Origin of the sequence: Synechococcus sp. J7-Johnson (genome assembly GCF_024345795.1) — a bacterium.
Classification (GTDB): Bacteria; Cyanobacteriota; Cyanobacteriia; order PCC-6307; family Cyanobiaceae; genus Regnicoccus_A.
On record NZ_JAGQBU010000013.1, the window covers coordinates 1 to 51,618 of the forward strand.

Genomic DNA, 51,618 nt, shown 5'->3' on the forward strand with positions numbered 1-51,618 from the left:
ACTGACTGGACATCTTTGTGGGTACTGCTGTGAGCGAAAAGCAGGCAAAATTTGCTCAGGATCGTCTCATTGTCGAGAATGAGACTGGGTTGCTTGGATTAAGCCGTCTTGATCAGAGCTTCCCTAGGGCTGCCCACGCTCAGCGTCAGAGACGCTTCTATCTGGGACGTTTCTGTGCGCCTCCGGTGCCGTCGACAGGGGGTGGCCCAGCAGCCGCTCCAGCAGCAGCTGGGCCACCACATCGTCCCAGTCACGGGGTGGCTGGCGCAGGCCACGGGGCAACAGCCGGCGCCAGCCGCGGGCGGGGTGGAGCTCCCAGAAGCGTTGCCTCGCGGCAAGGGTTGAACCGTGCTCCTCCACCAGCAGCACGGGCACCAGCGGCGCCAGCCGTCGCCGCCAGCCGCCGCTGCCGGTGCCATTGCCGAGGATCACAGCCACCACCTCCCCCCGCAGCAGCCAGCCCTCCAGGCGGCCCCAGGCCTGCTCAGGAGCGATCACCAGGGTTTCGAGCAGCAGCTGCCGGTCCACGTCGGTGCGCACCAGGCCGCATTTGCTGCGCCCCGGGTCGAGCCCGGCCAGGGCACCGTGGCTCGGCAGAGTCTGAGCAACTGGGCGGGTCATGGCCGCCCAGGACCCTGCCGCTCCAGCCGCGGCTCGGTGAGGACTGCGCTCAGGCGCAGTTCGATCACCAGCGGGTCGGGGGTTTCCGCGTCGCGGAGCGCCACAGCCTCGAGGGTCACGGTCTGTCCGGGGGGGCGCTCGCTCAGTTCCCGCCCCAGCCGGTTGAAGCTGGCCACGTCGAATTGGACTCCGTCGGCAATCGAGCCCTGGCGCTGGGCCTTGGCGAAGGAAGCCGCCAGCAGCAGGTTGAGGCGGTTGCGCACCTGCTCGCTGGAGCGTTCATTGCCCTCCAGCACCGTGGAGGCCATCAGATCGCCCCGTTGCAGCACCTGGCGGTTGGGTCTGAGGTCGGGGAAGCCCAGCACCTGGTCCTCGCCGCGCAGCACGTTGGCGGCCGAGAGGATGCTTACCACCCAGGGCCCACCTCGGGAAATCCGTGATTCAAGGGTGGCGATGTCCTGGCGTGGCACCAGCAGGATCTGGCGGTTGGGGGCTTCTGTGGGCAGCACTCGCTGGAAGGCATTGAGATTGGCCTGACGCAGCAGGGCCACGATCGCTGCGTTGGCTTCGGTTGCGTTGCGGGGGTTCACCTTGGCGCTGGCGAGGGGTTGTCCGCTGCTGATCACCACATCGCCGCGGCGCAGGGCGATCAGTTTTTCCTCCAGTCCCTTGAGTTCGGTTTCGCCGGCTGTGATCAGGCCGCGCACCCGGGCCAGTTCCGTTTCGGTTGTGCGTATGTCCTGGTCCCTGGCGCGGATGTCCCGGTTGAGGCGGTCAAGCTGGGCCAGCAGTTGCTGTTGCTGGGCCTGCAGAGGTTTGAGTTCGCCGCGCAACTGACGCGCCTGGATCTCGGCGGCGGTGAGCTGACGACGGGTCTGCTCCCGGTCGCGGCGGGCCCGTTGCAGGGCTGCTTCCACTCGGGCCTGTTCCTGCAGGCTGCTGCGCAGGTTCCGCTCGCTGCGGCGCAGGGTGTTGCGGCTCTCAAGCAGCCTTGCCTGCAGGGCGTCGAGTTCGAACAGGCCGACGCGCAAGCGTTCGCTCACGGCCAGCATCAGGCCGAGGGAGACGGCGCTGATCAGGCTGCCCGTGAGCACCGTGATCAGCACGGCCGTGTTTCGAGGCCGCAGGTTGAACAGACTGAGCCTGGCCTTGCCCACCCGGCTGCCCAGCCGATCCCCCAGGGTGGCTAACAGCCCTCCGAGGGCCAGGAGGGCCAGAATCAGCAGCCAGCCGGACACAGCGCCGTGCGTGAGCGTCCAGTATCAGCCGCGGTGGCAACCGGTTCAGCTGAAGCGCTTGGCCAGGGCGACCGGATCGAAGACCGTGATCTTCTTGCGATCGATCTGCACCAGCCCTGCCTGGCGCAGATCGCCCAGCAGGCGGGTGATCGTCACCCGGGTGGAGCCGATCGCTTCGGCGATCGCCTGATGGGAGAGACGTAGGTCGATCGTGATGCCTTCGCTGCCGGGAACGCCGAAATCACGGCAGAGCACCAGCAGAAAACTCACCAGCCGCGACGACATGTCCCGGTGGGTCAGGGTTTCGATCATTGTCTCGGTCTGCAGGATCCGCGAGGAGAGTCCCTGCAGGAGCAGCAGCCCCACACTGGAATCCTGCTCGATCGCCCGCCGCACCGAACCCGCTGGAGCCGCCACCAGCTCCACCCGGGTGAAGGCCACAGCGTGGTAGAAGCGATCCGATCGCTGGCCGGTGAGCAGGGAGAGCACCCCGAACAGGCTGTTTTCCCGCAGCAGGGCCACGGTGATTTCTTCCCCCGATTCGTATACCCGCGAGAGCCGCACTGCTCCACGACGCAGCAGATAGACCCGCTCTGCCGGATCACCGGGGAAAAAAATTGTCTTTCCCCGCTCAACGGTTTCGATCACGCAGCCGCTCAGGCCGCGCATCACATCGAGGAGTGTGCTGGCTCCGTTGGCGGCAGCGGCGAGGCCGACGGGGGCCGGAGTTGATGGGCCGCCGGTGCGACTGAATCCGCGCATCGCGCCAACCATATTTCGGCGGAGCAGGTGTGAAATGGAAGCTAAGGATCGCCCATGGCGCGCCATGTAGTGATCGACACCAATGAATCGCATCCACACAGGTCTGGCCAGGCCTGGCCCATGGGTGCAGTACGGGTGTTCGCGCTAGGGATGGTGGCTGAACCTTGCTGGCGGCCCGGACGCCGCTACATTCGGTTTCGCGCTTCCCTTGGGGTGTTGATGACGGCCAGCCTGCGCAACGCCTCCACCGAGTCGCGTCATCCCCTGCGTGCCGTTGGAATTCCCCGACCGGTGCAGGCCCGCTCCTTGCCTGTGCTCGCAAGGCCCGAAGGGTTGCTGCAAGTGCACACCGCCCCTTTCCGCGGCAGTTTCGGCGGTGTGTTCAGCCAGGCCCTGCGCAGCGCCGGACTGGGCAGCCGGGTGCTGATCAGCCAGTTTCTCAAGGGTGGGGTCGACCAGGGGCCCGAGCACAGCCTCAGGCTCTGTGGCCGGCTGCAGTGGTTGCGCCCTGCTGTGCCCTCCTGTCTCACCCAGCCTGCTGACCTGGAGCCCGAGCTCGTGCATGCCGCCGTGCAGGAGGTGTGGGCTTTCAGTCGCGACCAGTTGCTGGGGGCTGCTGTGGAGCTGATGGTGCTCGATGAACTGGGGCTGGCGATCGAGCTGGGCTTTCTTGCCGCCGAGGAGGTGATCAGCACCCTGGAGCAACGGCCGGCCCACCTGGATGTGATTCTCACGGGTCCGTCCATCCCCCTGGAACTGCTGGCCATGGCCGATCAGGTCACCCAGCTGCGGCGGGGAGGTGCCCCGTGCTGAAGAACGACCGCTGGATCAACGCCCTGGCGGCGGAAGGGATGATCCAGCCCTTCCAGCCCACCCTGGTGCGGCATCTGGAGCCGGATACCTCGTCACGGCCGGTCCTGAGCTTCGGCTGTTCCTCCTACGGCTACGACCTGCGCCTCTCGCCGCGGGAATTCCTGATCTTCCGCCACGTACCCGGCACGGTGATGAACCCGAAGCGGTTCAATCCCGACAACCTGGAGCCCGCCCCCCTGCACCACGACGACGACGGTGACTACTTCATCCTGCCGGCCCATTCCTACGGCCTGGGTGTGGCCCTGGAGAAACTGAGGGTTCCCCCCACGATCACCGTGATCTGCCTTGGCAAGAGCACCTATGCCCGGCTGGGCATCATCGTGAACACCACTCCGGCTGAGGCCGGCTGGGAGGGTCATCTCACCCTTGAATTCAGCAACTCATCCGGTGCTGACTGCCGGATCTACGCCAATGAGGGCATCACCCAGTTGCTGTTCTTCGAAGGGGATCCCTGCGACACCACGTACCAGGATCGCGCCGGCAAGTATCAGCATCAGCCGGAGAGAGTCACGCTCGCCAGGATCTGAATCAGCGCATCCCCATGGCCCGGCGCACCTGGCCGATGCAGGGCAGCCCACTCGGGCAGAGGCGAATCACCCGACCATTCACGACAAAGACGGTATCGGCGCCCGGCACGGCAGAGCCGCCCGGCACGGCAGAGCCGCCTGCCATCGGCGACCCCTGAGTTCCAGGCGCCGGATCTCCTGAAGCGGCTCTCCCCGCTGGCGAGAGCATGCCGAAGGGATCGCTGCCGCTGCCGGCGCCCAGGCCTTGCATCCTTGCCTCGACTGAGCGCAGCAGGTTGGTGTAGCCCGGGGCGGCGCCGCCCTGCAGGCCTCCCTGGATCGCAGCTGCCCCCGCCGCGTCGATCAGCATCTGGCTGCGGGCTGCAGGGGCAATAAGCAACAGAAGCAGCAGCAGGGGCAACGAGGGCATTGCAAGGCTTGCAGAGGGGCTTGCAGGCGCAGGTGTGGTCAGGGGGCGAGACGCGCCTTGTGCAGGCGGGAGCGGCTGTACCAGGTGGCGATCTCCGGAGCCCACGATTCCAGATGGGGCCACAGCAGATCACAGAGCTGCCGGATCTCCAGCTGTGCGTCCAGCTTGGCGCGCAGGTCGAGAAAATGCAGGAATGCGCGCAGGCTGAAGCTCACCACGAAGTGCTGGCGGTAGTCAAAGGGGAGAATGCCGCGGGCATGTTCCTCGGCGAAACCGGCGGCCAGCAGGTCGCGGTAGCGCTCGGCGGCCTTGCGGCACAGCTCCAGATCCAGGCTCCGCTGGGCACTGTCGTAGCTGTACTTCTTGCCCTGGCGATCGCTGTAGTCGCCGATCGGACGCAGATAGAACACCTCCTCGAGATCAAGGCTCCCGTCGGCGGCCTTGCAGATGCGATCTCCGGTGTAACGCATTGATTGCACATCGAAACTGACACCGACTCGATGGGTGCGTGCCTGCTGCATCACGGAGTGGGGAAACCAGCCGACGTTGAGCACGATCTGGGCATGCTCCAACGGGCCGTAGTGGCCGCGCTCGCCGGAGAGCAGGCGCTTCACGCAGATCTCACCAGCCGTGCGTTCATCTGGCCACTCGGTGCGGTCGGCCGCGACGAACCCCTCGCTGTAGTCCTGATGCATGGCTGCATAGACGCATTGCTGGGGGTTGGGGGTGGCGGCGATCAGCTCGACCCGGAAGCGGTCCATGGGGCAGCAGGGCAGGGGGATGGTGGCGGTGGATTCAACCGTGGCTGCGGGGGCCGGTCTGGGCCGGTGCGGCCTGGCCAGCGGCCAGCGCCTCGCCGCCCGTCAGGGGCGAGAGGCTGCCGACGCCCGCAAGCAGCGGCAGAGGTGTCTCCTCGATCAGTGCAGTCATGATCGTGGCCAGCTCGGGGCGGCTGCGGGCCCCCAGGGAGCGTCCGATCGAGCGGCCACCGCGGTCGAATAGTTCCAGCTGGGGGATGCCGTTGACGGAGTAGCGATCGATTTCCGGACTCCAGCGAGGATTGTCCACATTCAGCAGCACCACGTTGAGGTCGCCGCGGTGCTCACTCTCGAGAGCTGCCATCGCCGGGGCCATAGAGCGGCAGGCTTCGCACCAGTCGGCATAGAACTCCACGATGGTGGGCCGACCGCTGGCGAGGGCAAACGGCAATTCCGGCGAACGCCGCGCCAGCTGCTCCAGCGGCGCCTGGGGCTGCAGGCCCCCGCGCAACCCGAACAGCAGCAGTGCCAGGGCGGCGGCCAGGGCAGCAAGAATCATGCGTTCGCGCCGCCCAAGGGGTGAGCCCTCTTCAGCTGCGTGGTTGGGCAGAGTCATCGCGGCGCGCAGGGGGCCTTAACCGAAGGCACTCTGGCAGCTCTGGCGGGGCTGCCGGGATCGAGGCCCAGAACTCCGGCCTGAAAAGCCTCGATACGATGGGGTTCTTTCCCTGGCTGCGGTGAAGCGTCGCCTCACCATCCACTTCCCGCGCGACACGGTGCATCACCCGATCACCTACCGGCTCGCTGTGGATTTCGACATCGCCGCCAAGATCCTGCGAGCCCAGATCGCTCCCAACCAGAGCGGCACCATGGTGGTGGAGCTCTCTGGCGACATCGACGAGCTCGATGCCGCCGAGCAGTGGCTTGAGGATCTTGGCCTGGGTCTCGATCGCGCTCCCGGTGAGATCCGCATCGACCGCAGCCGTTGCGTTGATTGCGGCATCTGCGCCAGTGTCTGCCCCAGTGGTGCCCTGCTCAGCCGCCCGCCGGCCTGGCGGCTGGAGTTCAGGGCCCAGCACTGCCTGGTCTGTGAGCAGTGCATTCCCAGCTGTCCCGTGGATGCCATCGATCTGGTGCTGGAGGCAAGATGAGCGGCGTGATCGCTGGCATACTGCGCCTGGCCCTGCTGCCCCTGCGGGCGCCGTTCCTGCTGCTGCTCCTGCTGGTGAGCATCTACCTGGGTGTCCATTGGGTGGTGAACGCTCCGGTCCAGGGCCTTGGGAACCCTGAGCAGGATCCGGTCCACGGCCTGTACTGGACGGCGGAATGCCTGCAGGCCCTGTTGGTGGTGGTGGTGGCCTCGCTGCCCGATCTGCTGCTGCGTCAGCTCTCGATGCTGATGGCCGCCAGCCGGGTGATCACCCTGATCGTCAGCCTGTTTCTGGTCACGGTTGCTGGCCTCTACCTGCTGCACCTCAGTGCCCTCACCGATGTGGTGATCCTGGCCACGGCGGTGCTGCTCGCCCGTCTGGATCTCACCCGTATCCGGGTGGTTCCGTCACCCCTGTTCACGGCCTTCTCGCTCTCGGGCTATGTGATGCTCGGCATCTGGATCGGCCGGGAGTTGCAGCTGGGTGGGCTGCTGGGAACATTGCCAGGGACCTGACGCCTTAGACCGCTTCAGCAGGCTCGCCTCGGCTTCTCCTGGTAGCCCCAGAGGTTGCCGAGCACCTTCTTCACGTAAAGCCGGGTTTCCGGGTATGGAATCGCCTCCACCCAGAGCTCCGGGTTGGTCTGGAGCCGGGCGTCGAGCCAGCCGGCCACCGCGCCAGGACCTGCGTTGTAGCTGGCGATCGCCAGAAAAGGATCGCCCTTCCAGAGGGTTAGCAGCTGGTTGAGGTACATCGCCCCCAGCTCGGCATTGAAGGCGGGCTCGCGCAGCTGATCGCCGCTGACCGCTCCCCCAGCCAGCTCCGCTGCCGTCTCCGGCATCAGTTGCAGGAGGCCGATGGCTCCTGCAACTGATCCCACCCCGGGGGTGAAGCGTGATTCCTGCCTGGCGACGGCGAGCAGCAGGGTGGGGTCCAGCCCATGGCGGGCCGCTGCGGCGCTGAAGGCCTCGCCGTGGCGGACCGGCAGCAGCGCCCGCTGCAGGGGCAGGGTGGCTTGGCAGTCGCCTCCGGCCCAGCGCAGGTTCGCCTCATCCAGCTGGCCGAGGCCGGTCCAGTCGTCGCCGACTCCCTGCCGCAGACGTCCCTCCAGGGTCAGCTCCTGGGGGGAGCCGGGGGTCGCCGCTGGGCGCTCCTGCCGCCAGTGCTCCCAGGCTTCCAGATTGAGGCCCAGGCGCCAGAGCTGGTCGAGCTGGGGCTGACCACTCTCCAGGGGCCACCATGGGTCCTCCGGCAGAGCGATGGCGCCGCTGGCGGTCAGCAGGAGATCGGGTTGCTCGCCCAGCTGGACCCGGCTGCGCCAGGCGTAGTAGCTCCAGGGCAAGCGTCGCAGCACCGCCTGCCAGCTGCTGCGGGCGGAGGCCTGCTCCCCCAGCTGCTGCTGGACCATGCCCAGCCAGAACAACTGGCGCACCGCCAGCGGCGGCGGCAGATTGGCTGCAGGCAGAGCCTGCAGCAGCGCCAGGGCCTCACCGGTCTGTCCCTTGAGCAGGGCGGAGCGGGCCAGGTCCCACTGCAGGTCCCAGCTGGCGGGATCCCCTGGCCAGCGCTGCAGCACCCGTCGCCAGTCGCCACCGGTATCCAGCACCACACGGGCCTGCACCGGCGCGCTCCGGCGCAGGGGCTCAGGCAGCTGGAGCAACTGGGCTTGGGTGACCGCGGGCGCGGGGGTCTGGGCCAGCAGACGCACGGCCTCAAGGGCCTCGGGCTCCTGGCTGTCGCCTTTGCTCAGGGCCAGCAGGCGTGCCACCCCTGCCCGGGTCTCGGCGGGGTCGCCCCGCAGGAGAGCGCGGCCGATCGCCAGCTCCTGGTCGGGCTCGGCCCGCCCCGATCCCAGACAGCTCAGGCTGCTGCTGCCATCCCCGAGCCCGGCCAGGCCCGCCGCCAGAGTGCCTCGTTGGGCGCTGGTGAGTGGGGCGGCCGGGCGGGCGCAGATCTGGCGCAGTCGCTCGCCCGCGCCTGGCCAGCGCGGACCCCAGCGGGCGAGATGTAGGGCCCCCTGCTGGCGCTGGGCGGGCTTGGGACCCAGCTCCAGGGCGGCGGCCAGGGCGGCGGGGTGGGCCGGGAACCGGCGCAGCAGCTCCAGTCGCTGGTGAGGGTTCTCACGGCCGAGGGCATACAGCGCGTCTGCGCTGGGGGGCGCCTGGGGGAAACGATGCAGCAGCTCCTTCCACTCGGACTTGGCCGGCAGACCCTGGGCTTCACGGGCCAGGGCTGCGCGTTTCAGCGCCACAGGGGCCAGCGGGCCTGGTCCCCAGCCCTGACCCTGCAGCAGCTGATTTTGGCGGGAGGGATCGTCGGTGCTGGTGGCGGGCAGCAGCAGCAGGCTGGCCTCCCGGCGCCGCTCGGGATCGGGGTCCCAGCGACGGATCCGCTCCAGGCTGAGGGCTGAGGTGTCGGGGGTGGGCAGGGGCCGTTGCAGCAGCAGCGCGCGCCCCAGCAGCAGGAGTCCGGTGCTGCCCGCCACGGTGATGGCGAGGGTCAGCGGCCCGCGGCGGCCGGCAGGGAATGGTTTCGGCACGGACAGGGCGGGGCGGCCGCTGAGGCTTTGGCATTCTGGGGTTCGCCTCTGCGTGTCAGGCCTATGGCAGTCCCCTGGCCCCGGTGGTTGACCACCCTTCCGGGTGCGGCAGGGCGCCGTCGGGCCCTGTTGGCGCTCGGGGTGGCGATGGTGGCCTATCTGCTGCGTCCGCTGGGGCCCATGCGCTGGCTGCCGGGATGGATGGTGGGCGGACTGCTGCTGTGGGCGGTCGTGGAGCTGCTGCGCTGGGCCTGGTGGCCGAGGCGCTGGCGCTGAGGTGCATGCAGCCCATCGGCTTAGCCTGATTTTCTTCCTGTCCCCCCTGATGCTGGAGCTGGCTTCTTCCCCCATCGGTGCACCTCTCGGGGAGGGGTGCACCGGTTTCGGCACCGATGGCATCCGCGGCGAGGTGGGCAGCCTGATCACACCGTTGCTGGCCCTTCAGATGGGCTACTGGTGTGGTCGTGTGCTCCCGCCCGAGCGCCCCGTGCTGATCGGCATGGACTCCCGCCACAGTGGCCCCATGCTGGCCGCCGCTCTCACCGCCGGGTTGACCGCCGCCGGGCGGGAGGTGTGGAATCTGGGGCTCTGCCCCACCCCGGCCGTGCCCGGCACGATCCGCCGGGTCGGTGCTGCCGGTGGCCTGATGGTCTCCGCCAGCCACAACCCTCCCGGTGACAACGGCATCAAGGTGTTCGGGCCCGCCGGCGACAAGATCGATCGAACCCTGCAGGCGGCGATCGAGGCAGGTCTGCGCGGAAAGGAGGCCGCCACGATCCAGGACACGGCTCAGAGCGGCCTCCGCAGCTGTGGCCCGGCTCATCAGCGGGAGGATCTGCTCGAGGGTTACCGCGAGGCGTTGATCGCCAGCGTTGGCGGGCGGCGCCTTGATGGCTGCCGCATCGTGCTGGATCTCTGCTGGGGCTCAGCCACCGCCTGCGGGGCCGCGGTGTTCAGGGCCCTTGGGGCGGACCTGATCGTGCTGCACGGCGAACCCGACGGGGGGCGGATCAATGTGTCGTGCGGAAGCACCCACCTGGAGGCCCTGCGCCAGGCGGTGCTGCAATCCGGGGCCCAGATGGGCTTTGCCTTCGATGGCGACGCCGATCGCATGATGGCGGTGGACGGCAAGGGCCGGGTCGTAGACGGTGACCAGGTGCTCTATCTCTGGGGTGGTGCCCTGCTGGAGACCGGCGAACTTCCCGGCCGACTGCTGGTGGCCACTGTGATGTCGAATCTGGGCTTTGAGCGTGCCTGGCAGGCCAGGGGCGGATTGCTGCAGCGCACCGATGTGGGCGATCAGCACGTGCATGCCGCCATGGAAGCGAGCGGGGCCGGCCTGGGCGGAGAGCAGTCGGGCCACATCCTCTCGGCCCAGCACGGCATGAGCGGCGATGGGCTGCTCACCGCTCTGCAGGTGGCCACGTTGATCCACAACGGCGCCGGCTCTCTGGCCGACTGGATGGAAGCCAGTTTTCAGCCCTACCCCCAGGCCCTCGTCAACGTCATCGTTCCCGACCGCAACCGCCGCCAGCAGTGGCAGCGCTGCGACCCCCTGCGCCAGGCCGTCGAGCAGGCCGAGACGGCCATGGCAGGCAGCGGTCGGGTGCTGGTGCGGGCCAGCGGCACCGAACCGCTGCTGCGGGTGATGGTGGAGGCGGCGGAGCAGGAGGCGGTCGATCACTGGTCGTCGCACCTGGCTGCCCTGGCCGCAGCTCACCTCAACCGGAACTGAGCACCGGCTCCTTCTCCAAAAGATGACCGGCCAGTTGCAAGGCTCCCTGGCAGGCATCTCCGCGGGGGTGCACCAGCCGTGCCTGCGGCAATACCAGCTTCAGGCGGCGCTGATAGGCGCTGCTGAGCCGGCTGAGGTGAACCAGGGCCCCGCCCAGGCCGCAGACATCGCCGTCTTCGAGGCCCAGGGTCCTGGCCACGCCAGCCACCAGCTCCACCAGGCTTAGGGCCGAGCGCTCCATCACCTCGATGGCGTTGGGATCCTCCGCTTCCGCCAGAGCATTCACCTCCGGAGCCAGCCGTGCGAAACCGGCGGCTCCGAAGCCGGGCTCCACCACCATCGCCTTGATCCGCTGCCCCGCCTGCGGGTCGGAGGGATCCAGATTCAAGGCGCTCCACAGGCTCGCCCGCAGGCCCGTGTCGGGGTGACGCCCATCGGCCATTTCCAGGGAGAGGGACAGGGCGTCGCGGCCGATGTCGCAGGCGGAGCCGGAGCGATCCAGCAGCCAGCCCCAACCCCCGCAGCGGTGTTCATCGCCCTGGGCGTTCCGGCCCAGGGCGATGCAGCCGGTGCCGCTGATCACCACGATGCCGGCTCTGCCGCCGAAGGCTCCGTGCAGGGCGGTGCGCTCATCACCGTTCACCAGCACCCGCTGCAGCGGCAGGCCCAGGGCTGCGGCGGCCAGGGCCGTGCCGAGCTGCTGCACCGCGCTGCCTTGTTCGATGCCGCTGGCGCCCACCGCGGCCGCCTGGAGTGAGCTGGACAGCGCAAGGCCTTCGCCCGTGTGGGTTGCGGTGGCGCGGGCCCGCTCCAGGCTGATGGTCAGGGCGGCGGTGAAGAGCTCCTCGCCAGCGGCAGCGGCCAGGTGGCTCACGCCGGGCCCCTCGCCTTCAGCCAGCACCTGCAGGCTGCCGTCGCTGCGGCGCAGGGCCAGCCGGCAGGTGGTGTGGGTCTGGCCGGCATCGAAGCCCGCCAGCAGAACCGGTTCAGTCATCCGCCGCCCCTGGCAGGGTGGCCAGAGTGGCGAGGCAGAGCCAGCCCGTGAGCTGTACTTCCGGGCGGAAGAAGATCGTGTCGGTGAGGCCCTGGACACAGAGGCCCAGGATGGCCGCCAGCGCCCCAAGGGCCGGGAGCACCTGGGGATGATCGCGCCTGAGCTGGGCCCAGCCCTGCCGCAGGCTTGACTGCAGCAGGCCGAGGCCCGCCAGCAGACCGGGGATGCCCCCCTCCACGGCCAGCTCCAGGGGGATCGAGTAGGCGCTGAGGGCGTTGAACTTCGGTTGCTGATACAGCGGATAGATCAGGTTGAAGGCCGTGTTGCCGGGGCCGATGCCAAGCCAGGGGCGGTCCTGGACCATCTGCAGCGCCGCCATCCAGACGTTGATGCGGAAGTTGTTGGAGCTGTCCTCCCGGCCCGCCACCAGGCTCATGACCCTGACCCGCAGGGGCTCGATCTGGCTCACGGCCAGCACCAGCACCAGGCCACCGCCCAGCAGCAGCAGCAGCGGAAACAATCGGCGCAGCAGGGGCGACCAGTGGCGGCTGGCCCGCAGTGCCAGCAGCAGGGCGAGGCTGCCCAGGGCCGCCACCATCCCCATCCAGCCGCCACGGCTGTAGGTGAGCAGCAAGGCCACCGCACCGCTCAGCAGCGCCGAGAGGGCAAAGAGACGAGGCAATGGGCGCCGCCAGCGCAGCAGGGCCACCCCCGTCAGGGGCAGGATCGGCAGCAGATAGCCAGCCAGCAGGTTGGGGTTGTCGAGGGTGCTGTAGATCCGCACCGTGCCCTCCGCAACCGAGTTCGGATCCGACCAGCGGGCCAGGGCGGAGCTGTCGCCGTAGAGCTGGCGGATGCCGATCACAGCTGTGATCAACGAACCGCCCAGCAGGGCCGACACGATCCGGTCCCACCAGGGTGGAGCGGTGGCGAGCAGCTGGCGCATCAGGGCATAGACGCCCAGGTAGCTCAGCAGTTTGAGCAGCCCATTGGCCGCGGCTCTGGGTACGGGCGAGAAGCCGGTGGCCAGAACCGCCACCACCAGCATCACCAGAAGCCAGCCGCTGATCGGGCCGATGCGGCCGGCGGGGGTGCAGAGGGCCCAGATCAACCAGAGCAGTCCGCTGGAGAGAATCAGCAGGCTCAGCCCGGCCCTGGTGACCAGCGGCAGCCCCGCCATCAGAGCGCATAGCACCAGCCCGGCCAGCAGCGGCAGATGTCTGGCCAGGGGTCCCGCGGCCGATGAGGCGAACAGGCCCTGCCAGCGCAGCAGCCAGGGCACCCGCGGTTCGCGCTCCGTGGCGCCGGTGCCCTCAGCTGCTGCTGCGGGGGTGGTGGGGGCGGACATCAGCTGCCGGCGGGGCTGGCCGACGGATTATGGGCGGCCTCGGCCCTCGACTCCAGGGGTGGCTGGGGATGGAGGCAGGGCTGACTACCGCGCCGGTAGAGCACCCGGTACACCGGCAGCCCCTGGCTGAGCACGATTCGCTCCCGCTCCGTCGCCACAGGCAGTGGGTTGTCACCCCGCCAGGGGCGCCCATCCTCCGGGGGACGCAGGAACCAGCCGCCGGCTTCGGTGAGCGCCACCATCGGCTCGATCACCGCTTTCACATCGCTCTGCAGAAACAGCTCACCCCCGTCAGGCATGGACGCGGCCAGGGCCTGCAGCAGATCGGCCTGCAGCACCCGTCGCTTGTGGTGCCGGCTCTTGAACCAGGGGTCGGGGAACTGGATCGTCACCCGCTGCAGCGACCCGGCAGGCAGGTTCCGCAGCCAGCTCAGCAGGCTCACGTTGGCGTTGCAGAAGAGGAAGCGCAGATTGCTGCTGGCCTGCGCCTGGCGATCTCGCTCGGCGGCCTCCACCAGCGGCCGGCGGATTTCGACGCCAAGAAAGTTCCACTCAGGCTGAAGTGGCGCCATCGCCAGCAGGAAGCGGCCACGGGCGCTGCCGATGTCGAGGTGGAGCGGCAGCTCGGGGCGCGCAAACAGCTCGATCAGCGGTGGGAGCAAAAGAGGTTGCTGGTGCACCCGCGAGAGGGGGTTGACGTGCTGGCGCACCACCGCTCAGGCCTCCGGCAGCGGTTCCGGTGACGGCTCGGCGTTCGGCCGGGGCACCAGGAAGCCCCAACTGGCTGTGTAGCCGTGCAGATAGGTCGTGCCCCCCACCGGGCCGATTTCTCCGTTGCAGAAGGCTCCTGCCACCTGCAGATCTGGAAACTCCCCCTGGGCGATCTTCACGTCGCCATCGGCTTCGCCGTAGAGCCCCTTGCCGCGGCCCAGGCAGGCGAAGAGCAGGCCCGCCAGGGGCCGCTCGGAAGATCTGGCCTGGCTGCGCAGTAACTGCCGCAGCTCTTGACGGGAGGCGTCTGCATCGCGGAGCTGGAATTGCACCTGCTGGCCCACCCGCAGGCGTTCGGCCACTGCCACCGCCCCGTTACGAGGATCCACCCCGATCAGGTTCCTCACCAGAAAGGCCGTGGTCTCGGCGTCTTCCCCGCCGCCCGCCATGCTGAAGCTGTTGCGCGCCACTCCGAGGAAAAGGGAGTGGCGCACCAGCTCCCGCTCGGCAGGGCTGAGGGTCTGCAGGATTGTCTGCAGGCAGTTCACCGGGGTGTTCTGCTGGTCGCCGCGGCTCAGCTGCAGCACCACATTGCGCTCAGCTTTCTCGATCTCGAACACCGGGCCGATCGGCCGGCAGCCCTGGGCCACCACCGGATCTATCGTCCAGCTGCCGCCGATCAGGCAGCCCACAGCTCCGGTCACCACCCGGTCGTTGAACAGCAGTGATCCATGGCTGGCGCTGTGGGGGCCGGCGATGCCACCCACCTTGGCCAGGCCCGGGAAGGCGTAGTCGAGACCGCTGATCAGGTCGTTGATGGCCTGGCAGGTGGGATCCACCAGCAGCAGCATGGCGTCGGCCCGCTCCGGATCGGCCCCCACCCAGTCGATCCAGTCGCGGCTGTCGCCATCGAGATCGGGCAGCTGGTCGGTGTCGAGTTCAAAGAGCTGCAGGTCGGCTCCGGGCAGGCGTAGCAGCATCACGCTCAGCGCCGGTTCCTGCTCCACTTCATGGGCGGTGCCGCTGGCCCCGGTCCCCACCACGCCACCGCCGGCGGCGCCAAGCCAGTGGCGGGCCCGCAGACGGGTGCGCAGCAGTGGCAGCAGCCGCGGCAGGTCGCTGGCATAGCTGGTGGAGCCGAACACCAGGGCCAGATCGGCCTCTCCCCGTGCCGCAGCGCCAAAGCCTTTGGCATTCAGCTGTTGCACCACCTCGCTGACGGCGTCCTCTAGCGATGGGTGGCGCGAGAGTGCCGTGCGGCAGGAAGCCTGCTCATCACCGCGGCGGAGCCAGGAGAACAGAGGAGGCGCAGGCATTGACCGAACCTACTTGTGAGGCATGGCGCGGATAATGGCGCCTTCCCGTACCCAAGCTGTACCCGACATGCTGTACCGCACGCTTGTGTGGCTCGACTTCCGTCTTGCGGTGGTCTTCAGCCTGGGTCTGCCGCTGGTGCTGCTGGTCTGGGCGGCGTGGCGACGGGAGGGGGCGCTGCTGCGGCTGATGGCCATCTACTGGAAGGTGGCCAGTCTGCTGGCGATCGCCTTGCTGTTGTTCGTCGATGCCCGGCCCCTGGCCTATCCGCTGATGATCGTGGCGAAGCTGCTGATGGTGGCGTCGCTCTGGTTCTGGGTGGATCTGAACGAGGAACTGGCCGATCTGCCCCCCTGGCGCCCCCTGCCGCTGACGGTGCGCAGCTGGCGCTGGGCAGTGACGGCCTTTGGCCTGCTGGGGGCCGGTCTTGGCGTGGGCGCCATGGGCTGTGGCCTGGGGGTGGCCGGCAGCGCCTTCTGCCAGACCTGGCTGGAGGCCCCACGTCGCCTGCACGGTGTCGCCGCTCAGGTGTTCTCCTTCGTCTTCGGCGCCGACCTCACTCCCACCCTCACCGCCTTCTTTGGCTACCTGGCCCTGGTGGCCTATGTGGTGGGCCTGCTGCAGTGGATCCTGGTACGCCTGCCCCGTCAGGGACGGGTGGCTGGAGGGTTCTGATGGGCATCAGCCTGCTTGCGCAACTCGAAGCGATCAGCCGCAGCCGTCCTGATCGGGTGCTGCGGTTGAGGGGCACCCTGCCGTCGGCTGGGGGCATCCGTGGAGAAGGGGACGACGAAGCCTTCGAACTGCTGATCTTCCGAGGCTTCTCCAGCAGCGTGACCCATCCCACAGCCTTCGATCCCGATCAGCCGGCGCTGCCAGAGGGGGCCGTCATCAGCGAGGCCGAGCTGCTGCAGGGGCCCATGAACCCAGGCTCCGAACTGGTGCTGGCCGGGCCAGAACTGGCGGAGAGGTTCCTGGATCCAGACAACTGGTGAATTCCGCTCAGCAGTTGTCTGGATCAGTTATACCTTGCGGCCACGAGAATTAGGATCAAGATGTCAGCGCTACGGCATGACTCCGTCAGGCGTGATTTCATGCCGTACCGCTGAATCTGGCTCAGCCCATGCCGGCTTTGGCCTTGACGTCTTCGACGGCATTCCGGACTTTGGCTTCAGATTGATTGGCCTTGCCGGCGAGGCGGTCTCCCTGGTTGCCGGTAAAGGTGCCAATCGATTCCAGGGGCAAGCTGGAGGCACTCAAGGTCAAGGCTGCTGAGGTCTGGGCGGGCGCTCTCAAGGCCGGCGTGGCGATCAACACCAGCAGGGGGGAGCGAGGTTTGGCGATAAGAAACTGGCGTTTGACTGCTGTAGATGGGCCCCGTATCCACTGCACCACCAAAGCTCAGTATGTTGAGATGTCTCGGCTATGTCGACTTGATCCTGCGAGCTTTTGTTCTTTGTCAGTGATTCCCCTCCCTCGCTGCATCAGCATTGATTCCTGTCTAGGTTTGAGCTAGGGGCAGGTTGCTGCTACGCCCCTGCTGCGACACCTCGGTAACCGCAGCTGCGCAGTCTGGACGTGCACGTGCCGCTGCCAGTTGATTCTTCGGGAGCAAGGTCGATGCGTATAGCCCAGATTTCACCACTTTTTGAAAGCGTACCGCCGCTGCGTTATGGCGGTACGGAACGCGTTGTTCACTATCTCACGGAAGAACTCGTCAGCCGTGGTCATGAGGTGGTTCTGTTTGCCAGCGGTGACTCCCTCACCAGCGCTGAGCTGTTCCCCTGCGTGCCGCGAGCCCTCAGGGCAGATGGCTATCTGGGAGATCCACGGGTGCCCGAGGGTCGCCAGCTTGATCAGGTGATCGGGCAGCTCGAGCGCTTCGATATTCTCCATTTTCATACCGGCCATGGCCTCCACCCCGGCATCGCCCAACTGCCGGTGGCGCAGCTCCACACCCTGCACGGGCCCCTGACGGGTCCGGAGATGGCCCAACTCCAATGCGGTTTCGATCCGGTGCCCCTGGTGTCGATCTCCGAATCCCAGCGGGCCCCTCTCCCTGGGGCTAACTGGCTCGGCACCATTCACCATGGTCTGCCCACCGATCTGTACCGCTTCCAGCCGTCACCCTCGGAGTACCTGGCATTCGTGGGGCGGATTTCACCTGAAAAGCGTCTTGACCGTGCCATTGCCATAGCCACCGCTCTGGGTCTGCACCTCAAGGTGGCCGCCAAGATCGATGTCGTTGATCAGGCTTATTACCATGCCACGATTGAACCTCTGCTGCGTGACAATCCACTCGTAGAGTTCATCGGGGAGGTCGATGATGCTGGCAAGCAGGAGCTGCTCGGCAACGCCCTGGCTCTGCTGTTCCCGATCGACTGGCCCGAACCCTTCGGGTTGGTGATGATCGAAGCCAACGCCTGCGGTACCCCTGTGATTGCCTGGCGCAACGGCTCCACCCCCGAGGTGATTCGACCTGGCTGCAACGGCCTGTTGGTAGAAACGATCGAGGAGGCGGTGGCGGCGGTGCGGGGGATCGAGCGACTGGATCGCCGGCGGGTTCGCCATGATTTCGAGCAGCGCTTCACAGTCGCCAGGCAGGCTGCCGACTACGAACGTCTCTTCCAACACCAGATCGAGGCCCGTCGCAGCCCCGCCCCGGCCAGCCTCTCTGCAGCGTGTTCGCATGCCGCATGATCTGCTCCCCCCGTTCGTTCTCAAGGACGGGGAAACCTTTGCGATGCTCGATCGCCGGGGTGAAATCTGCCCCGAGACCCATCCCGATTCCGGCATTTATCACCGCGGCGCTCGCCATGTGAGCCGCCTGGAACTCCTGCTCTGGGATCAGTCCCCGATCGTGCTGAGCTCCGCCGAGAGTTGGGAGATGGGGCTTCACGTGAGCCATCTCAGCAACGACATCGACGGGAGCGGTGCGCCACCGCCCGGGTCCGTGCACCTGAAGCGCAGCACTGTTCTCACCCCAACGAGCTGTCTGCAGACGCTCGATTTCACCAGTTACCTGGCCGGTGCGGTGGTGATGCCGTTGACCCTGCGTTTCGACGCCGATTTTCGCGACATCTTCGAGATCCGCGGACACCAGCGTCCGCAGCGAGGGCGCACGGTCCGCCGGCACACCCAGGACTTCCTGGAGGTGGCTTACGGCGGGCTCGACGGAGAGGATCGCCGCACGCTCCTGCGGGTGGGAGGTCTGGCGGCGGAGGTGGGTGAGAGCCATATCAATCTGATGCTGCAGCTGGAACCTCGCTGCACCCGTCGCGTCTATCTTCTGCTCGATTTCCATCCCGTCGGCGATGGCGATCGCGTTGCGGTTGAAGATGCCTTTGATGCCGCACTGGCGGCGACGAACGAGCGTTTGCGCGACAGCCAGCGCCAGGCGGCCTCCATCGCCACTGACAACCAGGCGTTCAACAGCTGGCTGGCCCGCTCGATGTCAGATGTGCATCTGCTCTCCAGCCAGCTCGAGCACGGCCTCTACCCCTACGCCGGCGTTCCCTGGTTCAGCTGCCCCTTCGGCCGTGACGGGCTGATCACCGCCCGCCAGATGCTGCTGGTGGAACCGCGCCTGGCCCGCGGCGTGCTCGGCTTCCTGGCGGATCAGCAAGCCAGCCACCTCGACCCGGCGGTCGATGCCGAACCCGGCAAGATCCTGCATGAAGCCCGTCTGGGCGAAATGGCGGCCTTGGGGGAAGTGCCCTTTGCCCGCTACTACGGCACCGTGGATGCCACGCCTCTGTTCCTGATCCTGGCGGGCGACTATCTCCTGCGCAGCGATGACAAGTCGTTCATTGACCAACTGCGGCCGGCGCTGGACCAGGCGCTGGCCTGGATCAGGGCCGCCGAAGCGCGTAGCCAGGACCGATTCCTGCGCTACCAGTGCGCAGCCCAGGGCGGCCTTCGCAACCAGGGTTGGAAGGATTCCGACGATGCCATCCACCACGCCGACGGTCGGCTGGCAGAGGGTTCCATCGCCCTTTGCGAGGTGCAGGCCTATGCCTACGGGGCTCGCCGCGCCATGGCGGGCATCGAGCAGCGCTTCGGGCGTGCCGCCGAAGCCCAGCAGTTGCGCGAGGAAGCACACCTGCTGCGTCGCCGCTTCCATGCGGCCTTCTGGTGCGATGCCATCGGCACCTATGCGTTGGCGTTAGACGGCGAGGGCGCACCCTGTGAAGTGCGCAGCTCCAACGCGGGCCACTGCCTCTGGACCGGCATCGCCAGCCGCGACGCAGCTGCATCGGTGGCCCGCCAGCTGATGGCACCCACCAGCTTCAACGGCTGGGGCGTGCGCACTCTCGATGAACGGGAGGCCCGTTACAACCCGATGAGCTACCACAACGGCTCGGTCTGGCCCCACGACAACGCCTTGATCGCCCTGGGCCTGGCCCGCTACGGCCACATGCCAGAGGCGATGAAAATCCTCAGCGGCTTGTTCGACACGGCTCGGGCGTTGCCGCAGTTCCGGCTGCCCGAGTTGTTCTGCGGCTTCCCGCGACGCGACGACGAAGACCCCACCCTCTACCCGGTGGCTTGCAGCCCCCAAGCCTGGGCCAGCGGCTCGGTGTTCGGTTTGCTGGAAGCGATCACCGGAATGGGCATCGGTCGCGACCCCGAAACGGACCGGGTACAGGTGCTGTTCCGCAAGCCGGTGCTCCCGAAGGGCATAAACCTGCTTGAAATCAATGGGCTGCGGCTCGGCGAGGAGGAGATAGACCTGCAGGTGCATCGCAGCGAGCACGACACTGGCGTCTTGGTACGGCGGCGAACTTCAGGTGTCGACGTGATGATATCCAAGTGAACTGTGGGCTTGGCTGGTACTGATCCGCCGGCGAAGTGTGGCGGCATGTGGGGTTCTAATCCAGGCCCAGCGCTTGCTCTTAATGATCGAGAAGACTGGCTTCCTGATGGAATCGCTGCCACGGGTTGCTGAGGTTTGTGCTCATCAATCAATCCACGCTTTTGAGCTGGGATTCCATTTCCATCTTCTTCTGATCCAGTCATCCATCCAGACCGCGATTGACCACAGGCTCCACCCCCCTGCTCCAGACGGGGCCTGGATCAAGCCCCGCCCAGCACCTCGACGCAGCGGCCGCAGAGGCTCGGGTGGGAGGCATGGCTGCCGATGTCGGTTTCCATGTGCCAGCAGCGCTCGCATTTGCTCCCTTCGGCCCGGGCGATGCGCACTGTGATGCCCCCTTCACTGGCTTCGGCCAGGGGATCGGCCAGGGGCTGGGCGCCGGGGCCGCGCCGTTCCAGCTGCGAGACGATCAGCCAGTCGGCCAGGTTGTCAACGGAGGGATGGGGGCTGGCCTGCAGCACCTCCAGCGCGGCGCCAAGGGCCGCGGCGCGATCGCCGCTCCCCAGCTCCAGTTCCACCCTGGCCTCCAGGGAGGCCCCCAGATCGGCATTGGCGCGGCAGCTCTCAAGCTGGCGGTTCACCAGCCCGCGCAGGTCCAGCAGCGGCCGCAGGGGCTCCACCAGGGCAGCCTCACGCCAGGAGTCCGGTGCCGTGGGCCAGCCCCGCTCGAACACCGAGCGCTCCGCCACCGGGTAGGGCAGGTTCTGCCAGATGTCCTCCGCCATGTGGCAGAGCACCGGCGCAATCAGGCCGGCCAGGCGCTCCACCACCAGGGCCAGCACCGTCTGGCAGCTGCGACGGCGGAAGTCGTCGGCCCCGCTTACGTAGAGCCGGTCCTTGGCGATGTCTAGGTAGACGTTGGAGAGATCCACCACGCAGAAGTTCTGCAGAGCCTGAAAGAACCGGTAGAACTCGTAGCGCTCGAAATCGGCAGTCACCGCGTCGATCAGGCTGGCGGTGCGCTCCAGCATCCAGCGGTCGAGCAACGGCAGTTCGGCGATCTCCACCGCATCGCCCCCTGCCGCCACCGGCCTTGGGTCGAAGTCGTGCAGGTTGCCCAGCAGGTAGCGGGCCGTGTTGCGCACCTTGCGGGTCACATCAGCCAGCTGTTTGACGATGCCCGGCCCCAGGGGAACATCGGCGGAGTAATCCACCGAACTCACCCACAGGCGCAGCACATCGGCGCCGTAAGGGGGCTGTTGTTTCTCGTTCTTGCCGCCCTCCACCAGCACGGCCGGATCGACCACATTGCCCAGGGATTTGCTCATCTTGCGGCCCTTCTCATCAAGGGTGAAGCCGTGGGTGAGCACCCGCTTGTAGGGGGCATGACCGTTCACGGCCACGGAGGTGAGCAGGCTGCTCTGGAACCAGCCCCGATGCTGGTCGGAGCCTTCCAGATAGAGATCGGCGGGGTAGCGCAGCTGGGTGGTTTCAGCGGTCGCTGCTGAATCTCCCGTGTTCAGACCGCCCAGCACTCCGGCCCAGGAGGAGCCGGAATCAAACCAGACGTCCATGGTGTCGGTGCCCTTGCGCCACTGGTCCGCCTCGGCGGCGAGCGAGGGCGGCAGCAGCTCGGCCTCGCCTTTCTCCCACCACACATCGGAGCCGTGCTCGGCGATCAGAGCCTCGACGTGGGCGAGGGTGTCGGCATTGAGCAGGGTCTCGCCGGTTTCACGGTGGTAAAAGACGGGAATGGGCACGCCCCAGGTGCGCTGGCGGCTGATGCACCAGTCGCCGCGGTCGCGCACCATCGCCTCGATGCGGTTGCGGCCGCTGGCGGGCAGCCAGTCGACGGCGGCTATCGCGGCGAGGGCCTGGGAGCGGAAGCCCTCCACCGAGGCGAACCACTGCTCGGTGGCGCGGAAGATTGTCGGTTTCTTGGTGCGCCAGTCGTAGGGGTAGCGGTGCTCGTAGGGCTCGTGGCGCAGCAGGGCGCCCGCGGCCTCGAGGGCGGAGATGATCGCCGGGTTGGCGTCCTTGAGCACGTTGAGGCCGGCGAAGGGGCCGGCTTCCGCCGTGAGGGTTCCCGCCTCATCGACCGGGCAGAGCACGGGCAGGCCGGCCTTGCGGCCGGTGTTGAAGTCGTCGACGCCGTGGCCCGGGGCCGTATGGACCAGGCCCGTGCCTGCTTCGGTGGTGATGTAGTCGCCGCCGATCACCACCGGGCTGGTGCGATCGAAGAGGGGGTGGCGGTACTCGACCCCTTCCAGCTCCGCGCCCCTGAGGGTGAGCAGCGGTTCGAGCTCCAGCTGCAGGCTGCTGCGCAGACTCTCCACCAGGGAAGCGGCCACGATCAGGTGGCGGCTGGTGCGATAGCCGTTGCCTTGATCGCCCACGCGGCAGAGGGCGTACTCCAGCGAGGCATTCACCGACACCGCCAGGTTGGCGGGCAGGGTCCAGGGGGTGGTGGTCCAGATCGCCACCGCCAGATCGCCCTCAGCCGGGGTGGTGGCCGCCTCGGCGGAGGTGAGGCCAATGGCGGTGAGCCGGGTGCCCAGGCCGCCTGGCAGGGCCACCACCGGGAAGGCCACATAGATGCTGGGGGATGTGTGGCCGTCGGGGTACTCCAGTTCCGCTTCGGCCAGGGCGGTGCGGGAGCTCGGGCTCCAGTGCACCGGCTTGAGACCCCGGTAGATGTGGCCAGCGAGAACCATGCGGCCGAACACACCGATCTGGGCAGCCTCGTAGGCCTTGTTCAGCGTCAGGTAGGGCTGCTCCCAGTCGGCCCAGATCCCCCAGCGCCTGAAGCCCGCCTTCTGGCTCTCCACCTGCTCAAGGGCGTAGGCGTGGGCGCGACGGCGCAGGTCGATCGGGGTGAGCGCCGAGCGCTCCGCGCTGGAGAGGCTCTGCAGCACCTTGAGCTCGATCGGCAGCCCGTGGCAGTCCCAACCCGGCACGAAGCGGGCCCGTCGGCCGCGCAGCAGGGCGTACTTGTTGAGGATGTCCTTGAGGATCTTGTTGAGGGCATGGCCCACATGCAGTGGCCCATTGGCGTAGGGAGGGCCGTCGTGGAGGGTGAATACCTCACCGGGATTCTCACGGCTGAGCCGCCGGTAGAGGTCCAGCTCCGCCCAGAAGGCCTGCAGCTCCGGTTCACGGGTTTTCGCGTTCGCCCGCATCGAGAACGGGGTCTGCAGCAGGTTGAGCGTGTCTTTGTAGGAAGCCGGGCTGGCGGTCACAGCGCCTGGGGGGGCAGCAAGGGCGAATTATCGACCCCAGCCCCCGGGGCCTCCCCGTCGCCGTCTGCAGCAGGGTCAACCACCGCCACCGCTTCTTCGTCTGAAGCTTCGCCGGGATCCGCGCCTGGGGTTGTAGCGCCGGCCTGCTCGATCAGCTGCTCGATCTCGGCAAATGACCCCACCGTGGTCACGTCTGCTTCGTCGTCGTTATCAGCTGCTGGCGGCGGATCAGCGGCTGGAGCTGCTTCGGGAGGGCGGGGCTGTTCAGAAGCCTCTGCCAGCTCCTCAGCCTCAGCCACCGCCGCAGCCTGTGTTTCGGCGACCACAGGCTCAGGCTCCGGGAGCTCAGTCTCAGCAATTTCAGGCTGAGCAACCACGGGCTCAGCAACCTCAGGCTCCGGGCGCACCCAGCGCTTGGTGGTCTCGCGGGCTTTGGAGCTGGCTTCGCGCCGCTCCTTCAGCCAGGAGAGCAGCACACCCAGTTTCGATCCCGCCAGGCTGACCAGCCCCATCAGGGCAGCAGCCAGTTGCTGCAGGCTGGTGCGCCAACGCTCCGCGCCGGTGAGGCGTACCTGCTCCTCACGGCTGAGCTGACGCCAGCGGCCCAGGCCCACCTCCGTGCTCAGCCGGCCGATCAGCAGGCCGCCGCAGAGAACGGCCAGCATCGGTGCCCCGCTGAGGCGCTCGGCGCTGGTGACCAGCACCAGTCCCAGGACCAGCACCAGGGCGCCCCAGACCGAATCGCGGGGGCGGCTGAGCTCGGGGACCAGCAGGGGCAGCAGCAGCACCAGCAGACCGGCAAGAAGTGCCAGGAATCCACCGAGGGTGGCGAGCATGGCGACAGAGGCGGCGGTGCGGCCATTCTGAGCCGCTCTATACAGTCAGGTCACGCCCACCTGGCGGAATTGGTAGACGCGCTGGTTTTAGGTACCAGTGGCTTCGGTCGTGGGGGTTCAAGTCCCCCGGTGGGCATCGCTGAATCAGCGCAGCAGCAGGGCCAGTGGAGCGAAGGCCACCAGGCCTCCGCCGATCGCCAGGCCCTGTGCCAGCCGGGTGGTGACGCTGCGAGGCAGACGGCGCAGCACCAACAGGGTGGTGCCGCTCACGAGCACTGAGCCGGCGAGGGCCCCCAGCCACCAGGAGAGGGAGGTTTGATCGCTTGGGGCTTCCAGACCGTGGAGCATGGCGTGCACCGCCACGGCGGCGGCCACCAGGCCTCCCCAGAGGCTGAGTCGCGAGCCGGAGCCCTTGGTCTCGGCCCACAGGATTGAGCCGGCCACGGCGGTGATGGCCAGGGCCGCGAGCAGTTCACCGAAGGGCAGGCTGCCGCCCATCGCTCCGAACACTCCACCGGCGACGGCGCCCGCCAGGGCCCAGACCAGCAGGGTCGAAGAGATGGCGGCGGAGGCGGCGCCAACGCCGATCAACAGCAGCAGGTGGTCGAGGCCTGCGAGGGGATGAAGGAAGCCTGAGCCGATGCCTCCATGGGCGAGGCCATGGGCCTGGGCAGGCTGGCCAGCCAGGGCGAAGGCCACAGCGGCCAGGCCGGTGTAGAGGGCCAGGGTGCTGCTGCTGGGGAATCTGCTCATTGAGGGGTAACGGTCCGCGCCGGGGGGTGGGGTACTGAGACGGCGAGCGTTCTGGCTGAGGGGCGCCTCCGCAGAGGAGCTCCATCACAGCTGCGGGACAGCGCCGGATTCAACAGGGCCGGCAGGGCCCCATCACACCGGACTTTCCTCCTTGCCTCCAGGGAGTGAACCACTGGAACCGTCCCCGACATTCTGGACCTTTCCGGCGGACCTGGCCGCCCATCGTCTGATCAGCTCCGCCAGGCGGGCCGCTCGTGTCCGCTGGCACTGACCATGGCCATGCAGCACACAGTCGTGATCGCTGCCGCTGCCTAGCTTTCGCGCCATGGACATATCTTCGATTCCTGCTGCAGGCGCCGCGGCCGAGCCGATCCGGCTTCGTCCCATCGGGGTGTGCATCGATGAGCCCTGGGCGTCGGGGCAACGCAAGCGCTATCTGGCCAGCCTCGACCCTGGCCTGCTGCTGGTGGCTCCCACCACCGTGGGCACGGAGCACGACACCTGACGGTCTTCGGCCATCGTCTCGATCAGGCTGCGGGCCACGAAGGGTGAGGTCATGGCCCGCAGCAGGGCGCTGTAGTTGAGGTCGAAGCCGAGTTCCGTTCCCACCGCCACGGCAACGGAGCCGGTGTCGAGCACCAGATGGTCACTGCTCGCCCCCAGAAGGGTCATGCCAGCCGGGAGCGTCAGGCCTGCGGCATCCACATCCTGAAGGCCAAGGGCCAGCAGGACACGCCACCGCTCGCCCCGATCCAGCCGTGCTGGCGGGGCGCCGAAGGCACCCTGCTGGCAGCGGCCCCAGGGCAGGGTGGGCTTGCGGTTGGATTCGATCACCTCGGCCACCAGTCGGAAGGCATCGGTGCGCAGACCCGGGATCGGCCGCCGCTGGAGCGGCTCGCGGCCCAGCAGGATCGCCTCCCCCAGGCGGAGATTGTTGATCCTCTCCAGTGTTCCCCCGGCGAACAACCAGGGGAGATTGGCGGAGTTTCCACCTGACACCAACGGCAGCACGATGCCGAAGGCGGTTTCCAGCCCCGTGGCCAGGCTGGAGAGCTGGGCCATCGACTCCGTGGACGGAACCACGCCGTTCTGGCAGGCAAGGTTGGCACCGATCCCGATCAGGTCCAGTCCGGGCAGCCGCAGCAGACCGGCGGCGATTCCCTCCAGCCGCTCGGGCATGATCCCTTCGCGCAGATCCCCCAGTTCCACCATCAGCACCACGCTGTGGCGATGGTTCTGGGCGATCGCCGCCGCTGAGAGCAGAGCCAGCACCGCCGGCTCGGTGTTCAGGCTGATGTCGGCATTGGCCACCACCTCGGCCACCTGGCTCGGCATGGGCGAGCGGATCAGGGTCAGCGGCAGGTTCAGGCCGCTGCGCCGCAGGGCCGTCAACGTTTCGATGCGCGGTTCGCCGATCCCGCTGACGCCAGCGTCAGCCAGCACCGTGGCGATGCGTGCCGAGCCGAGGGTCGCCTTGGTCACCGCCGTGATCGAGACACCCCGGGCCGCCAGACGCTCCACCAGGCTGCGGGCGTTGTGGGCAATGCGATCGAGGCGGATCTCCAGCCTTGGCGCCGTCAAAGGGCGGCGGCGGCGGCCTCCGGTGTCAGTTCAGGGAAGGCCCGCATCACCATGTCCAGCAAGCGCTGGGGGGAGCGGGTCAGCGCATCGGTGACCGGGATGCCCAGCTCGATCTCGTAAAGCGCGATCGCAGCCGTCACTTCGGCCTCGGTCATGCCCTCATGGTTGAGGCACAGGCCGATCACCCGCGTCAGGGGCGAGAAGGTTTCGATCAGCCGGATCTCGCTGGCTGGCGTCGGCATGGCGATCTGGGGGAAGTCGCTGAGCCGCGACCGCATCGGGGCGTGCTGCAGGATCACGGCCTGGGGTTGGGAGCCCCGCAGGATCGAGGCCGAACTGAGATAGGCGGGATGGCTGAGGGCTCCCTGCCCTTCGATCACGATCACATCGGGTCGCTCCGCCTGGTAGGCCTCCATCAGGGCGGCTTCCACTTCACCGGAGCAGAACTGGCAGGGAATGGCATCAAGGGCGATGCCGTGCCGGGCTCCCTGCATCAGTCCCGTCTGACCCGTACCCACCATCACCGATTTGATGCCGCGCTGGTTCAGGGCCCGGTTGAGGATCACGGCCGTGGTGCGCTTGCCGATCGCGCCATCGGTGCCGAGCACGGCGATGCGTCGACAGGGCAGCGTGGCGCTACCTCCGCTGAACATGTGCAGATCCCGCTGGTCCGGCGGACGACGCACGTCCACGATCGCCACGTTCCGCGCCGCCGCAGCCGCTGCGAATTCCGGGTCGTCGCCGAGGAATTCATGCAGGCCGTTGATCAGATGCAGCCCGGCGTCGATCGCTTCCAGCAGGACGACCCGCTCCACGGGGGTGAGCCTGCCGCTGGCGGGAGCCACACCGACGATTAGAAGGTCGGCCCGGGCGCCGTTGCTCTCCATCGCCTCGGCCAGATCGGTCTGGATCGGGATGCCATTGGCCACTCCATCCAGCACGGTGCCGGCATCCCGGCCGGCAAGCCGGCTGTCGATCACCGAGAGGATGCGGAATCGCTCCGAGTGACGCACCAGACCGTTTGCGGTCTTGCCGTCGATCCGACCGAAATTGCCCTCGCAATAAACAATTGCCGAGGGAATCGACGGTAGACCATATCCATCGGGAAGCTTCAGCATCCGGGTGCACTCCTTGGTTCAAGCTCAGAGGAGGCGACCGAATGGTCCGCTCGGACCGAATCGAAGCGGGGATACCAGAGGTCCCCACTAAGTGGGAATAACAGAATCCATACTAGGGGAGGCATGGCCGGGCCTGTGCCGTGGCCTGTCAGCCCTTCCAGCCCGCCAGCCCCCGGGCCGCCCGTGAGCGGGCAAGGGCGCGGGCGGCCGGCAGAGCCGGCTCCAGCCGCAATGAGCTGAATGGCGGCAGGCTGCGGCTGCGCAGCCAGGCGCCCCAGCGAAACTCGTGGAAGGGGATCAGCGGCGCCGGCGCGATCACTCTCTCCTGCTTGAGCTTCCAGACCAGGCTGCGGTAGGGGTCATCCTCCAGGCCGAGCAAAGTGCGGGGCAGACGTTGGGGTGGATGGGGCCCCTGGCCGCGGCCGTCTTGGAGGTAGAGCCAGCCGCGGTCAAGGAGTTCGGCCAGAGCCTGTTCCCGTTCGCGGCTCTCGAGCTGGAGTGCCACATAGCCGAAGGCGGTGGCAGCAGCGTCGAGCTCCAGCAGCGCGCGCAGACGGTGGTGGCGATCCACCATCCACAGGGCACCATCGCCGCTGCGCACCAGGGGCACAGGTTTGCCGCTGAGGTAACGCTTGCGCTGGTTCGAGCTTTCCTCGGCGAAATCGGTCTGACGCTGACGGATCTCGGCCAGCCCCACGCAGAGCTGGGTGGGTTGGAGCTCCGCCACGGCCACCTGCAGCAGTCTTCCGGGGGAGTCCGGCGGCGGCGGCAGGGGTTCGAAGGGGGGCAGGCGCAACACCATCGGACGCTCAGCGCAGCTTGTCGCGTTGGAGGAAGACCCGGATCAGCTTCTCGTCCATCAGCCCCGGTCGCGCCCGGGGCGCCTCCTGGCAGCGCTCGAACAGCTCCAGCAGGGTGGCGGCTGACACTCGGTAGCCATGGCCTGCGGCCAGCTCCTCCACCTGCTCGGCTGTCTCGATCAGGTTGAGGGCTTCCCGTAACCCGGGTTCTGCCTCGATCCTGGCCAGGAAGGCGAAGACGTCCTCGATGTCCTGGCTCATGGCTGCGCAGTTGTAGGTTTCGGCTCCAGTCTCCGCCCTGGCGCCCCCGGCTGCGCCCCGCAACGGCGATTGCCAGTTGGACGGCGAGGCCGTGATGGGATCGGGATGTTCTGGACTTGGCTCTGGCGAACAGGTGGTAAAACCATGCTCAGGTCCACAGTCAATTTTATCGATCCTTGATGACACGTTAATCTAATGATAACGCAAGCAGACTGATTGAATTGCTATTAATAAGTTGCTCCCCAATTGGCCGTCCTGATGACCTTCGCGAAGAAGGCCTTGATTTTCTCTGCTGTCACGGCTGCAGGTGCCGGACTGGCAATTCCGGTCATTGCTCAATCCAGCACCATCAGTGGAGCCGGAGCTACCTTTCCCGCGCCGGCTTATCAACGCTGGGCCGTTGAATTCGCCAAGGCAACCAAGAAACAGGTGAACTATCAGTCGGTGGGATCCGGCGCCGGTGTGCGCCAGTTCCATGCCGGCACCGTCGACTTCGGTGCCACTGATGAGGAGCTTCAGGAAAAAAAGGGTGAATGGACCGCTGGTGCGGCCGGCAAGCGTGGCGCCCTGCAGATCCCGGTGATCGGTGGCACCGTCACGCCCGCCTACAACAAGCCGGATTGCAAGAACCTCAAGCTCACCCAGCGCCAGGTGGCCGACATCTTTCTCGGCAAGATCAAGACCTGGGATCAGCTGAAGTGCGGCAAGGGTCCGATCACGGTGGCCCACCGCTCCGATGGTTCCGGCACCACCTATGTGTTCACCAACTCGCTCTCCTGCTTCTCACCGGAGTGGAAGTCGAAGGTGGGCACTGCCAAGTCCGTCAAGTGGCCCGTGGGCGTGGGCGGCAAGGGCAATGAGGGTGTTGCCGGTTTGATTCAGAACACACCGGGCTCTATCGGTTACGTGAACCAAGCCTTTGTGAAAGGCAAGATCAAGGCGGCTGCTGTACAGAACAAGGCCGGCAAGTTCGTGATGGCCAACGATGTCACGGGTGCGGCGGCTCTGAACAGCATCAAGCTTGATTCCCGCCTGGGCGGAGAGGATTGCAACCCCGCCGGTGCCAACAGCTTCCCGATTGCGTCGTTCACCTGGATCCTTGCCTACAGGACCGGTAATGGCGCCAAGGCCGACACCATCAAGCAGTTCCTGAACTGGGGGCTGTCTGCCAAGGGTCAGGCCATCGCCAAGCAGCTCGATTACGTACCGCTCACCGGCTCCGTGCTCACGCGCGCCCGGGCTGAGGTGGCCAAGATCGGCAAGTGATCCGCACGCGTTTCGTGCACCCCTGAGGGGGTGAGCATCGGGGGCTTCGGCCCCCTTTTTTGCTGCAGACCTTAGCCAGGGGTTAACCGCCCCCTTATCCATTCTTTGCTGGCTTGTCGGTCATCGTCCATACGCTCGGTGGTGTCACCGGAGATTGGCCATGGTTACGACTCCTTTCCGCGATGCCGGCCGCAGCGACGCCATCCGTGAGGTGTTGGAAACCAGCTACCGGCAGCGCCAACTTCTGCATATCGGCGCGGGCAGCGCCGTTCCTCTGCTCAAGAACACCATCTGGCTGGTGGTGCGAGGCATGGTCAAGCTGGAGGCCGTCACCATCCACGGCGATCCGCTGCTGCTAGGCCTGGCCGGCCCCAATGAGCCCTTCGGTGAGCCGCTCACCAACGTGCAGGCCTATGAGGCCTGCACCCTCACCGATTCCGATCTGCTCTGTCTCACCTGTGCGGAGATCGAGCAGGCCCCCCATCTGGCCATGGCCGTGATGCAGGCCGTGATCAGTCGTCATCGCCAGGCGGAAACCCTGCTCTCCCTGCTGGGTCTGCGCCGGGTGGAAGAGCGGGTGCGCGGCTTCCTGGAACTGCTGGCTCAGGACTACGGCCAGGCCTGTGAGGAAGGCCTGCGGCTCAATCTGCGTCTCACCCATCAGGAACTGGCCAGCGCCCTCTCCACCACCCGGGTCACGGTCACACGGGTGATCGGTCTGCTGCGTGACGAGGGCTGGCTCAAGATCGATGCCCAGCGCCATCTGGTGATCAGCCACCTGCCCCGGCGCCATTGATTGCCCGTGCTTCCTCCCATGCCTGGATGGCCTAAATTTTGAACGATCAGTTAGTGGGCTCGGACGATCCCATGCCCCGTCTGCTCATCGTCGATGACGACGACGGCATCCGCACCACCCTGGAAGAGGCTCTGGCTCAGGAAGGTTTTGATGTGGCTTGTGCGGCCGATGGCCGTCAGGCCATCCGCCAGTTCGATGCGTCCCAGCGCCAGGGAGCCACGGGTTTCGATCTTGTGCTGCTGGATCTGATGCTGCCTGGGGTAGGGGGGCTGGATGTCTGCCGCCACCTGCGCCGCCATGATTCCCACATCCCGATCCTGATGGTGAGTGCCCGGGACACGGAAACGGACCGTGTGCTGGGACTGGAGCTCGGTGCGGACGATTACCTGGTGAAGCCCTTCGGGCTGCGTGAACTGGTGGCCCGCTGCCGCGCCCTGCTGCGCCGCAGCCAGCAGACGATCGAGCGCTTCCCTGTCGGTGAGGTCGTTCATCACCGGGATCTGACTCTCTACCCCGATGAGTTCCGCGTCACCCGTGACGGTGAGACGGTGAACCTCTCCCCCAAGGAATACCGGCTGGTGGAGTTCTTCATGCAGAACCCTGGCCGTGTCTGGAGCCGCAACCAGTTGATCGATCAGATCTGGGGTACCGACTATGTGGTCGATACCAAGACCGTGGATGTGCACATCCGCTGGCTGCGCGAGAAGCTTGAGACCAATCCCTCCGCTCCCGAGCACATCCTCACAGTGAGAGGCTTCGGCTACCGCTTCGGTTGAGCCCCTGGCCATGACGCTGCTGCTGGCCCTTGGCCTTGGTGTGCTGCTCGGCTGGGTCCTGGCCCGTGGCCGGCGCAGGCATCAGCAGCTTGCGGCTGCCGAGGCCAGTGGCCAGCAGCTCCTGCCGGGGCTGGGGCGGTTGCAACTGCTGGCCTGGTTGGAAGGAGCGCCCCAGGGCTGGTTGGTGATCGACGGGGAGCAGCGAATCCAGGCGATCAATCCCCGGGCCGAGCGCTTGCTGCAACTGCCCGTTGACCGACTGGTGCGAGGCCAGCCCGTGCGTGAGGTGATTCAGCAGCCGGACCTGGAGGAGGCGATTCTGGCCGTGGGCCGCCGGGGTCGTCCCCAGCGCCTGGAGTGGTGGCAAGGCAATGAACCGCTCGAGGGGGTGCTGCTGGCGGGGGGAGAGGGTTGGGTGGCGCTCTGGATCAACAGCCGGCGTTCACTGGAATCCCAGCTCAATCAGCAGAGCCGCTGGGTCAGTGACGTGGCCCATGAGCTCAAGACTCCGCTGACCGCCCTGATGCTGGTGGGGGACAGCCTGGCCGCCCAGGCCACCAACTCGAACGTGGTGCTGATCGAACGTCTGCAGCGGGAGTTGCAGCGGCTGCAGAGCCTCGTGGGCGACCTGCTCGAACTCTCCCGCCTGGAGAACAGCCTGCCGCGGGATGACCGGCGCTATGAGGTGCTGGATCTCGGCGAGCTGGTGGAGGCCGCCTGGGGCAGCCTGCGCCCCCTGGCCGATCAGCGCGGCATCAGCCTGTCCTTTCCTGAACGTCTGCCGTGCCCCCTCTGGGGAGATCCGTCCCGGTTGCACCGAGCTCTGCTCAATCTGCTCGACAATGCCCTGCGCTACAGCCCCGATGGAGCGGCTGTGGAGGTGAGCGTGGAGGAGAGCGGCCAGTGGTGGGAGCTGACGGTGCGGGATCACGGTTCTGGCTTCAGCGACGAGGACCTCGCCCACATGTTCGAGCGCTTCTACCGGGGCGATCCCTCCCGGGTGCGAAGCCGCCGCGCCGGCAGTGGCCTGGGGCTGGCGATCGTGCAGCAGATCGCCCTCACCCACGCCGGCCGGGTGCAGGGACGTAACCATCCAGGAGGTGGTGGGGTGCTGGAGCTGGTGTTGCCGAAGGGGGTATGAAGCCGGTCCCCGCGGTTCACCCGGGAGGTGGTCACGACTCTGATGGGTGGGATGCGATACAGGCCCCCCGGGCGCCCAGCGGTTGGATGGAAGCACCGCCACACCACCACCGCCTGCCATGACCGACGCGGAGGGCTACCGCCAGGTGCCCGGTCAGGGAGGCGGCAGTGATCCCACTCACGACATCCTGCGCTGCGAGCGGCAACCGTTGCGGGCCCTGTTCCGTCCCGGTTGCGTAGCGGTGATCGGGGCCAGCGAACGGCCCGGCAGCGTTGGTCGCACCCTGCTCTGGAACCTCATCCGCTCTCCCTTCGGCGGCACCGTGTACCCGGTGAACCCCGGGCGACACAGCGTGCTGGGGGTGCGCTGCTGCGCCACGGTGGCGGAGGTGCCCGAGCCGGTCGATCTGGCCCTGATCGCCACCCCGGCGGCCAGCGTGCCCCAGCGGCTGGCGGAGTGCGCGGCGGCCGGGGTGAAGGCCGCGATCGTGATCTCCGCCGGCTTCCGGGAGGTGGGCCCCGAGGGGCTGGCGCTGGAGTCCCAGCTGCGCGAAATCCTGCGGGGCTCCGGCATGCGGCTGCTTGGCCCCAACTGTCTGGGGCTGATGAATCCCCGCCTGGGTCTCAACGCCAGCTTCGCTGCCGGCATGGCGGCGCCGGGGCATGTGGGCTTCCTCAGCCAGTCGGGGGCCGTCTGCACTGCGGTGCTCGACTGGAGCCATCAGCAGGGGGTGGGCTTCAGCGCCTTCGTGTCGATCGGCTCGATGCTGGATGTGGGCTGGGGGGATCTGATCACCTACCTGGGCGACGATCCCGCCACCCGCAGCATCGTTATTTACATGGAGGCGATCGGCGATGCCCGCGCCTTCCTCTCGGCGGCGCGGGAGGTGGCGCTCACCAAGCCGATCGTGCTGATCAAGGGCGGCCGCACTGCCGAGGCGGCGCGGGCGGCGGCCTCCCACACCGGTGCTCTGGCCGGCAGCGATGCGGTGCTGGAGGCGGCGCTGCGGCGTTGCGGCGTGCTGCGGGTGGATCGCCTCTCCGACCTGTTCGATCTGGCCGATGTGCTGGCCAAACAGCCGCGGCGACCCGCCGGTCCGCGGCTGGCGATCGTCACCAACGCCGGCGGCCCCGGTGTGCTCGCCACCGACGCCCTGGTGCTCAATGGCGGCCAGCTGGCGGAACTCTCAAGCGAGAGCCTGGCCGCCCTCGATGCCGTGTTGCCGCCCCAGTGGAGCCACGCCAATCCCATCGACATCCTTGGCGACGCCGATCCGGAGCGCTATGGGCGCGCCATCGAGATCGCCCTCGCCGATCCCGGCAGCGATGGCCTGCTGGTGATCCTCACGCCCCAGGCGATGACCGATCCCACCACCACCGCCCAGCGCCTGCGGGAGCTGGCCGAACGCAGCGGCAAACCCCTGCTCGCCAGCTGGATGGGCGGCGATGAGGTGGCTGCCGGCGTGGCGATCCTCAATGCCGCCGGCATCGCCACCAACCCCTACCCCGATGCCGCGGCGCGGCTGTTCAACTCGCTCTGGCGCTTCAGTTACACCCTGCGCGGGCTCTACGAGACCCCCGCTCTGCTGCCGGAGAGCGACGGCGCCGACCATGCCGGCGGCCGACGGGTGCTGGAGCAGGCCCAGGCCGAGGGGCGCGCGCTGCTCAGCGAGCAGGAGGCCAAGCAGGTGCTGGCCAGCTACGGCATCCCGGTGGTCGACACCCGCCTGGCCCGCAGCGTCGCCGAGGCCCGCTTTGCCGCCGAGGCGATCGGCTATCCGGTGGTGCTCAAGCTCAACAGCCCCACGATCACCCACAAGAGCGACGTGGGTGGGGTGTGGCTGGATCTGGCCTGCGCCGAGGCGGTGGAGCAGGCCTTCACCTCCATGGCGGAGTCGATTCCTGAGCGCTTCGGGGCCCAGGCCTTCGACGGGGTGACGGTGCAGCCGATGCTGCGGCGGCAGGGGGGGCTGGAGCTGATCGTGGGCAGCAGCATCGATCCCCAGTTCGGGCCGGTGATCCTGTTCGGCAGCGGCGGCACCCTGGTGGAGGTGTTCCGCGACAGCGCCGTGGGCCTGCCGCCCCTGAACACCACCCTGGCGCGGAGGTTGATGGAGCAGACCCGCGTGTACGGCGCCCTGCAGGGTGTGCGCGGCGCCCCCCCTGCCGATCTGGAGGAGCTGGAGCGGCTGCTGGTGCGGCTCAGCCAGCTGGTGCTGGAGCAGCCCGCCATCCGTGAGATCGACATCAATCCGCTGCTGGTGCGGCCTGGCGATCGCTCCTGGCCCCTGGTGGCCCTCGATGCCCGCATCCTCATCCAGCCGGTGGCCGGAGCCACCTGCCACCTGCCGCGACCGGCGATCCGGCCCTATCCCAGCCAGTACGTGCGTCCCTGGCGGCTGCGGGACGGCACGCCGGTGACGATCCGGCCCATCCGCCCCGAGGATGAGCCCCTGCTGGTTGCCTTCCACCGCAACCTCTCTGAACAAAGCGTGTACACCCGCTACTTCCACATGACCTCGCTGAACCACCGCATCGCCCACGAGCGGCTGGTGCGCATCTGCTTCAGCGACTACGAGCGCGAACTGGCACTGGTGGTGGACCGGCGCGACCCGGACAGCGGCGAACACCGGATCCTGGCGGTGGGCCGCCTCAGCCGGGTGCATGAGCGCAACGACGCCGAGTTCACGCTGCTGATCGGCGACGCCCACCAGCACCAGGGGCTGGGCACCGCCCTGCTGGGCCAGCTGCTGCGGTGTGGCCGCCACGAGGGCATCGACCGGGTGACGGCGGAGATCCTGCCCGGGAATGGCGCCATGCAGAAGGTGTGTCGCAAGCTCGGCTTCCAGCTGCGCTCCGGCGACGAGGTGATGGAGGCCTGGATCGATCTGGCCACCGCTCACGTGGAGGCCGCCAGCAGGGCCTCCACGTGAGCGGCGGCGCCGCCCGCCAGCCCCTTCAGGCCATAGCCCCCCTCCAGCACCGACACCAGCCGGCCGCCGGCATGCTCGGCGGCGATGGCCAGACAGAGCTGGGTGAGGGCGGTGTAGTCGGCGTCCTCGAGCAGGAAGTGGCCCAGGGGATCGTCGCGGTGGCCGTCGAAGCCGGCTGACACCAGCACCAGCTGGGGCCGGAAGCGAGCGACCACCGGCGCCAGGGCGGCGTCGAGGGCAGTGAGTAAGGCCTTGCCGTCGCTGTAGGCCGGCAGGGGGCAGTTGAGCGTGAAGCCCAGCCCAGCCCCCTCGCCGCGCTCTTCGGCGGCACCACTGCCGGGGTAGTTGCCCCACTCGTGCACGCTGGTGTAGAGCACGCTCGGATCATTCCAGAACATCGCCTGGGTGCCGTTGCCGTGGTGCAGGTCCCAGTCGATGATCAGCACCCGCTCAAGGCCGTGCACCGCCTGGGCATGGCGGGCGGCCAGGGCCACGTTGTTGAAGATGCAGAAGCCCATCCCCCGATCGGCTTCGGCGTGGTGCCCGGGTGGCCGCACCAGCGCGAAGGCATGGTTCACCCGCCCGGCCAGCACCGCATCCACCGCCGCCAGGGTGCCGCCGGCCGCCAGCCGGGCCACGTCTTCGGAGTGCTCGCCGATGGTGGTGTCGCCGGTGGAGAGCTGGGCGGCCCCGTAGGCCACCTCACGGCGCACCGTCTGCAGGTAGCTGGCGGTGTGGCAGCGAAGCAGCTCCCGGTCCACTGCCGGTCGGGCCTGGATCAACCGGCAGCGCTGGATCAGGCCGCGGCGCTGCAGCTCGGCCTCGATCGCCTCCAGCCGCTGCGGGCTCTCGGGGTGGCCCAGGCCCGTGTCGTGCAGGCGGAAGGCTGGATCGATCACCAGGCCGATCAGCTGCTTCTGGTTCTGTTCCAGCTCACTGGCCAGCTCGGCAGAGAGCGGCAATTCGCTGGCGGAGCGCACTGCCATCGAGCGGCACAGAGCTGCTTTCAGGATGACAGCCCCGCAGCGCAGCAGCGGTTCGGCAGCCTGGAGTGGGGCCTGCAGAGCCGGCAGACAGGATCAATGCGATCTTGTCCGCACCGTTGCTGGGCACCGATGCAGAACAGCTTGCTGACGACTGTTCTGCTGCCCGTCGCCCTGGCCATCGTGATGCTGGGGATGGGGCTGAGCCTGGTGCCGGAGGACTTCCGGCGCATCAGCCGCTATCCGCGGGCCGTGGCGCTGGGCAGTTTCTGTCAGATCGTGGTGCTGCCGCTGATCGGCGGCCTGCTGGCCTGGCTCTGGCCGATGGAACCTGCGCTGGCGGTCGGTCTGGTGATCGTGGCGATCTGCCCCGGCGGCCCCTCCTCCAACCTGATCACCTACCTGGCGAAGGGGGATGTGGCCCTGTCGGTGACGCTCACGGCGATCAGCAGCGTGGTGACGGTGTTCACGATCCCCGTGCTCGCCAATCTGGCCTTGCAGACGCTGATGGGATCCGGCGCGGAGATCAGCCTGCCTGTGGTGCCGACGATGCTGCGAATCGTGCTGATCACCCTGGTGCCGACGGCCATCGGCATGGGGATCCGGCAGCGGTTCACCGCCGCAGCGCTGAGGCTGGAGAAGCAGATGGGGCGGCTGGCGGCAGGTCTGCTGGCGTTGATCATCCTGCTGCTGGTGATCAAGGAAGCCGGCAAACTGCCCGGCTTCATCGCCCAGGTGGGCGCGGCGGTGGTCGTGCTGAATCTGCTGGGAACGGCGGCCGGCTTCCTCTCGGCCCGCCAGCTGGGCCTGCCCCTCGCCCAGCGGCTCAGCATCGCCATCGAGGTGGGCATCCAGAACGGCACGCTCGCGATCGCGATCACGGCCGGCCTGCTGAACAACATCGACATGGCCGTGCCGGCTGCGATCTACAGCCTCTGGATGAACATCACCGGATTCGCCATGGTCGCCTTCGGCCGCAGCAAGCTCGCCGCCGCGCAGGGGTCGGGGAATGGATGAGCCCCGGCAATCCAGCGCAAGGGTTCGCCGGTAGATCAGGCGTTCGCACTCTTTACCGCGATGTCCTTGCCCCTCGCCGCTCTGCTGCTCGCTCTCGGAAGCCCCCTGTCCATCGACCTGCCTGTCTCAGGCGGATGGGTGGCCCAGAAGCAGGGAGGTGCCCTCGCCCCTTCCCTGCAGGGCAAACCCGTCGTTGTCGATATCTATGCCAGCTGGTGCCCGGCCTGCCGCACGATTGCGCCGACCCTGAGTTCCCTGCAGCAAAGCAAGGCCGGCAAGGCCACCTTCGTGACCTTCGATGTGTCCGATGCCGCCACCCTGAAGGCCTCGCGCGAACGGGCCCGGGCGCTCGGCCTCAGCGCCTTCCTGGAGGCCAACCGCAGCCAGACCTCGCTGGTGGCCGTGATCAACCCTGCCACCGGCTCCACGGCGCAGACCTTCCGGGCCAGCACAGATGCGAGCGCCTATAGCAAGGCGATCAGCAAGGTTCAATCGATGCTCAAGCGATGAGCCGATCTGCCCTGCGCAGGCAAAGACCGGCGATTCTGGTGCTCCTGGCCGTGGTGACCCTGCTGGCAGGGCTGGCTTTGCACTGGCTGCCGCAGATCGGCGCTCAACTGGATCAGGCGATCCTGTCGACTTCGCAGGCCTACGCCGAACGGTTCGAGGCCTGGGGCGCTACCCCCCCGTTTCTGATTCCGCTGGCGGCTTTCGCTGGTGGGCTGCTGGCCAGCGTGTCGCCCTGCCTGCTGGCGATGCTGCCGTTGAACCTCAGTTACATCGGCACGCTCGGGCCGCTCAGCCGGCGTCAGGCCTTCGTCAGGGTGGCTGGATTCGTGGCCGGCACCGTCGTGGTGCTGAGCCTGTTCGGCCTGGTCGCCTCGTTCGCCGCAGCCGTGGTGGTTGACCACCGCGGCCCGGTCCATCTGGGGGTGGGACTGCTCATCCTGGTGATGGGCCTGAATCTGGCGGGCTGGCTCCCCCTGCGGCTGCCCCGCCTGCCCGAACTGCCTCCGGCCGGTGGCCCGTTCCTGGTGGGGATGGGATTCGCTCTGGTCAGCTCCCCTTGTGCCAGTCCGGTGCTGTTCTCGGTGCTCGCCGCTGCGGCCGGCACCGGCTCGGTCCTGTTGTCGGTGGTCACAATGGTGAGTTACGCCCTGGGTTACACCGCCGTGATCGCCGCCACCAGCCTCTGGGCCGGCCTGCTTGGCACCTCAAGGCTGCTGCTGCGCCATGGAGCCACGCTCAGCCGCGTCAGTGCCCTGGTTCTGCTGGCAGCAGGGGGTTTTTATGTCGTCCAGGGTCTGATCTGGAGCTGGGGGAGCTGGTAGCAGGCGGCTCCAGCTCCAGGACTGCAGGGCTATCACTGTTCGCGCAGCCCGCGGGCGCTTGGCGTCGTCTGCTGCTTCGCTGGGGCCTGATCCTGCGGTGCCCGTGGCTGTTCTTGTCGTCTGGCTGCTGCTGGGCCTGGTGATGGGGCTGTTGCAGTGGCCGTACCAGGCGCTCTCCGAACTGGGCTTTCGGCTGCAGCGCTGGCTGTGGCCGCTGCCTGGTCTGGAGGGTGGCCATGGCGGCATCGCTCAGGGGCTGCCGCCTGGCCTGGGAGCCGTGCTCGTGTTCGCGGCCAGCGCGCTTCTGATCTGGCTTGCCTGGGGTCCGTTGGCGGCCGGCAGAGGCGGCGGCGTCGCCCCGCTGCTGGCCCTGGATCGCTCCGGCCGGCAGGTTCCCCCCGAGGCGGAAGCGCACTGGCTGGAGAAGCTGAGCCTGGCCAGCCAGTTGCAGCGGCTGCCGTTGATGCTGCTCACCCATCTGGGTGGACTAACGGTTGGAGTGGAGTCCCCTTCGGTGGCCCTCGGAGCCAGTGTGCTGCTGGCGACCCGGCGACGCTGGCCCGGCTGCACCCCCCTGGCCCAGCTTCCCTCCAGTCTGGTGGCCGTGATCGGCGGAGCCGCCGGGCTGGGCGCGGCCTTCCGTTCACCCCTGCTGGCGGTGGCCTATGGCCTGGAGGAGCTTGGGCAACGCAGTGGACTGTCCCTGGTGCTGCCCGCGCTGCTGCTGGCGGGCAGCGGCAGCGTGGTGGCAACGGCGATGGGACAACCGGCTCGCCTGCCGGGCCTGGAGCTGGGCGGCCTCGCGCCGGCCCTGTGGGGCTGGGCCATGCTGCTGACCCTGGTGGGTGCAGCCGCTGGCGCCCTGCTGGTGCGGCTGCTGATCCCGGCGGCAGCCTGGGTGAAGCGGCTGCTGGCGCGCCGGCGCCTGGGCGGGGCATTGCTGCTGGCCGGCCTGCTCACACTGCTGGCGCTCGCCAGCGGCGGCCTCAGCCTCAACGATGGATCCCTGTCACTGGGATCGGCCCTGGCCGGGGGGGATGGCGGGCCTTCGCTCACCCTGCTGTGGCGAACCCTGGCCACCGTGCTCAGCCTGGCGGCGGGTGCTCCCGGTGGCCTGATGCACGACAGCATGACCCTCGGTGCGCTCCTCACCAGCCCCCTGCGGTCCCACGCCGGCCTGGGCGCCACTGAGCTGGCCCAGCTGGCGGCGGTCGGCGCCACCGCCCTGTTCGCCAGTGCCCACGGCAGCCCGCTGTTCTGCGCGGCGTTCGTGTTCACCCTGCAGGGCGATCCGGCGTTGTTGCCAGCCCTGTTGCTGGTGAGTGCCATCAGTGGCGCCCTGGGTGAGCGCTGGCGCGGTGAGGGCTGGAACGAGCACCAGTGCCAGGCGCTGATCGATCAGGCGCCCGGTGCCACCCCATCGAGCCGGTGATCCACGCCGGTTTCAAGACCTGGGCTGACTAACTAACCGATCGCGGCCTCACCGTGCCTGTGAATCTCGCTGGCGTAGCCGGTCCAGGCCCCCTGGCCCCAGTAGCGGAAGCAGCTGGTTTCCAGCAGCAGCAGATGGAGCAGGGCTTCCTGGTAGCGCGGGGTTGTGGTGACGGCGGGATCCTGCGCCACCAGGGGATCAAACACCTGGTGGAAATGGGCGCTGAGGCGGTTCATCGGCTCCAGCACGTTGCCGTATCCCTCCACCCAGCTGAGGTTGTTGGTCCAGGACGCTCCCGCCATCGAGAAGTGGGGATCACCTGCCTGGAGTGCGGCGATGGCTGCTTCGGTGGCCGCCGGGGTGGGTGGGTTGCCGTTGGTCTGGCGGTCAACGGCCTCCCAGAGCTTGTGTTGCTGAACCGCCTGAATCTCTGGGTAATCAGCTGGGCTGACCCCGGCGGCTCCCAGCAACTCCAGATATTCGGTGCCGTTGATCGCCACAGTGCCTGGATCGCCGCCTGAATCAGTGGCCGAATCAGTGACCTGGGCGGCGATTTTCTGATGGGCCTGGATGAAGGCGGATGGGAATTCATTCATCATCACGCCGCCATTTTCTCCATCGGCAATCTGCGACACAAGCGAGGGGATCGTGGTGTCTCCCAGCACTTGGCGGCCCAGCCCGAGTGCTTCGTAGCAGGGCTGCATCTGGCCCACCAGCTTGGTATCGGAGCCCTGGGTTTTGATCAACGCCGTGATACTCACCAACTCACCGCTGGAGTTGCACGCCACGAGTTGGTTGGGGATGTACTTCTGCGCCTGGCTGAGGCTGGAGCCATCGATGTTCTCCACGCTGTGCTCCTGCACCAGCAGCCACTGGTAGCCGCATTCCCTGAGAGCCTTCACCAATGCATAGAGGGTGTCGGGGTGGTTGGGCAGGTGCATTTCAGGCGGTGAGAAACCCTTCACCCGTTGCAGCGCCTCAGGGCCGAAGAGGGCTGCGAAATGGTGCTGCCAGGCCAGGATCTGCAGCCTGAGATCGGGAATCGGCGTGGAGGGTGCCACGGCATGGCTCCAGAAGCTGCCGAGCCATTCAACGTGGGGTTGCAGGCTGGGATCGCAGGCGAGAAGTTTCAGGGCATTGAGGATGTCGTGGCGGCCCATCTGCTCAAAACCCCAGAGCAGGTTGCCTGAATAATCCAGCATGATCCGTGGGTTGCAGCCATCTCGAATCAGCTGGGGAAGGATCTCAGCGAGGCGCTTGTAGCAGTGGGCAAATGCTTCGGCGTTGTGGTTGTCCCCCTCGCCGGGGTGCTCAAACATGTACTGCAGATGCGATATCAGCTCGCCATTCGCCCCGGCGGGAATCGTGGGCTGGTGCATGTGCAGGGCGCAGGCGAAGCCTGAGCGGATCTGCGCCAGGTTGAGATTGGTGCGCGGCAGAAAAACGGGGCCGGCCTGCTGCATCAGGGCGAGGATCCCGGCTTCATCACCCGCGATCGGCGGAAGGGCGGAGTTGGTCATGGTGGTGGTGTGGTGCCGGATCACTAGGCCAACGCGGGCGCTGGGCAGGTCGTGCTGGGCCAGTCTGGGGGGCAGGCTCTGCGCAGGGCCCCACCGGAAGGTTGATACCCGGTGATCCTGGCCGGACATCGGTCATGGATGAGACGGCTCCGGAACTCAAGGTCCACTAGATGGAGTGAGGAATCCCGCAACCGATGAGCCCTCTTTTCCCCTGTTCAGGCTGCGGCCTGCAGATCGAACGGTCGATGCGCCTCTATCGAGATCAGAAAGGGACTGTGCTCTGCTCAACCTGCAAAGACAAGCTGGAGGCGGATCAAGCCTCTTCACCTGCGCCGAGCGCTGCACAGAGCCAGTAGCTCCCATGGGTGAGACGCATGCTGGTGAGCACGGCAGGATTTCAACGGCTCCCAGCACTCCTTCGATCAGGCCTCGCATGCTTCGGCGGCCTCGGCTCACGCTGCGTCGCTTTAGGAGGCTCAACCCCCTTTCGCATAGGGCACCAGCAAGTTGGCCAGCATCGGGGAGTGGCGCCGGTTGAGCGTGACCAAGGTGGCTACAGCCGTACTGACGGCGAAAGCATCCAGACGCTGCGCTTCGGGTCCGACAGGTAGATCTGCATGCGTTGTAACATCCACCTCATTGTGAATACACCATACGTCGCCTGAACCACGGGCAGATCCAGGCTCAAAGCAGTGCGACCGTTCTTTCTGCAGGTCTGGCCCAGGGGAATCGCCAGCTGGCAGAGATCCGCTGGTGTCGAGCAGCAGGGTCATGAGGTGATCTGCTGGTCGCGCTGGCGCAAACATTCCTGGTCGGCCTTGAAGGTGTCCGTCCGTGCTCCATTGGGTGCTTCTGCTTGCAGTCAGCAAGGGCTCGGCATTGCGATGGGCTGCCGTTTCCGGGAGCGTTCAGGCTCCCGAACCTGACCCAGTGACCGAAACGATCCGGTAGTACTCCCGATCGTCGGAGCAGCAGATGTCTGCGTAATACCGTTCCACCACGGCGTAGGCCTCGTCGTAGCTGGCGAACACCTGGCCGGCGATGCCGTCCTTCACACCGTCATCGCGCTGGATCTGATATTTGTCGCCCATAGGTCTGGAATGGCTGGGTTCTCAGTTATACCGATCCGGGTATTCACCGGGATCGTCGATGCGGGTGACCCGCACGCCAGGTAGCCAGGTGACTGTGCCAGAGGGGACACTTCATCTGCTCTGCCCGCATCGCTCACCTGCCGCCTCAGGGCCCCAGAGCACCCACAGGAATCACAGCGATTCCATCGGAAGGGGGCTGGGGGGGAGACATGGCGAGTGAGCTTCTCCTCCACCGGTGGCACCCCCGTCACACCCCAACGAGGATGCCCCCATGTCCCCAAACGCTTGAAGCGGATGGGCGAGACAAGCTGATCGGTGGCGACCAGGCAGCAGCGGCCGATGCGGTTCTGAAGTGCATTGAGTCTATTTCGCCCTTGAGTTCTCAATGAGCGCGATCTCTTGCGATAGAGCCGTTCGTAACGATTCAGCCGTATGGCTCCGTTCATTCTGGATGGATTAAATGATTCTCAGCCGATCTTGTGTATTGAATCGAGTGATAGACATCAACATCGCCCAGGCCCATGCGCTGGCCGTCAACGCTGCAGACGGCCACGCCCCACCGCTCGGAATCGGCATCGCGCAGTATCGGGATGTAGTCGGCGTTGCTGCCACTTCTGTCCGTTGCCACATGGCGGTACACCGTTTCGATGTCGGAGCAGAACTCCTGCCAGTCGGGAATGACCAGCTGGCGCCTGAAGGCGCGATTCAGCATCAACAGCTCATCGCCCACGATCGCCGCGAACTGCTCGAAGTCGATCGGTTGATCGCCCAGCTTCTGCAGCAAGGCCATGGTGGTGGCCAGGCGAAAATCGTCGGCACCGATGCCGCTGTTTTCGATGTGGGTACCAATGTCTGCCGCCGTGGTGGTGCCGTGGTGCGCCACCAGGTCGAAAAGCTCGCGCAGACGTTAAATGTCTTGCACGGTATCGCTCTCTGGAGATTAGGTTGATGTTCTGGGTTGAGCCTGTAGCGCCGCAAACGGCGATGGAGTCGACCCACTGCAGACGCAGGGCCTCCAAGCTCCTGAAGGGATCCAAGCCAATCACCGTGCTGCACCTTGGGCATGGCCAACGAGCGCAGGAAGCACGCTCTACACGTGCCACGCCTGTAACACCCCCGCCCGTGAGCCCCCCCCATGCCCCCTCACCCCTCCAACGGCTAAGAGCGCCGCTGTGCTGTCTGCCCGTTCATCCAGGCGCTCGGCCTGTGGCGAGAGGGGCGCCAGGACGTATCGGGTCGACTAAGCTGGTTGAACTCAATCCAGAGGAGGTGGCCATGCGTCAGGTGAACATGCACGACGCCAAGACCCACCTCTCCCGGCTGGTGGAGGAAGCGGCGGCGGGCGAGGCGTTCGTGATCTGTAAGGCCGGCCGGCCAATGGTGCGCGTCACCGCACTGGATGACGCCAGCAACGCAGCTCCCAAGCGGCGACGCCTGGGACTGCTGCAGGGCCAGTGCGCGGTGCCCGACGACTTCGACCGGATGGCAGCCGCTGAGATCGCCGATCTGTTCGAAGGCCTCCAGCCGGGCGGCTGAGAAGCCATGGATCTGCTGCTGGATACCCACCTGCTGGTGTGGGCGATGGGATCGCCCGATCGGCTTCCCGCTGGTTTGGCAACGATGCTGGAAGACCCGCTCAACACCCCGGTGTTCAGCGTTGCCAGCCTGTGGGAGCTGGTGATCAAGCAGGCCCTGGGACGGCCTGATTTCCACGTGCAGCCTGCGGTGCTGCGCCGAACCCTGCTGGACGGGGGCTGGCAGGAGCTGCCCATCGAAGCGCGTCATGCCCTGGCGGTGGCCCAGCTGCCGCCGCTGCACCGCGACCCGTTTGACCGGTTGCTGCTGGCCCAGGCCACCGCCGACGGGCTGCTGCTGATCACGGCCGACAGCCAGCTGGCGGCGTACCCGGGGCCGGTGCGCTTCATGGCTGCTGCTGAGGGCTGAGAGCATGACCACCGGTGTGATGCACGCCACTGCCGCTCAGCCATGTGATCGGCAGGGCTGGAATGCTCTCGGAAACGATCTGCCAGATGATGTTGCCTTCGAGGCCGACATAGGCATGAGCCAGCACATAACGGAGGCCGGCGATTCGCCGCCAAAGCACCTCAGGGCCTAGTCACGCGCTTGTGGACGCTCAGGCAAGAGGAACGGTCTCCTGCTCAATCCGCTGCCGCAACTCAGGGCGAAGACCGCGGCGGGTCACCAGGTCCACCCGGGCGCTGAGCAGGTCTTCCAGGGCCAGCTTGAGGTCCATGTACTGCTCAAAACTGGGGCTGGAGGGGAAATCCACAAGCAGATCCACGTCGCTCTGCAGCCCTGCCGCGCCGCGGATCACGGAGCCGAAGACACGAAGATCCCGGCCACCGTGGGCGGCTGTGAGAGCGAGCAACTCGGGCGCCAACTGCCTGAGCCGCTGAAGAGTGGGTGGCTTGGATGGATCAATGACTCCCATTCTGCTGCTCGCCACCAGCCCACGCTGCGAGAGCTGGCCACTCTGACTGCATGGCCCCGCACCCCTCTGCCACCTACCAGCGCCTGCGCACGTTCATCGCCGGGCGCAGGCGCAGAGCCCCATCGATCAGCCGCTGATGCTCCAGGAACTGCTCGGACGCCCCAGCCCCGCCCCAGTGCAGGACGTGGCCCGCAGGATCCTCGGCGAGAACGTGATCCAGATCGATTGCTCACCGGCAACGCATCACCACTGAGCGACGCCGAGCGCGATGAGCTGCTGCAGCCCTGCCGCCAGCGCCTCGACACCTTCCGGGCCCGGGGCCGCGGCGAGTGCTGCTCACGCCCATAACCGGACATCCACGTGCTGAGAAGCCGCCTGAAAGTCTTGATCCGTTGTGAGCAGCGTCAGGTCGTAGCGCTGGCAAAGCTGGATGAGCAGGGCATCAATCGTGCCGATCTGGTCACCCCGGCGGCGGCAGGCCTTGCGGATGTCGGCGGCTGGGATGTGATCCTGCTTATCGGGCTGAAGAAAGGCCATCACGGCGAAAAGCCAGCGACCATACAGAGGTGTCGACCAGCAGGCTCACCGCTGGCGATCACGTTCGGCCTTGACGTCGTAGCCGGGATCCCACTCGAGCTTGCCGAAGAGCTCGGCAACCTGGCGCTGTTCCCGGCGCGCGATGAACTCCTGAAGGGCACGGGTCACGTCAGCCTGACGGGCCGCCCAACAACATGCCCCCGCCCCAGCGCAGGACGTGCCCCGGCGGATCCTGGGCAGCGAGGAGCTGAGCGAGGCCGAATCTCAGGGATTGGCCGTAGCCAATGAACGCACAGTGATCAGATCGTGAGCACCAATCGCTCGAAGGCTGGCTGATGAAAGCGTCAGTAGGGGTTGCGTGCGTCCGGATGCGGCGACAAACTCAACCTCATAGGTTTCAGGATCGTGAATGGCAACGACAGCACAGAGATCGCCCGATTGAAAACCAGTCTCGGGAATGTTCTGGGTGAGAGCAACAGTCTGGTGCAAGGCAAACATGACTTACTCCGGAAATGCGGTGATGAGCCTTGGCTGATTGGAGTGATCGGAAATCAGCTGGGTTGGTTGGTTTAAGCTTGTGCGGAACTGCTTTGAAGTTCCATTAGGGCCTTCTAATCTAGCCTTGATCATAACTCTCATCCCGTAGGCGCTGCTCTCGATCTGCTCAACCACTCCGGTCCGCCCATGGTGAAGCAGGTCGTCGCAGATCTTGGCCTTCTCGACAACCGCCTGGTCTGCATGGGGGGAGCATTCGTGGGCCAGGAGATCGCCGGAGCTTCTCAATCAGTGCCACCCCGTCCAACCTCAGCGAGGATGCGCCCATGCCCCTGGCGTTGCCCCAGCGGCAGCGGCTCAGGGCCTACTCAGGATCACCCTTCCTTCGCATAGGGAACCAGCACAGTGGCCAGCATCGGGAAATGGCGCCGATTGAGCGTGGCCAGAGTTGCTCCGGCAGCCTGCACACTCGCGGCAATCAGGGCATCCGCGAGGCCCGTGCCGTGGCTGCGGCCGTACTGACGGCGCAACAGCCCCGCCTGGATGGCCGCCTCTTTCTCAAGCGGGAGCACCGAGAAGGCCGACACAAAGGCATCCAACCGCTGGCGCTCCTCCCCCTCGCGCACACCTACATAGAGCTCAGCGATCGACACCACAGAGACCGCCAAGGGCTGATCGCAGCCTTCCAGGAACACCACCGCCAGGGGCTGATCGCGGAGATAGTCGATCAGGACATCCGTGTCGATCACGAGCAAGCCATTCGCGGCGGACGCCATCAGCCGCCTTCAGGGGGGATGCGATCAAGTTCCTGGCGCAACGTCAGCCCATCCAGCGGACCAGGTCCGGCTGCCCAGAGGCCCCTTCCCGCTCGAAGCCTGGCCAGCCGCTCTTGAGGCTGGTTGTTATCCAGAAAGCGATCGATGGCTTCACGGATCAGGGCGCTCTGGCTGCGTCCGCTGCGTTGGGCCAGGGCCAGAAGCCCTTGCCGCTCCGGCTCCGACAGGTAGATCTGGGTCCGCTGCATGGCCAACCTCCTGGTGTATACACCATACACCGCACGCATGGACCATCACTGCATGGCCTTCAGCCTCTCTGTTGGCTTCCTGCGCCCGCGGCTGACCATCGCCGAGTGGATGCGCATGAGCCCCATCGACAAGCCGCTGATGCTGTAGCCGAAGGTTTTCGCGCAGCGGTTGGATCTGCTGGGCCATTGATTTGCCATGCAACAGCCAGCCCCGCCCCGGCGCAGGATGTGGCCCGCCGGATCCTGGGAAGCGCATGGTGGGCAAGGTGCTCAGCGGTGGCTGAGGAACTCCTCCAGGGTCATGCCGATGTCCTTGGCGATCTGGCGGAGCAGCGGAGGAGAAATGTCACGTCCCTTATGGACTGGAACAGTGGTGTTGCGGCCGCGAGGATTACGAAACTGCAGATGGGAGCCTCGTTGAAGAACCAAATCGAAGCCCAGTTTCCGAAGGATCTCCGCCACCTCAGAGGACTTGAGGACGGGGGTTGAACCCACGATCAGGCCGGCACCACGATCTGCTGCAGGCCCACGAAGTCGCTCTCCAGGGCCGGCTCGCCGTCCTCAAGGAGCATGGCGATCACCTCCTGGAGGTTGGCCTGCAGTTCATCGAGGGTCTCCCCCTGGCTGTGAGCGCCGGGGAAGCCAGGGACGTAGCCCACAAGCATCCCCGTGTCTGCACAGCGCTCGATGACGGCGGAAAACGTACGCACAGTCTCTGCTGCCTTGAGTTGATACACCGTAGGCAACCCGCCAGGGCTTCTCCCCCACAAGTGCCACCCCCGTCACACCCCAGCGAAAGGGCGACCCTCACGCCATTCCCCATAACCGAAACTCCACCTGCTGAGAGGCTGCCTGTAAGTCCTTGTCGGTTGTCAGCAGCGTCAGCTCGTAGCGCTGGCAGAGTTGGATGAGCAGGGCATCGATAGTGCCGATCTGGATACCCCGGCGGCGGCAGGCATTGCGGATTTCGGCTGCTGCAATGTGGTCCTGCTTGTCGGGCTGGAGGAAAGCGAGGGCGGAAAGGCGCTCCACCAGCTGGTCTCGGTTTTTGGGGCCGGCAAAGCCCTGCAGCACCTCCTGGAGGACCAATCCGGTGGTGAAGACCTGCTCAGCACCCTGAAGAGCAGCACGAAGGGCGCCCACCTCAGGCGCGCCGGGCTGACCATCACGGCGAAAGGCCAGCGACCAGACAGAGGTGTCGACCAGCAGACTCACCGCTGGCGTTCCCGTTCGGCCTTGACGTCGTAGCCGGGGTCCCACTCGAGCTTGCCGAAGAGCTCGGCAACCTGGCGCTGCTCCCGGCGCGCGATGAACTCCTGAAGGGCACGGGTCACGGCGGCCTTTTTGGTGGGCTCACCGCTCACGCGGAAGGCGTGATCGAGCAGATCCTGATCGAGAGCGAGATTCGTGGCCATGTGTGACCTCCTTGAGAGGTGCCTACACATTAGTTCCGTCGCCCTGGCTGAGGGGGCAAGCAAAGGCATGGCGCCTGGTATGGGCTTCTCCCCCACCAGTGCGACCCCCGTCACACTCCAGCCTGGGTGCCCCCATGCTTCCAAGCGCGTGAAGCGGATGGGCAAGACCCGCTGATCGGTGGTGACCAGGCAGCCGCCGATGTCATCCCCACGGCCCAAAAGAGCGGCCCCACGGCCGAGCACTCAAAGGTCCAGGCTGTCGATCAGCTCGTCGATCGAGCAGCCCACCTGAGCGGCCACGTCCTTGAAGATCCGCCGCAGGCGATCAGCCAGAAGCTGGCCGTTGACGTCCCGCGGAATCCTCACAGGGCCAGCAGTTCCTGCCTCACGTGATGGAGGAGGTTCAGGGGCGGCGCCTGGCCCGGATCGAAATGGCAGACAACGGCGTCGCGGATCTCCCGGTGGAGCTCCTCAAGGGTCTCGGCCTCGGTGTGGATCGCGGCACCGGCTGCGCTGGCCCGGAAGGAACCGTCCTCAGCTTCCTCCACCACGAAAAGAATTTCCCGCATGGACGCCTCCAGTTGCACCAGTCTTGCAGTGGTAGAGGGAATGCTGCTCCTGTCCGGGCGAACGGTCTGGGGCGCCAGACCCACATCCGAGGCCGGGTTGGACCGCACGCGGATTGATGCCGTTTCGGTGCGGCCTCATCCTTCTGGATAAAAGGCGCTGCTCTGGCCTCAAGCAGACGTCCGCTGCTCCAGCCGCTCCGCCAGCCACACCTTGATGAAAGCGGATCACCGGGCAGAAAGCGCTGGATGAAGGCCACCAACGGCATGGGTCCGCAACGGGGATTCCAGCTGCTAACTCCTGGGATCTGTCGCCAGCACTGCACGTGTAGATGGGGATCGGTTCCGGGGAGCAGCTGCACCCGGTAGCGGTACTCGGCATCGGCGGCCCGCTCTGGGCACTGGATTGGCTCCGCCCTGGGCTGGGAGCTCATGAAGGCGGCGAGGAAGGAGGCGGGTTCAGGGTTTTCGCGCAGGGCTGCCGCAAAGCGCCAGGCGGCTCCAGTGGGATAGCCGTCGTGATGGAGGTCAACGTGGCGCTCCGGGTCGCCGGGAAAGCCGGTGAAAGAGAAGACGGCGCGGGTTGCCAAGGGGCTGGGGCTGCAGTAACCGCAAGTACCATCGGTGTATCAGCAGCTCCGCTTGGGCCAGCACGGTCTTCACGGTGTCGACCTCCAGGATTCGGGGGGAGAACGTGACCCAGACCGACCGCTCACCGGCAACGGCATCACCGTCTACGGCAACGGCACCTACAGCCTTATCGGCGCAAGCGAGCTGAGTGACGATGAGCGCGACGAGCTTCTGGACCTCTGCCGCCAGCGCCTTGATGCCTTCCGCGCCCGTGGCCGCTGCGAATGCTGCGGCGCGCACAAGCACGAGTACGCCCTGGAGGTGAATCACATCATCCCCAGCAATGCCCAGCAATGCCGGCAAGTGCGACACGGATCGCACTGACTTCCGCGGCCTGCAGGCCAGCTACGGCCACAGCCTGGTGATCCCGCGGCGCCATGGGGCCAATGGGTTGGTGCTGCACCAGCCGGAGTGGAACGCCGCGGTGGAGCTGTTGAAACAGCAGCGGGACCTCGTCATTTCCATTACCAAGCCCCGTAACAACCCGTCCCCTGCCTTCATTGCCCGGCAACGCCCATTCAGGTGCGCTGCTGCCAGCGCTGGGGATCCTGGCGGCCGTGCAGGGCGAGCACGAGGATTTCAGCGCCCTGCTCGCGGAAGTAGAGGGCATAGGGGAATCGACTCAGCACATGCCTCCGGATCTGGCCGTGAATCAAGGGGAAGGATTGGGGACTGTGGCGAATGCGCTCCACCCCAGCAGCAACGGTTTCGGCAAAGTCGCTGGCCAGCGCCGGCTCACGCCTGCCGTACCAGCGCTGGGTTTCCAGCAGGTCCTCCACCGCCTCCGGCAGGAAGCGCACTGCAAGGAGCGTCATCCAAGGCCGAGCTGGCTGCGCACCTCATCCCAGGCCACCGCGCCGCCAGGGTTGTTGAGATGAGCCGACCAACGCCGATCCAGCTCAGAGCAGAGGGCGGAATCAAGTGGTAGCGCTCCATCTCGGGCCTCGTCATTCAGGCTGTCCCAGAGGGCGATGGCCAGGGCCAGCCGTTCGCTCTGGGGCAGTTGAAGGAGGTCAGACATGGGAGTCATCGCCACCACGGACGGCTGAAAACCCATCGTAGGCACGCTCCAAGGCTGACAAAGCAATGGGAGGGGTCGAGGCCAAGCCAGCAAAGCTTCTTCCCTACCAATGCCACCCCCGTCTCAGGCCGCCAGGAGGCCCCCATGCTCATCGGAGGATCTTTCTTGCATCCTTGAGCAGCAGAAGCAGTTGCTGCTGGCGCAGCGGCGATGGGATGAATCCGAACCGGGTGTAAAAGCGGGCCGCGTCTTCGTCGATGGGATGGGTCAGGATTGCCCGAATTCCGGCCTGCTCGGCGATCACCAGCGTACGACGGATCGTGTCCTGAAGCATCCCGAGACCAAGACCACGTCCATGGTTCTCGCCTGACACGGCGAGCCTGGCCAGGATGACCACAGGCAGTGGAAATCGCCCCATTCCCTGACGAATCCGCTCTGGCGCCTCCACAGTGTCGACCTGGCCCACGGTGAGGCTGTAGTAGCCGGCGACCCGGGTCTCCTCGTCGGCAACGACGAACGTTCTGGCCGAGCCACCGGTCTGCGCCTGGCGGGCGTGGTGCAAGAGCCAGTGATTGAGTGTGGGCTTGCCGCAATCAAAGCCTTCCAACCGGTGCTGGACGGCCAGCGGCTCCGGCGGCCGCCAGATCACTGGGCATCCCAGGGTGCCTGCCTGGCGAACAGATCACGCAGACCCTCGTTGGCCTGGTCGGGACGCTCCAGCAGATCGATCAGGGCCTGAGCCTGCGAGCCGGAAACCATGAACAGGCGCTGATCCAGGAGCGTCTGCTCGGCAGCGAGGCAGGCACTGT

The 51,618-nt window shown here is 66.8% G+C and carries 65 protein-coding genes, 1 tRNA gene and 1 riboswitch (1 of these 67 only partly in view); of the genes, 25 read left to right on the top strand and 41 right to left on the bottom strand.

The window, feature by feature from the left end; translation table 11 throughout:
• Nucleotides 1-123 precede the first annotated feature (123 nt).
• From KBY93_RS08220 to ntcA, 3 genes are read right to left on the bottom strand one after another with little or no spacing between them, the layout of a single operon-like run.
• On the bottom strand, nt 124-621 hold the full coding sequence (locus KBY93_RS08220) for a resolvase (RefSeq protein WP_255093814.1): 498 nt from the start codon (nt 619-621) through the stop codon (nt 124-126).
• Nucleotides 618-1,859 carry a DUF3084 domain-containing protein gene (locus tag KBY93_RS08225; RefSeq protein ID WP_255093816.1) on the bottom strand — a complete coding sequence of 414 codons (1,242 nt, stop codon included), beginning with the start codon at nt 1,857-1,859 and terminating at the stop codon, nt 618-620. The genes KBY93_RS08220 and KBY93_RS08225 overlap by 4 nt, the downstream gene beginning before the upstream one ends.
• Before the next feature lie 45 nt (nt 1,860-1,904).
• Nucleotides 1,905-2,633 (bottom strand): global nitrogen regulator NtcA, encoded by a 729-nt coding sequence (gene ntcA / locus KBY93_RS08230; RefSeq protein ID WP_255093818.1) that lies wholly within the window; start codon nt 2,631-2,633, stop codon nt 1,905-1,907.
• A gap of 207 nt (nt 2,634-2,840) precedes the next feature.
• On the opposite strand from ntcA, the gene KBY93_RS08235 reads away from it, so the two are divergent.
• Nucleotides 2,841-3,434 carry a cob(I)yrinic acid a,c-diamide adenosyltransferase gene (locus tag KBY93_RS08235; RefSeq protein WP_255093820.1) on the top strand — a complete coding sequence of 198 codons (594 nt, stop codon included), beginning with the start codon at nt 2,841-2,843 and terminating at the stop codon, nt 3,432-3,434.
• Nucleotides 3,428-4,021, top strand: coding sequence for a dCTP deaminase (dcd, locus tag KBY93_RS08240; protein ID WP_255093821.1), 594 nt, complete (start codon nt 3,428-3,430; stop codon nt 4,019-4,021). The genes KBY93_RS08235 and dcd overlap by 7 nt, the downstream gene beginning before the upstream one ends.
• A gap of 1 nt (nt 4,022) precedes the next feature.
• Here the strand turns inward: dcd and KBY93_RS08245 are convergent, their stop codons facing one another.
• From KBY93_RS08245 to KBY93_RS08255, 3 genes are read right to left on the bottom strand one after another with little or no spacing between them, the layout of a single operon-like run.
• Nucleotides 4,023-4,430: a hypothetical protein gene (locus KBY93_RS08245; protein WP_255093822.1), complete on the bottom strand. Its 408-nt coding sequence runs from the start codon at nt 4,428-4,430 to the stop codon at nt 4,023-4,025.
• 38 nt (nt 4,431-4,468) lie between these two features.
• A complete protein-coding gene (thyX, locus tag KBY93_RS08250; protein ID WP_255093823.1) occupies nt 4,469-5,191 on the bottom strand; it encodes an FAD-dependent thymidylate synthase in 723 nt (240 codons plus the stop codon).
• Between the two features lie 34 nt (nt 5,192-5,225).
• Nucleotides 5,226-5,804 carry a thioredoxin domain-containing protein gene (locus KBY93_RS08255; protein WP_255093825.1) on the bottom strand — a complete coding sequence of 193 codons (579 nt, stop codon included), beginning with the start codon at nt 5,802-5,804 and terminating at the stop codon, nt 5,226-5,228.
• Nucleotides 5,805-5,925: 121 nt separating this feature from the next.
• Between KBY93_RS08255 and KBY93_RS08260 the strand changes: the two genes are divergently transcribed.
• Nucleotides 5,926-6,339 (top strand): NIL domain-containing protein, encoded by a 414-nt coding sequence (locus KBY93_RS08260; protein ID WP_255093827.1) that lies wholly within the window; start codon nt 5,926-5,928, stop codon nt 6,337-6,339.
• The gene (locus KBY93_RS08265; protein ID WP_255093828.1) at nt 6,336-6,854 is read left to right on the top strand and encodes a hypothetical protein; all 519 of its coding nucleotides are present in this window, start codon (nt 6,336-6,338) and stop codon (nt 6,852-6,854) included. Before KBY93_RS08260 ends, KBY93_RS08265 begins: the two co-directional genes overlap by 4 nt.
• 14 nt (nt 6,855-6,868) lie before the next feature.
• Here KBY93_RS08265 and KBY93_RS08270 read toward each other — a convergent pair whose 3' ends face one another.
• Nucleotides 6,869-8,878 carry a lytic transglycosylase domain-containing protein gene (locus tag KBY93_RS08270; RefSeq protein ID WP_255093829.1) on the bottom strand — a complete coding sequence of 670 codons (2,010 nt, stop codon included), beginning with the start codon at nt 8,876-8,878 and terminating at the stop codon, nt 6,869-6,871.
• A gap of 87 nt (nt 8,879-8,965) precedes the next feature.
• On the opposite strand from KBY93_RS08270, the gene KBY93_RS08275 reads away from it, so the two are divergent.
• Together KBY93_RS08275 and glmM are read left to right on the top strand one after the other, a co-directional pair.
• Complete coding sequence (locus tag KBY93_RS08275; protein WP_255093831.1) at nt 8,966-9,154, top strand: hypothetical protein; 189 nt, start codon at nt 8,966-8,968, stop codon at nt 9,152-9,154.
• A 49-nt stretch (nt 9,155-9,203) separates the two neighbouring features.
• Nucleotides 9,204-10,613 carry a phosphoglucosamine mutase gene (glmM, locus tag KBY93_RS08280; protein WP_255093928.1) on the top strand — a complete coding sequence of 470 codons (1,410 nt, stop codon included), beginning with the start codon at nt 9,204-9,206 and terminating at the stop codon, nt 10,611-10,613.
• On the opposite strand, the gene KBY93_RS08285 is transcribed toward glmM, so the two are convergent.
• Genes KBY93_RS08285 through KBY93_RS08300 form a run of 4 tightly spaced genes read right to left on the bottom strand, consistent with a single transcriptional unit; the run spans nt 10,600 to nt 14,982 of the window.
• The gene (locus KBY93_RS08285; protein ID WP_255093832.1) at nt 10,600-11,607 is read right to left on the bottom strand and encodes an N-acetylglucosamine kinase; all 1,008 of its coding nucleotides are present in this window, start codon (nt 11,605-11,607) and stop codon (nt 10,600-10,602) included. The two genes, glmM and KBY93_RS08285, sit on opposite strands and share 14 nt — an antisense overlap.
• On the bottom strand, nt 11,600-12,955 hold the full coding sequence (locus KBY93_RS08290; protein ID WP_255093833.1) for an IctB family putative bicarbonate transporter: 1,356 nt from the start codon (nt 12,953-12,955) through the stop codon (nt 11,600-11,602). Before KBY93_RS08290 ends, KBY93_RS08285 begins: the two co-directional genes overlap by 8 nt.
• On the bottom strand, nt 12,955-13,665 hold the full coding sequence (gene trmB / locus KBY93_RS08295; RefSeq protein ID WP_255093834.1) for a tRNA (guanosine(46)-N7)-methyltransferase TrmB: 711 nt from the start codon (nt 13,663-13,665) through the stop codon (nt 12,955-12,957). Before trmB ends, KBY93_RS08290 begins: the two co-directional genes overlap by 1 nt.
• Nucleotides 13,666-13,671: 6 nt before the next feature.
• Nucleotides 13,672-14,982 (bottom strand): FIST N-terminal domain-containing protein, encoded by a 1,311-nt coding sequence (locus KBY93_RS08300; RefSeq protein ID WP_255093835.1) that lies wholly within the window; start codon nt 14,980-14,982, stop codon nt 13,672-13,674.
• A gap of 34 nt (nt 14,983-15,016) precedes the next feature.
• On the opposite strand from KBY93_RS08300, the gene KBY93_RS08305 reads away from it, so the two are divergent.
• Nucleotides 15,017-15,655, top strand: a complete 639-nt coding sequence (locus tag KBY93_RS08305) for a DUF3177 family protein (RefSeq protein WP_255093836.1) — start codon at nt 15,017-15,019, stop codon at nt 15,653-15,655.
• On the top strand, nt 15,655-15,975 hold the full coding sequence (locus KBY93_RS08310; RefSeq protein ID WP_255093837.1) for a hypothetical protein: 321 nt from the start codon (nt 15,655-15,657) through the stop codon (nt 15,973-15,975). The genes KBY93_RS08305 and KBY93_RS08310 overlap by 1 nt, the downstream gene beginning before the upstream one ends.
• 121 nt (nt 15,976-16,096) lie before the next feature.
• Here the strand turns inward: KBY93_RS08310 and KBY93_RS08315 are convergent, their stop codons facing one another.
• A complete protein-coding gene (locus KBY93_RS08315; RefSeq protein WP_255093838.1) occupies nt 16,097-16,297 on the bottom strand; it encodes a CsbD family protein in 201 nt (66 codons plus the stop codon).
• Between the two features lie 303 nt (nt 16,298-16,600).
• Here KBY93_RS08315 and KBY93_RS08320 point away from each other — a divergent pair, with 303 nt between their 5' ends.
• On the top strand, nt 16,601-17,680 hold the full coding sequence (locus KBY93_RS08320; protein ID WP_255093839.1) for a glycosyltransferase family 4 protein: 1,080 nt from the start codon (nt 16,601-16,603) through the stop codon (nt 17,678-17,680).
• The gene (locus KBY93_RS08325) at nt 17,670-19,796 is read left to right on the top strand and encodes a glycogen debranching N-terminal domain-containing protein (protein WP_255093840.1); all 2,127 of its coding nucleotides are present in this window, start codon (nt 17,670-17,672) and stop codon (nt 19,794-19,796) included. The genes KBY93_RS08320 and KBY93_RS08325 overlap by 11 nt, the downstream gene beginning before the upstream one ends.
• A gap of 260 nt (nt 19,797-20,056) precedes the next feature.
• Here KBY93_RS08325 and ileS read toward each other — a convergent pair whose 3' ends face one another.
• Nucleotides 20,057-23,035: an isoleucine--tRNA ligase gene (gene ileS, locus KBY93_RS08330; protein WP_315856398.1), complete on the bottom strand. Its 2,979-nt coding sequence runs from the start codon at nt 23,033-23,035 to the stop codon at nt 20,057-20,059.
• Complete coding sequence (locus KBY93_RS16160) at nt 23,032-23,871, bottom strand: Ycf66 family protein (RefSeq protein WP_315856399.1); 840 nt, start codon at nt 23,869-23,871, stop codon at nt 23,032-23,034. The genes ileS and KBY93_RS16160 overlap by 4 nt, the downstream gene beginning before the upstream one ends.
• A 54-nt stretch (nt 23,872-23,925) precedes the next feature.
• Here KBY93_RS16160 and KBY93_RS08340 point away from each other — a divergent pair.
• Nucleotides 23,926-24,007, top strand: a tRNA-Leu gene (locus KBY93_RS08340).
• Between the two features lie 8 nt (nt 24,008-24,015).
• On the opposite strand, the gene KBY93_RS08345 is transcribed toward KBY93_RS08340, so the two are convergent.
• Nucleotides 24,016-24,624 (bottom strand): HupE/UreJ family protein, encoded by a 609-nt coding sequence (locus KBY93_RS08345; protein WP_255093841.1) that lies wholly within the window; start codon nt 24,622-24,624, stop codon nt 24,016-24,018.
• Nucleotides 24,625-24,647: 23 nt separating this feature from the next.
• Nucleotides 24,648-24,822: riboswitch (cobalamin riboswitch) on the bottom strand.
• 127 nt (nt 24,823-24,949) lie between these two features.
• Between KBY93_RS08345 and KBY93_RS08350 the strand changes: the two genes are divergently transcribed.
• On the top strand, nt 24,950-25,129 hold the full coding sequence (locus KBY93_RS08350; protein ID WP_255093842.1) for a hypothetical protein: 180 nt from the start codon (nt 24,950-24,952) through the stop codon (nt 25,127-25,129).
• Here the strand turns inward: KBY93_RS08350 and KBY93_RS08355 are convergent.
• The 4 genes from KBY93_RS08355 to KBY93_RS08370 all read right to left on the bottom strand — a co-directional run bounded on the left by KBY93_RS08355 (nt 25,057) and on the right by KBY93_RS08370 (nt 28,384).
• Entirely contained in the window at nt 25,057-26,205 is a 1,149-nt protein-coding gene (locus tag KBY93_RS08355) for an alanine/ornithine racemase family PLP-dependent enzyme (RefSeq protein WP_255093843.1), read from the bottom strand. The genes KBY93_RS08350 and KBY93_RS08355 overlap by 73 nt on opposite strands.
• Nucleotides 26,202-27,323, bottom strand: coding sequence for a DUF1611 domain-containing protein (locus KBY93_RS08360; protein WP_255093844.1), 1,122 nt, complete (start codon nt 27,321-27,323; stop codon nt 26,202-26,204). The genes KBY93_RS08355 and KBY93_RS08360 overlap by 4 nt, the downstream gene beginning before the upstream one ends.
• 148 nt (nt 27,324-27,471) lie before the next feature.
• Entirely contained in the window at nt 27,472-28,125 is a 654-nt protein-coding gene (locus KBY93_RS08365) for a ParB-like protein (RefSeq protein WP_255093845.1), read from the bottom strand.
• 7 nt (nt 28,126-28,132) lie between these two features.
• Entirely contained in the window at nt 28,133-28,384 is a 252-nt protein-coding gene (locus KBY93_RS08370) for a Nif11-like leader peptide family natural product precursor (RefSeq protein ID WP_255093846.1), read from the bottom strand.
• 258 nt (nt 28,385-28,642) lie between these two features.
• Between KBY93_RS08370 and pstS the strand changes: the two genes are divergently transcribed.
• From pstS to KBY93_RS08395, 5 genes are all read left to right on the top strand, one after another.
• Nucleotides 28,643-29,650: a phosphate ABC transporter substrate-binding protein PstS gene (pstS, locus tag KBY93_RS08375; RefSeq protein ID WP_255093847.1), complete on the top strand. Its 1,008-nt coding sequence runs from the start codon at nt 28,643-28,645 to the stop codon at nt 29,648-29,650.
• A gap of 160 nt (nt 29,651-29,810) precedes the next feature.
• Entirely contained in the window at nt 29,811-30,446 is a 636-nt protein-coding gene (locus tag KBY93_RS08380; protein ID WP_094555303.1) for a Crp/Fnr family transcriptional regulator, read from the top strand.
• Between the two features lie 71 nt (nt 30,447-30,517).
• Nucleotides 30,518-31,222: a response regulator transcription factor gene (locus KBY93_RS08385; RefSeq protein ID WP_255093848.1), complete on the top strand. Its 705-nt coding sequence runs from the start codon at nt 30,518-30,520 to the stop codon at nt 31,220-31,222.
• Nucleotides 31,223-31,232: 10 nt separating this feature from the next.
• Nucleotides 31,233-32,363, top strand: coding sequence for a cell wall metabolism sensor histidine kinase WalK (locus tag KBY93_RS08390; protein WP_255093849.1), 1,131 nt, complete (start codon nt 31,233-31,235; stop codon nt 32,361-32,363).
• Between the two features lie 118 nt (nt 32,364-32,481).
• Nucleotides 32,482-35,295 carry a bifunctional acetate--CoA ligase family protein/GNAT family N-acetyltransferase gene (locus tag KBY93_RS08395; protein ID WP_255093850.1) on the top strand — a complete coding sequence of 938 codons (2,814 nt, stop codon included), beginning with the start codon at nt 32,482-32,484 and terminating at the stop codon, nt 35,293-35,295.
• Here KBY93_RS08395 and KBY93_RS08400 read toward each other — a convergent pair.
• Nucleotides 35,262-36,281: a histone deacetylase gene (locus KBY93_RS08400; protein ID WP_255093851.1), complete on the bottom strand. Its 1,020-nt coding sequence runs from the start codon at nt 36,279-36,281 to the stop codon at nt 35,262-35,264. The genes KBY93_RS08395 and KBY93_RS08400 overlap by 34 nt on opposite strands.
• Nucleotides 36,282-36,410: 129 nt before the next feature.
• Between KBY93_RS08400 and KBY93_RS08405 the strand changes: the two genes are divergently transcribed.
• From KBY93_RS08405 to KBY93_RS08420, 4 genes are all read left to right on the top strand, one after another.
• The gene (locus KBY93_RS08405; RefSeq protein WP_255093852.1) at nt 36,411-37,295 is read left to right on the top strand and encodes a bile acid:sodium symporter family protein; all 885 of its coding nucleotides are present in this window, start codon (nt 36,411-36,413) and stop codon (nt 37,293-37,295) included.
• Between the two features lie 60 nt (nt 37,296-37,355).
• Nucleotides 37,356-37,805: a thioredoxin family protein gene (locus KBY93_RS08410; RefSeq protein WP_255093853.1), complete on the top strand. Its 450-nt coding sequence runs from the start codon at nt 37,356-37,358 to the stop codon at nt 37,803-37,805.
• Complete coding sequence (locus KBY93_RS08415; RefSeq protein ID WP_255093855.1) at nt 37,802-38,626, top strand: cytochrome c biogenesis protein CcdA; 825 nt, start codon at nt 37,802-37,804, stop codon at nt 38,624-38,626. Before KBY93_RS08410 ends, KBY93_RS08415 begins: the two co-directional genes overlap by 4 nt.
• Nucleotides 38,627-38,729: 103 nt before the next feature.
• A complete protein-coding gene (locus KBY93_RS08420) occupies nt 38,730-40,058 on the top strand; it encodes a chloride channel protein (protein ID WP_255093856.1) in 1,329 nt (442 codons plus the stop codon).
• Nucleotides 40,059-40,090: 32 nt separating this feature from the next.
• Here KBY93_RS08420 and KBY93_RS08425 read toward each other — a convergent pair whose 3' ends face one another.
• From KBY93_RS08425 to KBY93_RS08440, 4 genes are all read right to left on the bottom strand, one after another.
• The gene (locus tag KBY93_RS08425) at nt 40,091-41,578 is read right to left on the bottom strand and encodes a glycosyl hydrolase family 57 (RefSeq protein WP_255093858.1); all 1,488 of its coding nucleotides are present in this window, start codon (nt 41,576-41,578) and stop codon (nt 40,091-40,093) included.
• Nucleotides 41,579-42,054: 476 nt separating this feature from the next.
• Complete coding sequence (locus KBY93_RS08430) at nt 42,055-42,351, bottom strand: hypothetical protein (RefSeq protein WP_255093859.1); 297 nt, start codon at nt 42,349-42,351, stop codon at nt 42,055-42,057.
• Between the two features lie 135 nt (nt 42,352-42,486).
• Nucleotides 42,487-42,669 carry a hypothetical protein gene (locus KBY93_RS08435; protein ID WP_255093861.1) on the bottom strand — a complete coding sequence of 61 codons (183 nt, stop codon included), beginning with the start codon at nt 42,667-42,669 and terminating at the stop codon, nt 42,487-42,489.
• Between the two features lie 442 nt (nt 42,670-43,111).
• Nucleotides 43,112-43,552, bottom strand: coding sequence for a glutaminase (locus KBY93_RS08440; protein WP_255093862.1), 441 nt, complete (start codon nt 43,550-43,552; stop codon nt 43,112-43,114).
• A gap of 392 nt (nt 43,553-43,944) precedes the next feature.
• Between KBY93_RS08440 and KBY93_RS08445 the strand changes: the two genes are divergently transcribed.
• Both KBY93_RS08445 and KBY93_RS08450 read left to right on the top strand, forming a co-directional pair.
• Complete coding sequence (locus tag KBY93_RS08445) at nt 43,945-44,205, top strand: type II toxin-antitoxin system Phd/YefM family antitoxin (RefSeq protein ID WP_255093863.1); 261 nt, start codon at nt 43,945-43,947, stop codon at nt 44,203-44,205.
• A gap of 6 nt (nt 44,206-44,211) precedes the next feature.
• On the top strand, nt 44,212-44,613 hold the full coding sequence (locus tag KBY93_RS08450; RefSeq protein ID WP_094555295.1) for a type II toxin-antitoxin system VapC family toxin: 402 nt from the start codon (nt 44,212-44,214) through the stop codon (nt 44,611-44,613).
• Here the strand turns inward: KBY93_RS08450 and KBY93_RS08455 are convergent.
• From KBY93_RS08455 to KBY93_RS08485, 7 genes are all read right to left on the bottom strand, one after another.
• The gene (locus KBY93_RS08455; protein ID WP_255093864.1) at nt 44,591-44,773 is read right to left on the bottom strand and encodes a HepT-like ribonuclease domain-containing protein; all 183 of its coding nucleotides are present in this window, start codon (nt 44,771-44,773) and stop codon (nt 44,591-44,593) included. The genes KBY93_RS08450 and KBY93_RS08455 overlap by 23 nt on opposite strands.
• A gap of 30 nt (nt 44,774-44,803) precedes the next feature.
• Nucleotides 44,804-45,058, bottom strand: a complete 255-nt coding sequence (locus KBY93_RS08460) for a nucleotidyltransferase family protein (RefSeq protein ID WP_255093865.1) — start codon at nt 45,056-45,058, stop codon at nt 44,804-44,806.
• A 399-nt stretch (nt 45,059-45,457) separates the two neighbouring features.
• Nucleotides 45,458-45,658 (bottom strand): PIN domain-containing protein, encoded by a 201-nt coding sequence (locus KBY93_RS08465; protein ID WP_255093869.1) that lies wholly within the window; start codon nt 45,656-45,658, stop codon nt 45,458-45,460.
• Nucleotides 45,659-45,703: 45 nt separating this feature from the next.
• Nucleotides 45,704-45,826: a hypothetical protein gene (locus KBY93_RS08470; protein ID WP_255093870.1), complete on the bottom strand. Its 123-nt coding sequence runs from the start codon at nt 45,824-45,826 to the stop codon at nt 45,704-45,706.
• A 96-nt stretch (nt 45,827-45,922) separates the two neighbouring features.
• A complete protein-coding gene (locus KBY93_RS08475; protein ID WP_255093871.1) occupies nt 45,923-46,156 on the bottom strand; it encodes a DUF4926 domain-containing protein in 234 nt (77 codons plus the stop codon).
• A gap of 371 nt (nt 46,157-46,527) precedes the next feature.
• Nucleotides 46,528-46,929 carry a type II toxin-antitoxin system VapC family toxin gene (locus KBY93_RS08480; protein WP_255093872.1) on the bottom strand — a complete coding sequence of 134 codons (402 nt, stop codon included), beginning with the start codon at nt 46,927-46,929 and terminating at the stop codon, nt 46,528-46,530.
• Nucleotides 46,929-47,177, bottom strand: a complete 249-nt coding sequence (locus tag KBY93_RS08485; protein WP_255093873.1) for a CopG family transcriptional regulator — start codon at nt 47,175-47,177, stop codon at nt 46,929-46,931. The genes KBY93_RS08480 and KBY93_RS08485 overlap by 1 nt, the downstream gene beginning before the upstream one ends.
• Between KBY93_RS08485 and KBY93_RS08490 the strand changes: the two genes are divergently transcribed.
• A complete protein-coding gene (locus tag KBY93_RS08490) occupies nt 47,176-47,325 on the top strand; it encodes a hypothetical protein (RefSeq protein ID WP_255093874.1) in 150 nt (49 codons plus the stop codon). The two genes, KBY93_RS08485 and KBY93_RS08490, sit on opposite strands and share 2 nt — an antisense overlap.
• A 122-nt stretch (nt 47,326-47,447) precedes the next feature.
• Here the strand turns inward: KBY93_RS08490 and KBY93_RS08495 are convergent, their stop codons facing one another.
• The 6 genes from KBY93_RS08495 to KBY93_RS08520 form a co-directional block, all read right to left on the bottom strand.
• Nucleotides 47,448-47,672, bottom strand: coding sequence for a type II toxin-antitoxin system HicA family toxin (locus tag KBY93_RS08495; RefSeq protein ID WP_255093875.1), 225 nt, complete (start codon nt 47,670-47,672; stop codon nt 47,448-47,450).
• Nucleotides 47,673-47,674: 2 nt separating this feature from the next.
• Complete coding sequence (locus KBY93_RS08500) at nt 47,675-47,887, bottom strand: type II toxin-antitoxin system HicB family antitoxin (RefSeq protein WP_255093876.1); 213 nt, start codon at nt 47,885-47,887, stop codon at nt 47,675-47,677.
• A 97-nt stretch (nt 47,888-47,984) separates the two neighbouring features.
• Nucleotides 47,985-48,392: a PIN domain-containing protein gene (locus KBY93_RS08505; RefSeq protein ID WP_255093877.1), complete on the bottom strand. Its 408-nt coding sequence runs from the start codon at nt 48,390-48,392 to the stop codon at nt 47,985-47,987.
• Complete coding sequence (locus KBY93_RS08510; protein ID WP_254978430.1) at nt 48,389-48,592, bottom strand: type II toxin-antitoxin system VapB family antitoxin; 204 nt, start codon at nt 48,590-48,592, stop codon at nt 48,389-48,391. The genes KBY93_RS08505 and KBY93_RS08510 overlap by 4 nt, the downstream gene beginning before the upstream one ends.
• 243 nt (nt 48,593-48,835) lie before the next feature.
• Complete coding sequence (locus KBY93_RS08515; RefSeq protein WP_255093878.1) at nt 48,836-48,958, bottom strand: hypothetical protein; 123 nt, start codon at nt 48,956-48,958, stop codon at nt 48,836-48,838.
• A complete protein-coding gene (locus KBY93_RS08520) occupies nt 48,955-49,161 on the bottom strand; it encodes a 2-oxoisovalerate dehydrogenase (RefSeq protein ID WP_255093879.1) in 207 nt (68 codons plus the stop codon). Before KBY93_RS08520 ends, KBY93_RS08515 begins: the two co-directional genes overlap by 4 nt.
• A 621-nt stretch (nt 49,162-49,782) precedes the next feature.
• Between KBY93_RS08520 and KBY93_RS08525 the strand changes: the two genes are divergently transcribed.
• Nucleotides 49,783-50,112, top strand: a complete 330-nt coding sequence (locus KBY93_RS08525; protein WP_255093880.1) for an HNH endonuclease signature motif containing protein — start codon at nt 49,783-49,785, stop codon at nt 50,110-50,112.
• Nucleotides 50,113-50,306: 194 nt separating this feature from the next.
• Here the strand turns inward: KBY93_RS08525 and KBY93_RS08530 are convergent, their stop codons facing one another.
• The 4 genes from KBY93_RS08530 to KBY93_RS08545 all read right to left on the bottom strand — a co-directional run.
• Nucleotides 50,307-50,603, bottom strand: a complete 297-nt coding sequence (locus KBY93_RS08530; protein WP_255093881.1) for a type II toxin-antitoxin system RelE/ParE family toxin — start codon at nt 50,601-50,603, stop codon at nt 50,307-50,309.
• Nucleotides 50,600-50,809: an addiction module protein gene (locus KBY93_RS08535; protein ID WP_255093882.1), complete on the bottom strand. Its 210-nt coding sequence runs from the start codon at nt 50,807-50,809 to the stop codon at nt 50,600-50,602. The genes KBY93_RS08530 and KBY93_RS08535 overlap by 4 nt, the downstream gene beginning before the upstream one ends.
• A gap of 148 nt (nt 50,810-50,957) precedes the next feature.
• Nucleotides 50,958-51,416, bottom strand: coding sequence for a GNAT family N-acetyltransferase (locus KBY93_RS08540; RefSeq protein ID WP_255093883.1), 459 nt, complete (start codon nt 51,414-51,416; stop codon nt 50,958-50,960).
• 38 nt (nt 51,417-51,454) lie between these two features.
• Nucleotides 51,455-51,618 carry the 3' portion of a DUF1778 domain-containing protein gene (locus tag KBY93_RS08545; protein ID WP_255093884.1) on the bottom strand. The gene runs 130 nt beyond the window's last position, so 164 of the gene's 294 nt are visible here — the last part of the coding sequence; its start codon lies beyond the right edge, outside the window — the gene reads right to left on this strand; the stop codon is at nt 51,455-51,457.

Bases quoted from the DNA above. Each gene is read 5' to 3' on its own strand.
- KBY93_RS08410 (WP_255093853.1), top strand. From the start codon at position 37,356: ATGTCCTTGCCCCTCGCCGCTCTGCTGCTCGCTCTCGGAAGCCCCCTG.
- KBY93_RS08430 (WP_255093859.1), bottom strand. From the start codon at position 42,351: ATGACCCTGCTGCTCGACACCAGCGGATCTCTGCCAGCTGGCGATTCC.
- KBY93_RS08290 (WP_255093833.1), bottom strand. From the start codon at position 12,955: ATGTCCGCCCCCACCACCCCCGCAGCAGCAGCTGAGGGCACCGGCGCC.
- KBY93_RS08305 (WP_255093836.1), top strand. From the start codon at position 15,017: ATGGCGCCTTCCCGTACCCAAGCTGTACCCGACATGCTGTACCGCACG.
- KBY93_RS08320 (WP_255093839.1), top strand. From the start codon at position 16,601: ATGCGTATAGCCCAGATTTCACCACTTTTTGAAAGCGTACCGCCGCTG.
- KBY93_RS08255 (WP_255093825.1), bottom strand. From the start codon at position 5,804: ATGACTCTGCCCAACCACGCAGCTGAAGAGGGCTCACCCCTTGGGCGG.
- pstS (WP_255093847.1), top strand. From the start codon at position 28,643: ATGACCTTCGCGAAGAAGGCCTTGATTTTCTCTGCTGTCACGGCTGCA.
- KBY93_RS08390 (WP_255093849.1), top strand. From the start codon at position 31,233: ATGACGCTGCTGCTGGCCCTTGGCCTTGGTGTGCTGCTCGGCTGGGTC.
- KBY93_RS08360 (WP_255093844.1), bottom strand. From the start codon at position 27,323: ATGCTGAAGCTTCCCGATGGATATGGTCTACCGTCGATTCCCTCGGCA.
- KBY93_RS08405 (WP_255093852.1), top strand. From the start codon at position 36,411: ATGCAGAACAGCTTGCTGACGACTGTTCTGCTGCCCGTCGCCCTGGCC.
- KBY93_RS08425 (WP_255093858.1), bottom strand. From the start codon at position 41,578: ATGACCAACTCCGCCCTTCCGCCGATCGCGGGTGATGAAGCCGGGATC.
- KBY93_RS08415 (WP_255093855.1), top strand. From the start codon at position 37,802: ATGAGCCGATCTGCCCTGCGCAGGCAAAGACCGGCGATTCTGGTGCTC.
- KBY93_RS08400 (WP_255093851.1), bottom strand. From the start codon at position 36,281: ATGGCAGTGCGCTCCGCCAGCGAATTGCCGCTCTCTGCCGAGCTGGCC.
- KBY93_RS08475 (WP_255093871.1), bottom strand. From the start codon at position 46,156: ATGTTTGCCTTGCACCAGACTGTTGCTCTCACCCAGAACATTCCCGAG.
- KBY93_RS08385 (WP_255093848.1), top strand. From the start codon at position 30,518: ATGCCCCGTCTGCTCATCGTCGATGACGACGACGGCATCCGCACCACC.
- thyX (WP_255093823.1), bottom strand. From the start codon at position 5,191: ATGGACCGCTTCCGGGTCGAGCTGATCGCCGCCACCCCCAACCCCCAG.
- KBY93_RS08530 (WP_255093881.1), bottom strand. From the start codon at position 50,603: ATGACGCTCCTTGCAGTGCGCTTCCTGCCGGAGGCGGTGGAGGACCTG.
- KBY93_RS08435 (WP_255093861.1), bottom strand. From the start codon at position 42,669: ATGGGCGACAAATATCAGATCCAGCGCGATGACGGTGTGAAGGACGGC.
- KBY93_RS08380 (WP_094555303.1), top strand. From the start codon at position 29,811: ATGGTTACGACTCCTTTCCGCGATGCCGGCCGCAGCGACGCCATCCGT.
- KBY93_RS08520 (WP_255093879.1), bottom strand. From the start codon at position 49,161: ATGCGGGAAATTCTTTTCGTGGTGGAGGAAGCTGAGGACGGTTCCTTC.
- glmM (WP_255093928.1), top strand. From the start codon at position 9,204: ATGCTGGAGCTGGCTTCTTCCCCCATCGGTGCACCTCTCGGGGAGGGG.
- KBY93_RS08310 (WP_255093837.1), top strand. From the start codon at position 15,655: ATGGGCATCAGCCTGCTTGCGCAACTCGAAGCGATCAGCCGCAGCCGT.
- KBY93_RS08490 (WP_255093874.1), top strand. From the start codon at position 47,176: ATGGCCAACCTCCTGGTGTATACACCATACACCGCACGCATGGACCAT.
- KBY93_RS08370 (WP_255093846.1), bottom strand. From the start codon at position 28,384: ATGAGCCAGGACATCGAGGACGTCTTCGCCTTCCTGGCCAGGATCGAG.
- KBY93_RS08445 (WP_255093863.1), top strand. From the start codon at position 43,945: ATGCGTCAGGTGAACATGCACGACGCCAAGACCCACCTCTCCCGGCTG.
- KBY93_RS08325 (WP_255093840.1), top strand. From the start codon at position 17,670: ATGCCGCATGATCTGCTCCCCCCGTTCGTTCTCAAGGACGGGGAAACC.
- KBY93_RS08465 (WP_255093869.1), bottom strand. From the start codon at position 45,658: ATGGCCTTTCTTCAGCCCGATAAGCAGGATCACATCCCAGCCGCCGAC.
- KBY93_RS08535 (WP_255093882.1), bottom strand. From the start codon at position 50,809: ATGTCTGACCTCCTTCAACTGCCCCAGAGCGAACGGCTGGCCCTGGCC.
- KBY93_RS08220 (WP_255093814.1), bottom strand. From the start codon at position 621: ATGACCCGCCCAGTTGCTCAGACTCTGCCGAGCCACGGTGCCCTGGCC.
- KBY93_RS08365 (WP_255093845.1), bottom strand. From the start codon at position 28,125: ATGGTGTTGCGCCTGCCCCCCTTCGAACCCCTGCCGCCGCCGCCGGAC.
- ntcA (WP_255093818.1), bottom strand. From the start codon at position 2,633: ATGGTTGGCGCGATGCGCGGATTCAGTCGCACCGGCGGCCCATCAACT.
- KBY93_RS08350 (WP_255093842.1), top strand. From the start codon at position 24,950: ATGGACATATCTTCGATTCCTGCTGCAGGCGCCGCGGCCGAGCCGATC.
- KBY93_RS08265 (WP_255093828.1), top strand. From the start codon at position 6,336: ATGAGCGGCGTGATCGCTGGCATACTGCGCCTGGCCCTGCTGCCCCTG.
- KBY93_RS16160 (WP_315856399.1), bottom strand. From the start codon at position 23,871: ATGCTCGCCACCCTCGGTGGATTCCTGGCACTTCTTGCCGGTCTGCTG.
- KBY93_RS08245 (WP_255093822.1), bottom strand. From the start codon at position 4,430: ATGCCCTCGTTGCCCCTGCTGCTGCTTCTGTTGCTTATTGCCCCTGCA.
- KBY93_RS08450 (WP_094555295.1), top strand. From the start codon at position 44,212: ATGGATCTGCTGCTGGATACCCACCTGCTGGTGTGGGCGATGGGATCG.
- KBY93_RS08300 (WP_255093835.1), bottom strand. From the start codon at position 14,982: ATGCCTGCGCCTCCTCTGTTCTCCTGGCTCCGCCGCGGTGATGAGCAG.
- KBY93_RS08510 (WP_254978430.1), bottom strand. From the start codon at position 48,592: ATGGCCACGAATCTCGCTCTCGATCAGGATCTGCTCGATCACGCCTTC.
- KBY93_RS08480 (WP_255093872.1), bottom strand. From the start codon at position 46,929: ATGGCGTCCGCCGCGAATGGCTTGCTCGTGATCGACACGGATGTCCTG.
- KBY93_RS08345 (WP_255093841.1), bottom strand. From the start codon at position 24,624: ATGAGCAGATTCCCCAGCAGCAGCACCCTGGCCCTCTACACCGGCCTG.
- KBY93_RS08395 (WP_255093850.1), top strand. From the start codon at position 32,482: ATGACCGACGCGGAGGGCTACCGCCAGGTGCCCGGTCAGGGAGGCGGC.
- KBY93_RS08235 (WP_255093820.1), top strand. From the start codon at position 2,841: ATGACGGCCAGCCTGCGCAACGCCTCCACCGAGTCGCGTCATCCCCTG.
- KBY93_RS08485 (WP_255093873.1), bottom strand. From the start codon at position 47,177: ATGCAGCGGACCCAGATCTACCTGTCGGAGCCGGAGCGGCAAGGGCTT.
- KBY93_RS08285 (WP_255093832.1), bottom strand. From the start codon at position 11,607: ATGACTGAACCGGTTCTGCTGGCGGGCTTCGATGCCGGCCAGACCCAC.